Below are 55,329 nucleotides of genomic sequence, written 5' to 3'. Positions count from 1 at the left end.
AAAAGGCCCGGCTCGCGCCGGGCCTTTTTCGTATCCGGGGACGCGACGGATGGTGCGCACGGACCGTTGGGACGGATCCCCCCTCTCCGGCGAAACAGTTTGCCGGAAAGTGCGACAATCACATCAGCAGATAGGCCCAGACCGAAACGCTGACGACGCCGAGCGCGGTCGTCAGCGTGATCGTCGAGGACGCCAGCCCATGGCCGACATTGAAATGATTGGCGATCAGCCAGGCGTTCACACCCGTCGGAACGGCCGACGTCAGCACCAGCGCCGTCGTCCAGTTGTCGTTAAGGCCGAGCAGGTGGCAGCTCGCATAGACAACCGCCGGCATGACGACGAGCTTCAAGGCGCTCGTCACCGAGGCGAGCCCGAGATTGCCGGCAAGGCCGTATTTATCCAGCGCCATGCCGATCGAGATCAGCGCCGCCGGTGCTGCCATCGACGCCAGCTGATCGACGACGGTCTTGACCGGACCGCCAAGCGGCTGGCCGACAAGATGGAAGGCGGCACCGCAGGCAAGGCCGATCACCAGCGGGTTGCGCACCAGATTGCGGGCGACCCCGGCCAGGAGCTGCAGCGGGCTCTGCCCCGGCTTGCCACCGGCGCGCCGCTCGGCACGCTCCATCAGCAACGTGCCCGCGATCATCATGACCGGCAGATGCACCGAAAGCAGGATCGATATCGCAACGATGCCCTCCTCGCCGACGATGCGCGACACCAGCGGCAGACCGATGAAGACCGTGTTGGCGAAGGCAGAGGAGACGCCGGCGAGAACCCCCATGCGCGCATCCCGCTTGAAGACGAGCGTCGTCGCCACGTGTCCCAACGTCCAGGTGACCGCAACGCCCGAGAAATAGGCGACCCAGAGCGGCCAGGGCGAACCGTCCTTGAAATCCGCCTCGGCGATCGTGCGAAACAGCAGGATGGGCACCGCGACACGAAAGACGAAATCGCCCAAGGCTTCGCCGACGGCCGGTTTCAGGTACTTCAGGCGCACCAGCAACCAGCCGGCAAGGATCAGGATGAAGATGGGCAGGACGTTCTGGAAGATATCGGACATGCGCGGGCCCTGGATCACGATGACCTTGGAGCGAATCGATCCGAGATCTTCGAGGTCTGTTCTCATGAGGTAGAGCGGGAGACGGGCGGAAGACCGCAGATGCTTTCCTCTTTCCGCTCCTGGAATGGTCCTGCCAGCAATAACGTTGTTCGCACCCGCGCCGCAAGCGCGCGAGCAGCGTGCACAGGGAGGGGGAACATTCCCCGGCCGCAGGCGTTCCGAAACAGCATGAGGAACGAGCCATGCCGACAGAGAAGCCCATTTACGCGCGCAACGACGACGATCCGCATCTCATCGACGATGCGCTCGCCGACAAGGTGCTGCGCTACATCCAGTATGCGGCGATGATCGATACGCGCGACATCTCGGTGATGGCGCTCGGCGGGGTCGTTGTGCTTTCCGGCCATGTGGCACAGGCATCCGACATCGCCTGTGCCGGCGACGCCGCAGCATCGGTGATCGGCGTCACCAGCGTCGAGAACCGGCTGGCAGTGACGCCGGGCGCGGGCGAGGCTGATAGCTGAGCGGTTGCCGTGCGGAAATCCGAATGATAGGACATGCCGGCATGAGATTTCGGCAGGCTTGGCGTTACCGCCATAGAGCCGCCATAGGAGCCGCAGATGAGGACCGACCCGTCAGCAACCAGGTAAGCCGCAACAACGGTTGAATAAGTTGTTGCGGCGTCTGTCGGCTCACTCTCAGAACAGTTGATGAAGTGGCAGATCGCCGCCGAATGTTTTTCATTTGCGCGGATGTTTCATCATGCCCAATCGTAATTCCCCCACCTGGTCCTACTCGCTGCCGGCAGCCCTTCTGCTGATGGCGCCCTTCGACATCCTGGCGTCGCTCGCCATGGACATCTACCTGCCCGTCGTGCCCGACATGCCGGCCATTCTCGGCACGTCGCCGGCAGTCGTCCAGCTCACGCTCAGCCTCTACATGCTGCTTTTGGGCCTGGGCCAGCTGCTGTTCGGCCCGCTGTCCGACCGCTTCGGCCGCCGTCCCGTTCTTCTCGGCGGCGCGACGCTGTTTGCCCTGTCGTCGCTGGGACTGGCGGCAACCACCTCGGCGCCGGTCTTCGTCGCCTTGCGGCTCGTCCAGGCGGCCGGCGCCTCGGCCGCGCTGGTCGCGACCTTCGCGACCGTGCGCGACGTCTATGGCGCGCGTCCGGAAGGCGTGACCATCTATGGCCTCTTCAGCGCCATGCTCTCCTTCGTGCCGGCGCTCGGGCCGATCGCCGGCGCGCTGATATCAGGCGCTTTCGGATGGCAAGCGATCTTCGTGACGCTCGGCGTGCTTGGCCTTGCGGCACTCGGCCAGGCCTTGCCGCGCTGGCCCGAAACCCGGCCGGACGCCGCCGCACCCGCGAAGCCGAGCTTCATGCCCATGCTCACAAGTGGCGCGTTCTGGACCTACACGCTTGGCTTCAGCACTGCGATGGGCGCGTTTTTCGTGTTCTTCTCCACCGCCCCACGCCTGCTCATCGATCGCGCCGGCTATTCGCAGCTGGGTTTCAGCCTGGCCTTCGCCACCGCTGCCGTCGTTATGATCATCGCCACGCGCTTCGCCAGGGGCTTCGTCGCCCGCTACGGGACATCCGGTTGCCTGACCCGCGGCATGGCCCTGATCATCCTCGGCGGGCTGTTGCTTGGCGCGGGCGAAGTCTTGGCCGCTCCGTCGTTCGAGAGCTTCGTGTTGCCGATGTGGGTGATCGCCTTCGGCATCGTCATGACCGCCTCCGTCACCGCCAATGGGGCGCTCAAGGCCTTCGATGCCATCGCCGGGACGGCGGTGGCGCTCTACTTCTCGATCCAGAGCCTGATCGTCAGCCTTGTCGGCACTGGCGCCGTGCTGCTGCTAGGTGGCGATACGGCCTGGCCGCTCGTCGGCTATTGCCTCGGCATGGCGGCAATCACGCTGCTGGCGCTGGCGTTTCTCGACCGGCGCGAAGATCGATAGCCCTGCCCCTCCCGGAGCGGTCGTCCGCTCCGGGAGGTCTTCAACCGGAAAGACGGCAACATGCCCCTTGACCTCGCCCCTGGGGCTGGCCCCAGACTGCTCTCATGACCGATTCCTACTTCCTCGCAGGCCGCTTCGGCGCCGCCACACGATTGTCGCCGAAGGCGCTCCGGCTCTATGCCGAGCAGGGCCTGCTGGTGCCTGCCCATGTCGATCCCATAACCGGTTACCGCTACTACGCCGCCACGCAGGCAAGCCGCGCCAGGCTGATTGCCCGGCTGCGGCAGCTGGGCCTGCCGATCGCCCGGATCGCGCGGCTGATCGATCTTCAGCCCGACGTTCGCCTGACGGAGCTGCGCGCCTGGCTGGAGGTGCAGAGCAAGCGGCTCGAGGATCAGCGCGAGTTGGTGGAGGCCATCATCCGGCAATCGAGCGGCAGCGACGATCCGCTTGTCAGGGCCGTTGCCGTGCGCGACGTCGCGCCTTCGAAAATCGTTTATCGCCAGCACCATGTGACGGTGGATGCGCTCGAGGCCTTCACCGGAAGCGCCGAAGCGGAGATCCGCGGCTATCTTGCGCAATCGGGCAAGAGCGACGACGGGCCGATGACGCTGCATTTCCACGAGCCGGTCAATCACGACGGCAAGGGTCTCGTCGAAGTCGCGATCGGCTATGACGGCAGTCTCGAACCCACTGGCGATCTGCGCATACGCCTCCAGCCGGCGGGGCGCGAAGCGTTCCTCGCCGTCGCCGAAGCGTTCGAAACCTTTCCGGCCGTGCTTCGCGTCTATGACGCGATCGAAGCCTGGTTCGAACAAAGCGACGACCTCAGCTGTTTCGGCAGCCCCTACGAAATCTATCCCGGCAGCGGCAGCGCCCGCTTCGATGTCGCCTACCCCATCGTGCGCTAAGCCAATCCCCGCACGTCCCAATCACTTCCTCCCCCGATTTCTCCTCCCCTCGATTACTCAAGGACCAACCGATGCAGCACTTTTCCTATGTGGGTTCCGGCCCCTATTGCTACGCCAACTCGTTCGCGATGATGTTCGGCGAGGCCGCACCCTCGACCTCGACCATCGAGCTTGCCACCGGCAGTCCCTTCGGCATGCAGATCGTCGGCGGCACGCTGCCGTTCTTCGATCCCTATGGCTGGGATCCGGAGGCCGGGTTCGACGGCGCGCTGAAAGCGCTCGGCTGGACATCGCAGGTCAGCAGCGGCGGCGAGCCCGAGGACGCGCTCTCCCGCCTGCGCTCGGCACTAAAGGATGGTCCCGTCTGGGTCGGGCCGGTGGAGATGGGGCATCTGCGGCACCAGCCCGGCATGACGGGACCGATCGAGGCCGATCACTACGTCGTAGTCCTCGCATTGGACGAGACGCGCGTGCTGATGCATGACCCGCAGGGATATCCCTACGCCTCCCTGCCGCTTCACGATTTCATGACGGCCTGGGGCGCCGAAACGCTGAGCTACGGCGACCCCTACACCATGCGATGGGAGTTCTCCCGCGTCGCCGACGTGAGCGAGATCGAGGCAATTCGCGCCTCGGTGCCGGCCGCCATCCACTGGCTCTCGATGACCACGGACCGGCTGGTACCGGTGGGCAGCCTTGGCAATGCCGACGCTGCCGAAGCGCTCGCCGCTCGGATCGAAGCTAACTGCGACAAGAACCTGCGCGCTCACCTCATGCACTTCGCCGTTCGCGTCGGCGCCCGCCGCGCCGGCGACGCGGCATCCTGCCTGGCGCGGGCGGGCCTTGCCAAATCCGCCGCCATCGCCGGCGAGCAGGCACGGCTGATCGGCGCGCTGCAGTATCCGCTGGTCCTGCGCAGGGATACCGAGGCGGCCGAAAGCCTGCGCTTGCTGGCGCCGACCTACGACCGGCTGCTCGCCGCCCTGCAAGCCGGGGAGTGAACTTACAAGCCGCGCAATCCCGGACGGAAAACCGCTACGCACTTTTCCTGGAATTGCTCGTTTGGCTGGGCGCAATTCCGGACGGAAAACCGCTGCGCACTTTTCCTGGAATTGGCTTGTCTTGCTGGGCGCAGTTCCGGACGGAAAACCGCTGCCCACTTTTCCTGGAATTGGCTTGTCTTGCTGGGCGCAGTTCCGGACGGAAAACCGCTGCGCACTTTTCCTGGAATTGCTTTTAGGCAATGAGCTCCGAGAAGCTTTTCGGTCGCGCCGGCTTCGTGTCGCGCACCGTCTCGTAGTGGAGCCCGACGACGCCGTTGTCGTAGTGCTCGCTGCCGATCAGCCGAAGCTCGTTCTTGTCGCGCAGCCGGGCGAACCATGGTTCACCCGGCGATACGACCGGGTAGACGAAGAAGTGGTAGCGATCGACGAGGCCGAGGCCGATCACCGTCTGTGCCAGGCTCGCGCCGCCGGACAGATGGATATCCCGGCCGGGCTCAGCCTTCAGGTCGGTCAGGAAGCGCGAGAGCGCCGCATCATCAGGAACCACCGTCCGCTCGGCGTTGTGCCAGGGGCTGATTGCCTGCTCACCGGTGCGGGAGAACACGATCTTGCGATAGTCGTGCATGCGCCCTGCCATCACCCGGTTGGTCTCGCCGCCCGCCTCGTCGTTCAGTGCGCCCGGCCAGTAGCCGACCATCTCCTCATAGGTCGTGCGGCCGACCAGAACCGTATCGTAGCCGGCGTAAAGGCGGTCGATCGCCCGGTATTGTTCCTCGACCACCGTGCCCATCCAGGCAAGCGGATCGTCCAGGCGGCCATTCAGCGTCGTCATCATCTGCAGCACGATATTGCGCATGGGATCGTCTCCTCAGTGGGTTTGCTCGACGAACCGGGCCAGTTGCTCGGCGACCGTTCCCCAGCCGTCGTGAAAGCCCATCTCCTCGTGCATCTTCCGGTCCGCGCCACTGCGGTGCATCACATGGGCGGCGTACTCCGTACCGCCAGGATGATCGCTGAGGGTGATGATCGCCGTCATGAAAGCGTTTTCCGCCGGGCGCCAGCCGGCAAGCAGCGTGTCGGTGAAGACGATGCGCGAGAGTTCGTCGACCGCGAGAAAGCAGGCATCGATATGCGGCACGAATGCGCCGCCGCCTTCGCTGATCCGCGTCACGAAACTGCCGCCGGGCCTGAGATCCATGTCGATCACCTTGCATCTTGCCGGCTCGGGAACCCACCACTGTTCGAGCCGCGTGGGATCGCTCCAGGCGCGCCAGACGGTCGCGCGCGGCGCCTTGATGACGCGGGCCATCGTCAGGTCGAGTTCAGGATCGGGAGAGCGGGTCATGTCATTCCTCCTCGTGTTCAGTGACGAATTTTTCCAGCCGGTCGGCACGGCCTTCCCAGAGCGCGCGCTGCGCCGAGAGCCAGGTTTCGACTGCAGCGAATTGCGCCTTCTCGATCGCGCAGGTGCGCACCCGGCCCTGCTTGTGCGTGCGGATGAGCCCGCTGCCTTCGAGGAAGTGGATGTGCTTCATGAAAGAAGGCAGGGCCATGTCGAAGGGCCTGGCGAGATCGCTGATGCTCGCCGGACCGCCGCCGAGCCGCGAAAGCACGGCACGCCGGGTCGGATCGGCGAGCGCCTGAAAGATCACGTCCAATCGGTCTGAATACTGTTCCATAAGGCTAAGTATCATGCGCAAATACTTAGCGCAAGAGCTAACTATTGATCGACGCGAAGCCACCGGCGGCAGCCAATTTGTCACATCGCCGTTTTCTTGACCTCAAGCGTGGTTGAGCTTCTACAAACCCCGTCGGTTCAATAGGACAAGGGGGCCGACGTGGCATTCAAAAACCAGATGAGGACTGAAAATACCGGGACCGGCACCGCATCCGCGGGCATCGCCGAGCCCGGCGGCGCATCGAACGCCGCCGACTGGCTCGCAGGCCTCGCCACCGGGCCGGCATTGCCAAGTGCAAGCGCGCAACGCCTCCCTCCTCACGGCAAGGAAGGAATGATCCGATGTCCGGCCCTATCGCAAGCATTCTCGATTCGCGCGCCTTCGGCATCCTCGCCCGCGTGCTGCTGACGCTCGTGTTCTGGTCGAGTGGCCTTGCCAAGCTCTTCGACTTCAACGCCAACGCCGCGGTCATGGAAGGCTTCGGCCTGGCGCCGGGATGGCTGTTCAATGCGGCGACGCTGATCCTGCAGATCGGCGCCTCTCTCCTGATCATCCTCAACCGCTGGGTCTGGCTTGCCGCCGGTGCGCTCGCCGTCTTCACGGTGCTGACGGTCCCGATCGCCCATCCCTTCTGGCTGAAGCAAGGCGAAGAGGCCTTCCGCGACATGACCGTGGCGCTGGAGCACGTCTCGGTGATCGGCGGTCTGGCGCTGGTATCGATCCTGTCGCGCAAACGTTGAACGTCAACGAAGACGGCTCGTCGGGCGGCTCAACCTTCGCCTATCTCGGCCAGGAAGCTCGTCAGCACATTGTGGTTCTGCGCCAGCTTTTCCGTCCTTTCCTCGACGAGGCGGATCTGCTGGCGCAACGTCACGCGCAACTCGTCGCAGGGCTCGAAAATCGGCCCCTCGCCGCGCACGCAGGCCAGGAACTGCAGGATCGTCGGAAGGGTCATGCCGCCGGCCCCGAGCAGCTTGATGCGCTCGACGGTGCGCACCTCCGCCATGTCATAATCACGATAGCCGCTTTCGGTGCGCTCCGGCTTCAACAGACCTTCCGCCTCGTAGTAGCGCAGCATCCGGATGCTGACGCCGGTGCGTTTCGACAGCTCGCCGATCTTCATGCAATCACCCTTCAACACACCCTTGACTCTGACAGCGCTGTCAGACCTTAAAGCTATGGCTCCCTTATGCAAACCGCACCCAGGAGCAAAATCATGGCGACCGAAACCCACCATTATCCGGCAACAATCGACGGCCGCCCGGCCGACGCGGCGGAGCTGACAGCGCTCGCCTTCGCCGGCTTCGCGCACTTCACGGCGATCCAGGTCCGGGACCACAGGATCAAGGGCCTGGACCTGCATCTCAAGCGCCTGCACGGCGCCTCGATCGAATTTTTCGGCCGTGCCGTGCCCGAAGAAACCCTGCGCGCCCGCATCCGGGCCGCGGTCGACGCCGGCCCGGCCGACCAGTCCCTGACCGTCACGGTGTATTCGCCGGATGGCGAGTTCACCGCCGACAGCATGCAGGGAGACCTCTCGGTTCTTGTGCGCAGCGGCCCGCCCTCCAACGGGCCGAAGGGACCGCTCAGGCTCGCCGTCGTCGAGCACGAACGCCCGCTCGCGACCATCAAGCACGTCGGAGAATCCGGCAAGACCTATTACCTGCATCAGGCGATCAGGCAGGGCTTCGACGACGCCGCCTTCATCGACCGTCGAGGGCACCTCAGTGAGGCGACGATCTGGAACCTGGTCTTCTGGGATGGCGAAACCGTCATCTGGCCCAAAGCCGAGATGCTGACCGGTACGATGATGGGCACGGTCCAGCGCCAACTCGAGCGCCTCGGTGTTCCTCAGCGGCAGGAGGAAATCACCCTCGATCGGCTGCAGACGCTCTCCGGCGCCGCGGTGCTCAATTCCTGGACGCCTGGCATCGCCGTCAACGCCATCGGCTCGACGGCGATCCCGGACGCGGAGGCGTTTATCAGCCTGCTGCATCGGGCACATGCCGCCGAACCGGCTGCGCGCGTCTAGGACGCATCAAGACCGGGGCCGCACCGCCGCTCCGGTCTTCAGCGCTTGCGGGCGACGATGTAGGGACGGTTGTCGTTGCTCGCCGATGCGTGATTTTCCGCCGACAGAAGTTCGAAGCCGGCGGCGACAGTGTGCCGGCTGAGCTCGGCCGCACTGAAGGCTCCCGCATAGGGCGCCAAGCCGACCGCCCGCATCGCCGGCAGCAGCAAGAGCCGGACGAGCGGGTTCATGTCGCCGACGCAGGGCGTCTTGGAGATGAACACCCCCCTGGAGGCAAGCAGGGTGTGAATTTTGTCGAGCGTGGCGGGCAGGTCGCGCACGAGATGCAGGTAGTTGAAGCCCAGCACCGCATCGAACTGTCCGCGTTCGGCCGCAAGCGTTTCGGCCGTCGCGGTGCGAAAGGCGAGGTTCGGAACCAGATCGACGGCATATCTCTCCCGGGCAATGGCGATCATCTCGGTCGAAAAATCGGTCGCAAGATAATCGCGCACATCGCCCGCCAGCCGAAACGCCGTCGTTCCCGTGCCGCAACCGAGTTCAAGCACCCGGTCGTCAGGCAGAAGCAAGGCGCGGGTGCGGTCGAGCGTGTGTTCATAGGCGGCCGGGTCCGCGATCGTTCCCTTGGCGTATCGCCGCGACGTCCGGTCCCAGAAACGCGCGTCGCTCGCCAAACTCATGCTGCCTCTCCCCAGATCGCAACCAGTTCCCCTCGCGATGCTCGGAGCCGGTGCCACACCGGCCAGAGAAACTTGCCGAGTCCCAACGGCTAGCGACACCAGCGAAGGTTCAGCAGTAGCGCGGAACCGTCAACACTTGGCGAAGAACCGCCCCTCAATCGGCAGAGAGCCGCTCTCCCTCAGCTCAAGCCAGCCGAACCCAATCGACGGTTTCAAGCACATAGGGGGCGAAGAGAAAATCGCGGATCGCGCCGATCTCGTCGCCGCGCCAATCGAGAATGACAAAGTGCACCGGCTTTTCCATCGGGCCGACACTGTCGAAAACCAGCATGGCCGGCCGGCCTTCGATCGCCCCCAGCGCAAAACGCCACCGCGTCTCCTGCGCGTAGCGGGTGAAATAGCGGCCGATTCCCTCGCGGCCCTCCAGCTTCAGCCTGTTGACCAGCTCAAGCTTCACATCATCAGCCAGCATGGCGCGGATGGCATCGAAGTCTCCGCCCTGAAAGAAGCGCACGAAGCTTGCCATTTTTTGCCGGTTCGCATCGGACATCAGCGGCAGCCGCATATCTTCCGGGCGTTGGGCCAGCTGCCGGAGCGCCACCCTGGCGCGCTGCAGCGCCGACTTGGCCGCCGCCGGCGTGCAGTCGGCGATATCGACGATTTCCTCGATCGAATGGCCCAGCACATCTTTCAAAATCACGGCGCAGCGCTGAAGTTCCGGCAGCTGCAGGAAGGTTTGAAAGCCGACCGCGACGATGTCCGCCTCGGGCAGCGGCGCGTCTTCCATGTCATCGAAAAGCGGGACGATCTTGTGCCGGGACCGTCGGCGCAGAAAATCGAGGCTGGTGTTGTGGGCGATGCGCAGCAGCCAGCCTTCGAGATTGTCCACTTTCACGCCATCCGCCCGTGCCTGCACGGCCTTGATCAAGGTGTCCTGCAGCACGTCCTCGCCATCCACGGCCGAGCCGGTCATGCGCGCGCAATAGCGGTGCAGCCGCGGCCGGACTTCCCTCAGCCGATCCTCGAAGTCTTCCGCATTCATGGTATCGAGTTCCATCGGGATATCTCCAGGCGTCCGGTTCGGACGATAGCGTGGACGGAAGAGAAAGTCCGCTGCCTGACCGATCGCAACCGGTCCTGGCAGCGGACGACCGTGCAGCGTCACCTGTTATCGCTGAGGACCACCTCGCCGACGACCGATTCGAGGCTCGCCAGTTCGAGGATCTGCGGGAAATAGGCCTTCATCCTGGCATCGGCGCGCATCGCCTCGACGGCCGCGGGGGTCTCCCATTCCGAATAGATGATGACACTTGTGCCGTCCCTGGCGGCAATCAGCCGGCTCGTCCGCCAGCCATCGAGCGTGCGGATCACGGTGTCGATGTTGCGCTTCAGAAGCGCGATCAGCTGCGCCTGCTTGCCGGGTTCGACCTTCAGAACGTTGACGAGAGTGACGGGTGCAGTGGTCATGGTGCTTCTCCTTCGTTGCAGATGCAGCAAAGACGAAGCGAAGAGGCGAAACGGATCGCGCGCGCGAAGATTCTTTTAGCACAAGGCGATTCGGACGTCGGGGACACTCCCTTGGCAGGGGAGCGCCTTCAGCCGGTTCGTGACTTGGACCATCTGTCCTTGGCAGATGCCCGCCCGACAGAGACCGACCGTCAGAGAGCAAAGCCGCCTGCGGCCACCGGCTCGCCGTCGTCGCGAACCTTGAGGATGGTGTCGATCAGCCCCCACTCCAGAGCCTCCTCGGCGGTCATGAAACGGTCCCGGTCCATGGCGCGTTCGAACTCTTCGTAGGTCCGCCCGCAATGTTCCGCATAGAGGCGCGTCATGCGCTGCTTGGTGCGAAGGATCTCTTCGGCATGGATCTGCATGTCGGATGCCTGGCCCTGGAAACCGCCTGACGGCTGGTGCACGAGGATGCTGGCATTGGGCAAGGCTGCCCGCTGTCCCGGCGTGCCGGCCATCAGCAGAAACGAACCCATCGACCGTGCGGTCCCCATGCACAAGGTATGCACCGGAGCCCGGATGTAGCGCATGGTGTCGTACATGGCGAAACCGCTGGTCACGACGCCGCCCGGCGAATTGATGTAGAGATGGATGGGTTTCTTCGGGTTTTCCGCTTCGAGAAGAAGCATCTGGGCGCAGACCAGCGCGGAGACCGTGTCGTTCACCTCACCATTGAGAAAGATGATTCGCTCGCGCAGCAGGCGGGAATAGATGTCGAACGACCGCTCTCCACCATTCGACTGCTCAACGACCATAGGGACGAGTTGCATCGCTTCGCGCATCGGCGAACTCCATTTATCCAGAGTTTGTTGGGAGGCCCGTCGGCTTAAGCGGCGAGCAGGAGGGTATCGTTGTTGTTCGCGGCCGTCCTGGTTACGCGACCGCTGCGAACGTTCGGCAGTTCGTGGACGATCCGCAGTCTGGTTCTGTCGGCACCGATCGGCGCGACCCGGAAGGTGACGGTACTTTCGAGATACGGAGCCTCGGTTTCGCGCAGCCTGTAGCGGACCTCCTCTCCAGGCACGACAACAGCACCTTCGGGATCAGCCAAGGCCTCCTTCGGTAGCCAGTTTTCGCGAAACGCCGGGATACTGATTGCGCGCCAGACCTTCTGCGGCGCCTCGTCGAGTTCGTATTCCAGCTCGAGGCTGTCTCCGTTCGGGGCGCTGCTTTCACGGTTCATTGGTCCATATCCTTCAGCAAGATCTTCAAAGCTTCGATGCGAGCCGGCCAGTAGGCACGGTATTTCGCAAGCCACTGCGCAATTTGGGCCAGTCCGTCCGGGTCGACTTCGTAGTTTACGAACCGGCCTTGTCGCTGCTCCTTCACCAACCCGGCACTCCGCAACACCGAAATGTGCTGGGACATCGCCGGCTGGCTGATGTCCATACCTTCCCGCAAAGCGCTGGCATTCATGCTTCCGTCGGCAAGCTTCTCGAAGATGGCACGGCGCGTCGGGTCAGCCAGGGCTCGGAATATCTCGTTCTCGATCATGACCGACACATAAGCACGGACTTATCTCAATGACAAGCGCACTGTTCAGCAGGAGGAGAAAAGAAAGGATCGGGCTTTTGCGCGCCGCAAGATGCGGTCAAGGCGCCGCAGATCGATACCTGCCAGCAGACAGGAATGGGTAGCGCTATGTAGGCATCGACGATGGAAGCAGAACAAGGGGAAATGGCGGACAGAGAGGGATTCGAACCCTCGATACGCTTTCACGTATACACGCGTTCCAGGCGTGCGCCTTCAACCACTCGGCCACCTGTCCATCCGTCAGCAGCCGACGGTCAATCCGGCTGGATGGGAAGGGCGGGGCCCTTCGGCGTCAACCAGCTGAGAACCGGCGGACGCGCGTCTATATACCGATGATTTGCCCGGGATCAACTGCTTTTTGACAGATTATTGACATCTTGTGACGCGAGCGGGTTCCCGGTTCCCATTGTGCGCACCAGGCAAGGGGCTTATCTCTTGCGTCAGGGCGCGCCCGATGCGTCCGGCCGGTCTCGGCCACATCCTCCGGCCTGCCAGGTTGCCGCATATTTTCATTGCCGGGCCTTGTCCGAGGCACGGGCGATCGGAGAAGATGCGGCGGGGCGACGCGCCGAGCCGATGACTGGGCGCCAGCCAGCGAATTGAAGGGAATGCCGTGCGATGCGATTTCTATTGAGGCTGGCGAGCGCCATCGTGTTGTTTGCCGCCGTGCTTGCCGGTGCCGTCGACGCGATCCAGTCGGTCGCCGCATCGGAACTGGTGATGACGTCGCTCGGCGACGACCTGGAGGCGCTTGGCGCCGACACGGCAAGCTGGGTCCAGTTTGCCCAACGTTCCGATACTGCACCGACGATCTGGCACGGGATGCTGCATTGGCTGCTGCAGCAGCCGGCCTTCGCGGTGCTGGCGCTGATCGCGCTGATCCTGTGGATGGCCGGATACAAGAAGCGGCCGGCGGCTGGACGGTTCGCCGCCTGACGCGGCGCGGGCCACCTTCGCACCGAAAGGAGTATGCTGATGTTCCTGATCGACATGTTCAACAAGAAGACGATCATGCCGGACGCGCAGACGGCGCTGCCGGGCCGTGACGCCGCGATCCCGACGGCCGAGACGCATTTCGTTTCCGGGCGGCCGTTGAAAGGCCCCTACCCCGATGGCACCAAGCGCATCCTTCTGGGCATGGGCTGCTTCTGGGGCGCCGAACGATTGCTGTGGAACATCCCCGGCGTCCACGTGACGGCGGCCGGCTATGCCGGCGGGCTGACGCCGAACCCAACCTACCAGGAAACGACGACGGGGCTTACCGGCCATGCCGAAGTGGTCCTGGTCGTCTATGATCCGGAAAAGGTGACGCTCGCGAGCCTGCTTAGAACCTTCTTCGAGGAACACGACCCGACGCAAGGCATGCGCCAGGGCAACGACATCGGCACCACCTACCGCTCGGCGATCTATGCCTATGACGACGAGCAGCTGGCCGAAGCCAAGGCCGCGCGCGCCACGTTCCAGACCGCGCTGAAGCATGCCAACCACGGCGGCAGGGTGACGACCGAGATCGACATGGCGGGCCCGTTCTATTTCGCCGAGGACTACCACCAGCAATATCTGGCCAAGAACCCCAGCGGCTATTGCGGCCTGCGCGGCACCGGCGTCAGCTGCCCGATCGGCCACTAGACGCATACCCCCTGGGTGGTATCCCGCGTGCGGTCGCGATACCCACAACCCTGAGGCCGCGCCGGACCGGTCGGGACACCTCGCCCGGATCTCAAAAACGCAACAGAACCGGTGCCTTACGGGTGCCGGTATCCGTGGCTTCAATTTTTACCATCTGAAAAATTTTGAGTGTTTTTTTGCCGTGACCGTGCAAGGATGCGCCACCCTAGCCCCAAGGAGAAGGGGGTGGGTTCCGCAGACAGGCTTCCGTCAGGGAGCCGGCGGGAGGACCCAATAAGATCAATAGCGACAACAGGGCTGCACGATGAAAAAAACAATTCTCGGTCTCTTTGCCTTTTCGATGATGTCCGCGACGGCACTGGCCGCCGACATCAAGCCGGCGATCATCTACGATCTCGGCGGCAAGTTCGACAAATCCTTCAACGAGGCTGCCTTTAACGGCGCCGAGAAGTTCAAGACGGAATCGGGTGTCGAATACCGCGAGTTCGAAATCGCCAACGACGCCCAGCGCGAACAGGCGCTGCGCCGCTTCGCCAGCGACGGCAACAGCCCGATCGTCATGGCCGGCTTCAACTGGGCGGCTTCGCTCGAAAAGATCGCCCCGGAATATCCGGACATCAAGTTCGCGATCATCGACATGGTCGTCGAGAAGCCGAACGTCAAGTCGGTCGTCTTCAAGGAACAGGAAGGCTCGTACCTCGTCGGCGTTCTCGCCGGTCTCGCTTCCAAGTCGAAGACCGTCAGCTTCGTCGGCGGCATGGACGTTCCGCTGATCCACAAGTTCGCCTGTGGCTACGTTGGCGGCGCCAAGTCGACCGGCGCTGACGTCAAGGTTCTGGAAGCCTACACCGGCACGACGCCGGACGCCTGGAACGACCCGGTCAAGGGCGGCGAAATTGCCAAGTCCCAGATCGACCAGGGCTCGGATGTCGTCTACCACGCAGCCGGCGGCACCGGTGTCGGCGTTCTGCAGGCAGCTGCGGATGCGGGCAAGCTCGGCATCGGCGTCGATTCGAACCAGAATGCCCTGCAGCCGGGCAAGGTCCTGACCTCGATGCTGAAGCGCGTCGACGTCGCCGTCTACGAAGCCTTCACGGCGGCCAAGAACGACAAGTTCGAGTTCGGCATTTCCAACCTCGGCCTCAAGGAAGACGGCGTCGGCTACGCGCTCGACGACAACAACAAGGCGCTGATCACGCCTGAGATGCTCGACGCGGTGGAAAAGGTGAAAGCCGAAATCATTGCCGGCAAGGTCCAGGTCCACGACTATATGAGCGACGAGTCCTGCCCCTACTAAGAGCAGCGCTTACGTCATGAAAAAGGCCGCCGGTTCGTTGGACTGGCGGCCTTTTTGTTTGTCCTGACTTGATCGCGGCGATCAGTAATGCGGCGGCTTCGTAATGGCCGGCGCGTCGAGCGACTGCTCTTCGAGCGTTAGGAACCTTTCGGTCAGCCGGTCGAGCTTGGCGCGGGTCTGCTCGACCACCTTCCACTGCTCGGCAAGCTGATCGGAAAGCTCCTCGATGGTCTTGGCCTGGTGGGCCACGGTCTCCTCGAGGCGGGTGATCCGTTCGTCCGTGTTGCTCATTCTTAGAAACTCCATGGGCGCGCGGCGCCGTTTGCCGGCAGATTGGCCACCGCCGGCCTTATGTCAAGCAAGAGCCTTACGCCTTCGCCGCGACGCGCAGCGAGAACCCGGGATCTTTCGCCGAGAGCCGCTTGTGCAGGTGCACCATCAGGCCGGCGGCAAAGAGCGGCGTCAAAAGGTTGACGAAGGGTACCGCCAGGAAGCCGGCGAGCAGCAGCCCGGCGAGAAAGACGGTCGAGCGATGCTTTTCCCGGAAGAGCCGCGCCTCCGCCGGCGCGCGATAGCGCATCGCCGCAAACTCGAAGAATTCGCGGCCGAGCAGATAGCCGTTGACCAGGAAGAAGGCGACGAGATTGACGCCCGGAACGAGCAGCAGCACGAGCGCCAGGAGGTTGCCGAGCATGACGACGCCCAGGAACTTGAGCGAGCCGGCAATCGCCTCGCCGAGCGGCAGCGGCCGGCCCGGGGGCTCGTTCGGATAGTCACGCTTCTCGATGACATCGGCGACGTCGTCGAGGAAGAAGCCGGCGATGAGCGCGGTGACGGGGGCAAGAAGCAAGGCGAGCACAAGGGCCAGGCCAAGGCTTGCGAAGATGCCGAGCACGAAGGTCAGCCAGCCGGCCCAGACGGGCGTGCCCGGCATCAGCGTGTCGACCCACGGCAAGGCGAGCCAAATGAACACTTCGCGCACCGCAAACCACAGGGCGACAAGCGCAAGGATCGTCAAGCCCAGCACCTTCCAGAAGACCGATCGGGTCTCAGGTGCAAACAGGTTGGCAAGCGACAGCCGCGCCGCGTCCAGGATCATCATCGCTCTCCAGCATGGGCCAAGGTTCGATGGTGCATGTAGGCAGAGGCGCTACCGGCGACAAGATCGTTCCGGCAGGCACCCGTCTTTATGCAAGATTCATGCACCTCATCTAAGGGAAGCATGGAAAACGCCGGGAGCGGCGATATTGTAGACATATGGGATGCCGGCAGCAGCGCTCCGCGGAGGATGACATGACAGAACAAAAGACACTCGCCAGCCTTTCCGTGCTGGTGCAGAGCGGCAAGCTGGATCCGGTGGAACTCGCCAAGGAAACCTATGCGGCGATCGACGCCCACGGCGATTACGCCATCTTTGTCGAGCTGACACCGGAGCGCGCGACGCGGGATGCGGAGGCTGCCTCCAAGCGCCTGAGGGCCGGGCGGTCGCTCGGCCTGCTCGACGGCCTGCCGGTCGCCTGGAAGGACCTGTTCGACACCGCCGGCGACGTCACGACCGCCGGCTCGGCGGTGCTGCGCACGAACGCGCCGGCAACAAGCGACGCGCCCGTGGTCGCCGCCGTTTCCGCCGCTGGCATGGTCAGTGTCGGCCGCACCAATCTCAGCGAATTCGCCTTCTCCGGCCTTGGCATCAACCCGCACTACGGCACGCCGCGCAACCCCGCCGCCACCGACGTCGAGCGCATTCCCGGCGGCTCGTCGTCGGGCTCGGCGGTCGCGGTTGCGGCCGGGCTGGTGCCGGCGGCCATCGGCACCGACACCGGCGGCTCCGTCCGCATTCCCGCAGCCTTCACCGGCATCGTCGGCTACAAGGCGACACGCGGCCGCTATGCGATGAAGGGCATCTTTCCGTTGGCGGAAAGCCTGGATTCGCTCGGGCCCCTTTGCCACACGGTGCAGGACGCGGTCTGGGTGGACGCCGCCATGCACGGGCTGACGGCGCCGACCGTGCGCCGCGCAGATCTTACGGGCGTCGCGCTGGTGATCCCGGAAACGGTGGTCTTCGACGATGCGGAACCGGAGATCGTCGAAGCCTTCGAGGACGCGATCAAGCGGCTCGAAAAGGCGGGCGTTGCCGTCAGCCGCCGCGCCTTCCCGTCCTTCTCGGCGGTGTTCGGGTTGATGGCCCGCCACGGCGCCCTGGTAACGGCCGAGGCCTATGCGCTGCACCGCGAGCGTCTCGCCGGCCCTGAAGCAAACGCGATTGATCCGCGCGTCGTAGCCCGCACCCGGCTCGGCGAGAAGATCACCATGCCCGACTACATCGCTCTCCTCGACGCGCGCGACCAGCTGATCCACGAGACGGTCGAAAGCCTGAGGCCGAACGAACTCATCGCCCACCCAACGCTGCCGCATGTCGCCCCGCCGATCGCGCCGCTTCTCGAAGACGACGAATTGTTCTTCAAGATCAACGGCAAGACGCTGCGCAACACGTCGATCGGCAACTTCCTGGATTTCTGCGGCATCTCCATTCCCTGCGGGCTCGGAGCGGCGGAAATGCCGGTCGGCTTCCAGCTTGCGGCCCCACATCACCAGGACGACCGGCTGCTTTCGGTGGCGCTTTCGGCCGAGGCGATCATCCGGGGTGAGGCATGATCGTCTGTTTCGATATCGGCGGCTCGGCAATCAAGGGCGCGATCGTGCATTCGCGCGACCGGATCTTTCCGTTGCCGCGCCGAACCACGCCGCTTACCAACTTCCGCCAGTTCGTTCAGGCGCTCGAAGAGGTCCTCGACGAAGCGGGCGGACATCCGGCTTGCGTCGCGATCTCGATCACGGGCGTCATCGATCCCGAGACGCAGCGCATCAAATGCGCCAACATCCCCTGCATCGACGGTCGCGAACTGGTCGCCGAGCTGGAAGCGGCGCTGCATCTTCCGGTGAAGATCGCCAATGATGCCGACTGTTTTGCGCTGGCCGAGGCCGGCGCGGGTGCCGGGCGCGGCCACCGCATCGTTTTCGGCGCCATCCTCGGCACCGGCGTCGGCGGCGGCCTGGTCATCGACGGCCGGCTGATCAATGCCGACGGCGGCTTTGCCGGCGAATGGGGCCATGGTCCGGCGATCGCGTCGGAAGCCGGAGATCCGCCCATCGCCATTCCCGCCTATGCCTGCGGCTGCGGCCAGAAGCGCTGCGTCGATACCGTGGGCGGCGCCCGCGGGCTGGAACGGTTGCACCAGACCGCCCATGGCAAGACGCTTTCGAGCCACGAGATCATCGAAGCCTGGAAGACTGGCGACGCCGAAGCCAAGCGCACGGTGGACCTTCTCGTCGACCTCGTCAGCTCGCCGCTGGCGTTGGTCATCAACATCACCGGTGCGACGATCGTGCCCGTCGGCGGCGGCCTTTCCAATGCAGAGGAGCTGCTTGCCGAGATCGACAGGGCGGTGCGTAGCCGGATTCTGAGACAGTTCGACCGGCCGCTGGTCGTGCGCGGCGAATGCCGGATCGAGCCCGGCCTGATCGGCGCGGCGCTGCTCGGGCTTTCAGGAGACAAGGTATGAGCGACATCAAACTCGAAGTCTGCGTCGACGACGCGGACGGACTTTACGCGGCCATCGAAGGCGGTGCCGATCGAATCGAGCTTTGCGCCGCCCTTTCCGTCGGCGGCCTCACGCCCAATCCCGGTCTGATGGCACTGGCTGGCCCGCCGCCCGTGCCCGTCTACGCGATGATCCGGCCCCGGCCGGGCGATTTCATCTTCTCGACCGCCGACCTCGACGTGATGCGCCGCGATATCGATGCGGCGCGAGACGCCGGTCTGGCCGGTGTCGTGCTCGGCGCGTCGTTGGCCGATGGCCGGCTCGACGCATCGATGCTCATCAAGCTCACCGGCCACGCGGCCGGGCTCGGTATGACGCTGCACCGGGCGTTCGATCTCGTGCCGGATTTTGCCGAGGCGATGGAGACGGCGGTGGAACTCGGCTTCGAACGCATCCTGACCTCGGGTGGCGCGAAGAGCGCGCCACAGGCGATCGACCGCCTGACGGAAATCACCGAGCGCGCAGCCGGGCGATTGTCGATCATGCCCGGGTCGGGCGTGACGCTGGACACGGTCGACGCCCTCCTCGGCAATCTTGCTGTCGGCGAGGTTCACTCCTCCTGCTCCGTTCGTGAGCCGGCTCAGGATCCGCGACTAGTGGAGATGGGCTTCGTCTCCGCCGACCGGCGTCGCACCGATGCGGATACGGTGCGGGCGATGAAGGCGAAGCTTGCGGCCCATAGCCCGCGCTAACAAAGAAGCCCCAAAGAAAAAGACCCGGAGAGCGAAACGCATTCCGGGTCTTTTTGTCAGGTCTTTGTTGTCCGTGACGTCGCAATCAGGCTGCGTAAACCTGCATGCCGCCGATCCAGGTGGAACCCATGCCGAGTTCCGGCGTGAGCAGCACGAAATCGGCATCCGCTCCGGGCTTCAGCCGCCCCTTGTGGGTGGCGAGGCCCATGGCGTCGGCCGGATAGGCGGAGGCCATGCGCAGCGCTTCCTCGACCGGCAGGCCGAGCTTTTCGTGCACGAAACGAACCGAGGACAGCATGTCGATGTCGGCGCCGGCGAGCGTGCCGTCGGCAAGCGTCAGGCGGCCGCCCTCGCGCAGGATTTCGCGGCCGTTGAGCTGGAAGCTCTTCATGTCGGTGCCGATCGGCGACATCGCGTCGGTGACCAGGAAGATCTGGCCCGGCCCCACCTTGGCGCGCAGCGCCACGCCCATCGACGCCGGCTCGACGTGATAGCCGTCGGCGATCATGCCCGCATGCAGCGTGCCGGTGGCAAGCGCTGCACCGACCACGCCCGGCTCACGATGGCCGAGGCCGCTCATGGCGTTGAAGAGATGGGTTACCGTGCGCGCGCCCGCCTTGGCATAGGCGACCGCGGTTTCATAGCCGACATCCGTATGGCCGAGGCTGACGACGGCGCCGGCGTCAGTAAGCGCCCGCACCTGCTCCTTGGTGGCGTTTTCCGGCGCCACGGTCACCATCAGGACGCCGAGCGCCCTGGCGCAATCGAGCATTTCGGCGAGATCGGCGTCGTCCATCGGGCGGATCAGTTTCGGATCGTGCGCCCCCTTGCGCGCGACCGAAAGATGCGGGCCCTCGAGATGCAGCCCGAGGAAACCGGGCACGCCGGCAGCCTTGGCCTCAAGGCCGGCCTTGATGGTGGCGCTTCTAATTTCACGCGTGTCGGTGATCAGCGTCGGCAGAAGTGCCGTCGTGCCGAACTTGGCATGGGCCGAGCAGATCTGCCGGATGCCTTCAACCGTCGGCTCCTCGTTCAGAAGCGCACCACCGCCGCCGTTAACCTGCAGGTCGATGAACCCCGGCGCCAAAAGCATGCCGTGGGCATCGATCCGCTCGGCGTCGGCGGGAACGTCGGCTGACGCCACGATCGCCTTGACCCTGCCGGCCTCGATCACGAGGGCGCAGCCGTCGTGCCATTCGACGCCGTCGAACAGGCGGGCGCCGGTGATTGCCTTCCTCTCGCTCATCTCGTCTCCGTTACCTTCTTGAGGCTTGCCGGCGCATCGGGATTGAGACCGCGCGAACGCGACCAGGCCTCGACGAAGCCGTAGAACGGCAGGATCAGCGTCAGCGCGTCGGTGATCGGGTGACCGGTCTCGACGAAGGGCAGACGCTTGGCCTTGGCGGCGAGGTTCGAGGTAGCATGAACCACTGCACCCTTTTCCGCCATACCGTCGGCAATGCCGGCAACCGACGTCTCGGCCGCATCACGGGCGGCAAGTGTCAGCACCGGGAACTTGGCGCCGACGAGCGCCACCGGCCCGTGCAGCACTTCCGCCGCGGAATAGGCTTCCGCATGCATGCCGGAGGTTTCCTTGAACTTCAGCGCCGCTTCGCTGGCGATGGCGAGCGCCGGGCCGCGGCCGAGCACATAGAGCGATTCGGCTTCGCCAAGATCGTCGGCAAAGGCCTGCCAGTCGAGCTTGACGGCCTTGGCAAACTGGTTCGGCAGGTCGGCGACCGCGCGCTGAAGCGCCGCATCACCGGTCCACTCGCCAAGCACGGCGAGGCCGGCGACGATCGAATTGACGTAGGACTTCGTGGCGGCAACCGCGATTTCCGGACCGGCCAGGATGTCGAGCGGGTTGGTGCAAGCCTCGGAAATCGGCGAGGGCAAAGTGTTGGTAAGCGCGATCGAGACCGCGCCGGCATCGGTTGCAGCCTTCGCCATGGCAACGATGTCCGGGCTCTTGCCCGACTGCGAAATCGCGATCGCTGCCGCGCCGCCGAGCTTCAGCTTGGCACCGTAGATCGAGGCCAGCGACGGGCCGAGCGAGGCGACGGGCACGCCAGCCTGCAGCTCGATCGCATATTTGAGGAACAGCGCCGCATGGTCGGAGGAGCCGCGGGCGATGGTGACGAGGAAGGCCGGATCCTTGGCGCGGAGTGCCGCACCGGCAGCCTTGAGCTGGTCGGCGGAGCGTTCCAGCAGACGCTGGGCGGCTTCGGGGATCTCGTCGATTTCTCGGCGCATATTGGTCTGCATGGTCAATTCCCTTTCTTGGCGGAGCCGTCGCTTTAGGATTCCGACAGCGTCAGTTCCGCGACAAAGTCATAGGCATCGCCCCGGTAGAGCGAGCGGGTGAATTCGACGACGCGTCCCGATGCGAGGTAGGAAACACGTTCGATGGAAAGGCCGGCCGAACCGACGGCGACGCCGAGCATCGAGGCATCCGGATCCTTGATGTTGCAGGCGGAGATGCGCTGCACGGCGCGCACCGGTCGCGAGCGCGTCTTGTCGAGCGCAGTATAGAGCGACGAGGTGACGGTCTGCGGGTCGGGCAGGAACTCCGCCGAAATGCTGGCACGCTCGATCGCAAGCGGCATGTCATCGGCGATGCGCAGGCGCCCGAGGCGGGCGACCAGCGCGTCGGCCGGAAGGCCGAGCGCCATCATTTCATCCGGAGAGGGATGAAACAGGCCGCGCTCCAGCCAGCGGGCATGGGTGTTCAGGCCACGGCGCGCCATGTCTTCGGTAAACGAGGTCAGCCGCGAGAGCGACTGCTGCACCTTGGAGACCGGCTTGACGACGAAGGTGCCGGAGCCGTGGCGGCGAACCAGCAGCCCGTCACGCACGAGATCGTCCACGGCCTTGCGCACGGTGACGCGGCTGATGTTGGCGTAGTCGGCAAGGTCGCGTTCCGGCGGCAGAGCGTCGCCGTGGTTGAGCTTGCCCGACTGGATCGCGTCTTCGAGCGATTGCCTGAGCTTGAGATAGAGCGGCCCCGACCCTCCGGACTGCAGGCCCTCGAGCGGCAGAATGGAAGCGAGCTGGTGCGTCATGCGCCTGCCCTCGCCTGGGTGCCGAAGCGCTGGGCGGCAACGGCGACCGATCCGGTCAGCGCGTCGGCCTCCGCCTCGACGAGCAAGGCCTGATGCCGATCGGCAAGCCAGTGGCGATAGAGCGGCGCCAATCCACCGAGAAGGCACAATCTGTCGCAGCCCCTTGCGACGACGACATCGAGTGCCTCGTCCACTGTAAGCGCAGCGGCTTTCAGGATGCGCACGGCAACCGGATCACCGGATGTGGCCCCCTCGAACACGCGCGGCGCATAGCGACCGAATTCTCCGGGCTTGGCGAGGCGGGCGAAATCGACGACGTCCCGCGCGTCGTTGTTGAATTCGGCAAGGACCGATGCCGTCACCGCCGAGGCTTCATGAATATTGTCGAAGGCAAGCAGGCTTTCCTGCAGAAGCGCATGGCCGATGCGGGCGCCGCTGCCATGGTCACCGATGGTGAAGCCCCAACCGCCGACATAGCTGACGGTTTCGCCCTGGCGCAGGATATAGATGCTGCCGGTACCAAGAATGGCGACCGCGCCGTCACGATTGCCGAGCGCGCCCTGGAGGGCGATCAAGCCATCGGACTCGATGTCGGCGGCGGCAAACGGGAGGCGGCGCTTCACATAATGCACGGCGTCACCGACATTGTGCCCGGCGACACCGACGATCGCCTTGGCGGCGCTAATACCCTGGGGATCAAGGCCCGCCTCTACGAAGGCGGCGCGTGCGGCCTCACCGATATTGGCAAGCGCGGTTTCCGGATCCGTCAGGATATTGGCGGCGCCGGACTTGCCGCGCCCGAGAATGCGCCCGTCCGCCGTTGCCACGGCAGCCCGGCAGCTCGTTCCGCCGCCATCGATTCCGATCAGGTAATTTGTCATGAGCACCTCCGCCCATTGAGGATACCAAAAAAATACCAATATCCAAGCCTGAATCCGCCCACCGTTTCGATTTCGTTGCAATACGTTGAAATCTAAGGGCTAATTTAGCTGTTTAGTTTTTTCAGACGCCAAAACTTAAATTCTGCTGGACAATTGGTATTTTTTTGGCATTAATTTGACCAAGAGGAGACACAACCCATGCCGTCAGCCAAGACCGAAGAGCGCCACGACAACGCCAAAGGCCTGGATCTTATGCATCCGGCGCTGGCGCTCCGGCTGCTCGCGTCCGGCCAGCAGGCGGCCGCCAAGGCCGTCGACGCGGCGATCGAGTCGATCTCGGCTGCCGCATCGATCGCGGCCGAATCCCTCGCATCCGGCCGGCGTCTCGCCTATGCCGGCGCCGGCAGTTCCGGCCTGATGGCCATGGCCGATGCGCTCGAACTGCCCGGCACCTACGGCATTGCCCAGGACCAGATCGTCGTTCTGCTTGCCGGCGGCACCGCCAGCCTCAGCGACCTTGCAGGTGGCTATGAAGACGACATGGACCTTGCCCGTGAAGACGTGCGCAAGGCCGGCATCGGCGCGGGCGACTGCCTCGTTTCTGTTTCCGCCAGCGGCTCCACCCCTTACGCGCTTGCTGCGGCCGACGAGGCCCGCAAGCTCGGCGCCAAGGTGATCGGGGTCGCGAACAATCCGGGTGCGGCGCTGTTCAAGGACGCCGACGTTTCGATCCTTCTGCAGACGCCGCCGGAAGTGGTTTCCGGCTCGACCCGCATGGGCGCCGGCACCGCGCAGAAGATCGCCTTCAACATGTTCTCGACGCTGGTCGGCATTCAGCTCGGCCACGTGCTCGACGGCCACATGGTCAACCTGCGCGCCGACAATATCAAGCTGCACGGCCGCGCAATCCGCATCGTTACCGACATTACCGGCATCAGCGCTGCCGAGGCCGGCCGGCTGATCAACATGGCCTCCGGCTCGGTCAAGGTCGCGATCCTGCTCGCCTCTGGCGCGAAGGACGTTGCGGTCGCGGAGGCGGCACTGAAAGAGACCAGGCAGAATCTGCGCCAGGCGATCGACATCGTCTCGGCCTGAGTAATTCCGGGATCCAAACCGCGCCGGAGGGCGCTTATAAAGAGGGAGAAACTGCATGATCCGTACGACAATCAAAGGCCTGCTGCTCGCTTCGAGCATTCTCGGCACGGCCGGGCTGGCGCACGCCGAGGACGTGACGCTGACCATCGAAAGCTGGCGCAACGACGACCTGGCGATCTGGCAGGAAAAGCTGATCCCGGCATTCGAAGCCAAGCACCCGGGCATCAAGGTCAAGTTCGCGCCGACCGCGCCGACCGAGTACAACGCCGCACTCAACGCCAAGCTCGACGCCGGCTCCGCAGGCGATCTCATCACCTGCCGTCCGTTCGACGCCTCGCTCGAACTTTACAACAAGAAGCACCTCGCCGACCTGACGGGTCTGGCCGGCATGGAGAACTTCTCGCCGGTCGCCAAGTCCGCCTGGACCACCGACGACGGCAAGGCCACCTTCTGCGTGCCGATGGCTTCGGTCATCCACGGCTTCATCTACAACAAGGACGCGTTCGACCAGCTCGGCATCCAGATCCCGACGACGGAAGCGGAATTCTTCGCCGCCCTCGACAAGATCAAGGCCGACGGCAACTACATCCCGATGGCGATGGGCACCAAGGACCTCTGGGAAGCCGCGACCATGGGCTACCAGAACATCGGCCCGACCTACTGGAAGGGTGAAGAAGGCCGCGCCAAGCTGATCAAGGGCGAAGAGAAGCTGACCGACGAAGCATGGGTCGAGCCCTATCGCGTTCTTGCCAAGTGGAAGGATTATCTCGGCGACGGCTTCGAAGCCCAGACCTATCCGGACAGCCAGAACCTCTTCACGCTCGGCCGCGCTGCAATCTACCCGGCCGGCTCGTGGGAAATCGGCCTGTTCAACACACAGGCCCAATTCAAGATGGGCGCCTTCCCGCCGCCGGTGAAGAACGCCGGTGACGCCTGCTACATCTCCGACCATAACGACATCGGCGTCGGCCTGAACGCCAAGAGCGCGCATGCCGAAGAAGCCAAGAAGCTGCTGACCTGGATTTCCTCGCCGGAATTCGCCGAAATCTACGCCAACGCGCTGCCGGGCTTCTTCAGCCTGAACTCGCAGCCCGTGAAGATGGCCGATCCGCTGGCGCAGGAATTCGTTTCCTGGCGCGAAAAGTGCAAGCCGACGATCCGCTCGACCTACCAGATCCTGTCGCGCGGCACGCCGAACCTGGAAAACGAGACCTGGGTCGAATCGGCCAACGTGATCAACGGCACGGATACGCCTGAGGTTGCCGCCGAGAAGCTGCAGAAGGGCCTCGACGGCTGGTACAAGCCGGCGAAGTAAGACGTAAGCGCAATAGGTTCCCTCCCCTTGACGGGGGAGGGTCGGCCCTACAGCGCCGCACGTCCTGGACGTGCATAGAGCACCTTAAGCCGGATGGATTTAAGGATGCCGTGGGGACCGGGCGGGGCGACATGCCGAATGACGGCACTCCCCCAGCCGAAGCGTCACCGGCCTCCCCCAGTGGGAGGCCGCCGACGCAGTCGTTTGCAAAAGAACGCGATAGACTTAACCTTCGTCATGAGCCCTCGATAAAGGGGCAGACGGCATGCGGCGCGACCGGCCGCGTGGCGCCGGTGCGCATCATGATTGCCTGGGGACCGGTCTTCTAGAAACGGATGGATCCATGAGTGACGCTCTTTCAGTGCAAGACGGACAGCCGACCGCAAGGCGGCCGAAACGCTGGCACATCCTCGTCTTCCTGCTGCCGGCCTTCCTGGTCTATTCGGCGGTGATGATCCTGCCGTTGATCGAAACGCTCAGGCTTTCGCTGTTCAACACGGTCGACGGCCAGCCGGCCTTTGTCGGCCTTGCGAATTTCCAGACGCTGTTCGGCGACGAACGCTGGGCGCACGATTTCTGGAACGCGCTGAAGAACAACGTCATCTTCTTCATCATCCATATGTGCGTGCAGAACCCGATCGGCGTCGCGCTCGCCGCCATGCTGTCGATCCCGAAGCTGCGCTTCGTCACCTTCTACCGCACGGCGATCTTCCTGCCGACGCTGCTCTCCTTCGTGATCGTCGGCTTCATCTGGAAGCTGATCCTGTCGCCGATCTGGGGCGTTGCACCCGGCATGCTCGATCTCGTCGGCCTGAAGTCGCTGTTTGCCCCCTGGCTCGGCAAGCCCGGTTCGGCGCTCGTCACCGTGTCGCTAATCTCGGTCTGGCAATATGTCGGCATCCCGATGATGCTGATCTACGCCGCCCTGCTCAACATTCCGGATGAGGTGATCGAGGCTGCCGAATGCGACGGCGTCACCGGCTGGAGCCAGTTCTGGAAGATCAAGCTGCCGCTGATCCTGCCGGCCATCGGCATCATCTCGATCCTGACCTTCGTCGGCAACTTCAACGCCTTCGACCTGGTCTACACGGTGCAGGGCGCGCTTGCCGGCCCGGACGGCTCGACCGACATTCTCGGCACGCTGCTCTACCGCACCTTCTTCGGTTTCCAGCTGCAGCTCGGCGACCGCTCGATGGGCGCGACGATCGCCACGGTGATGTTCCTCATCATCCTCGCCGGCGTCTCGCTCTACCTCTTCGTCATTCAGCGCCGCATGCGCCGCTACCAGTTCTGAGGAGACCGGAGATGTCGAAAGCACGCGATTCATTTCTCCGCACCGGCTTCGTGCATGCAGCGCTCATCGCCTACACGCTCATCTCGCTGTTCCCGGTGTTCCTGACGATCATCAACTCGTTCAAGGATCGCAACGCGATCTTCCGGGCGCCGCTGACGATCCCGACGCCGCAGACCTTCAGCCTGATCGGCTATGAAACGGTCCTCGGCCAGGGCGATTTCGCCACCTATTTCCAGAACAGCTTCATCGTCACGATCGTCTCGATCGCGCTGGTGCTGCTCTTCGGGGCGATGGCCGCCTTCGCGCTGTCGGAATACCGCTTCCGCGGCAACACGCTGATGGGGCTTTATCTCGCGATCGGCATCATGATCCCGATCCGCCTCGGCACCGTCGCCATTCTGCAGGGCATGGTCGCTGCCAACCTCGTCAACACGCTGACGGCGCTGATCCTCGTCTATACCGCCCAAGGCCTGCCGCTCGCGATCTTCATTCTCTCGGAGTTCATGCGCACGGTCTCCGATGACCTGAAGAATGCCGGACGCATCGACGGGCTGTCGGAATATTCGATTTTCTTCCGCCTGGTTCTGCCGCTCGTCCGGCCGGCCATGGCAACGGTCGCGGTCTTCACCATGATCCCGATCTGGAACGACCTCTGGTTCCCGCTGATCCTCGCGCCGGCGGAAGCGACCAAGACGGTGACGCTCGGCTCGCAGATCTTCATCGGCCAGTTCGTCACCAACTGGAACGCGGTTCTGGCGGCGCTGTCGCTCGCCATCCTTCCGGTTCTCGTCCTCTACGTCATCTTCTCGCGGCAACTGATCCGCGGCATCACGGCAGGAGCAGTCAAGTGAGTGCAAGCAGCAAACCGGTCCGGGTCCTCGTCGCGGGGCTCGGCAACATGGGGCGCAGCCACGCGCTCGCCTATCACAACAATCCCGGCTTCGAGATCGTCGGCCTCGTCAACCGTTCGAAGGTACCGTTGCCGGAGGAACTGAGCGGCTACACGATCCATCCGGACTTCAAGACGGCTTTGGCCGAACTGAAGCCCGAGCTCTGCTCGATCTGCACCTATTCGGACAGCCATGCCGACTTCGCGGTCATGGCGTTCGAGGCCGGCGCCGACGTCTTCGTTGAAAAGCCGCTCGCGACCACCGTCGCCGACGCCGAGCGCGTCGTCGCGGCGGCGAAGAAACACGGCCGCAAGCTGGTGATCGGCTACATCCTGCGCCATCACCCCTCGTGGATCCGGCTGATCGCCGAAGCGCGCAAGCTCGGCGGCCCCTATGTCTTCCGCATGAACCTCAACCAGCAGTCGAGCGGACCCACCTGGGAGACGCACAAGTCGCTGATGAAGACGACGTCGCCGATCGTCGACTGCGGCGTGCACTATGTCGACGTCATGTGCCAGATCACCGACGCCAAGCCGGTGGAAGTGCGCGGCATGGGGCTTCGCCTCTCCGACGAGATCGCGCCCGATATGTACAATTACGGCCACCTGCAGGTGATCTTCGAGGATGGCTCGGCCGGCTGGTACGAAGCCGGCTGGGGGCCGATGATCTCGGAAACCGCCTTCTTCGTGAAGGACGTGATGTCGCCGAAGGGATCGGTGTCGATCGTCATGGACCAGAACGCCAAGTCCGACGACATCGACATGCACACCAAGACCGCGGTGATCCGGCTGCACAATGCCGAAACCGGTCCCGACGGCCGATTCCTGAAAGCCGACGAGGACCTGAAGATGGACGGCGAGCCCGGCCACCAGGAACTCTGCGACCGCGAACAGGCCTATGTGCTGAAGGCCATTCGCGAAAACATCGACCTCGACCGTCACATGAACGACGCCGTGCAGTCGCTCCGCATCTGCCTTGCCGCAGACGAAAGCGTGCGCACCGGCAGACCAGTCAAACTTTAAAGGGGGCAACCAGGTGGGATCGCTTCAACTCAAATCCATCCGCAAGGCCTACGGTAGCCATGAGGTGCTGAAGGGCATCGACCTCGAGGTGAAGGACGGCGAATTCGTCATCTTCGTCGGCCCGTCCGGCTGCGGCAAGTCGACCTTGCTGCGCACCATCGCCGGTCTCGAGGACGCGACCTCAGGCAGCGTGCAGATCGACGGCACGGAAGTCGGCCATGTGGCGCCCGCCAAGCGCGGCATCGCCATGGTGTTCCAGTCCTACGCGCTCTATCCGCACCTGTCGGTGAAGGACAATATGGGCCTTGGCCTGAAGCAGGCAGGCGCACCGAAGGCGGAGATCGAGGACAAGGTCGGCAAGGCAGCGAGCATGCTGTCGCTCGATCCCTACCTCGCTCGTCGCCCGGCCGAGCTTTCCGGCGGCCAGCGCCAGCGCGTGGCGATCGGCCGCGCGATCGTGCGCGAACCGAAGCTCTTCCTGTTCGACGAGCCGCTTTCGAACCTCGATGCGGCGCTGCGCGTCAACACCCGGCTCGAGATTGCCCGGCTGCATCGCAGCCTGAAGGCAACGATGATCTACGTGACCCACGACCAGGTGGAGGCGATGACGCTCGCCGACAAGATCGTCGTCTTGAACGCCGGCCAGATCGAGCAGATCGGCTCGCCGATGGATCTCTACAATCGTCCGGCCAATGTCTTCGTCGCCGGCTTCATCGGCTCGCCGCAGATGAACTTCATCGAGGGCGCCCGGCTCGGCGATGTCAAAGCCAAGACGATCGGCATCCGCCCGGAGCACATGGCGCTTTCGCGCGAGAGCGGCGACTGGAAGGGCAAGGTGGTGCATGTCGAGCACCTCGGCGCCGACACCATCGTCTACATCGACAGCGAGCAGGTCGGCACCATCACTGTCCGCCTCTTCGGCGAACATCGCTACGCGCCTGACGACATCGTCTATGCGACGCCGACGGTCGGCGCCATGCACCGTTTCGGCGACGACGACCGCGTTCTCGCCTGATCCGCTTTGAGGCCGAGGCCTCATCACAGCTACGTGAAAAGCAACCGCCATGGGCTTAAACCCCTGTGGCGGTTGATTTATTTTTTGATTGTCCGTGCTGAACGACTCTGTTGCGCCGCAAAGCAATTTAACATACATTTGTGTTTGTATATTAGCTTTCCGGTATTTTCCCCAAGCGATACCGGTTCTGCTCCCCTTCACTTCCGGACCGTACGGGCACCTTGCGAGATGCACCTGTCGCCTGCGGTCACCGAATATGGACATCGCTATGCGCATGAACCGACCGACACTGGCCGCCGCCTTGGCAACTGTGATTCTTCTTTCCGGCTGCCAGAAAGAGGAAGCACAACAGGGCGCCGCCGCATTCCCACCGTCCGCCGTCGCGGTCTTCACGACCAAGGCCGAAACCCTGCCGATCACCAACGAGCTGCCGGGCCGCATCGCCGCGACCCGCGTCGCCGAGGTCCGTCCGCGCGTTTCCGGCATTGTCGTCGAACGCGTCTTCCAGCAGGGCTCCAAGGTCAATGAGGGCGATGTGCTTTACCGCATCGATCCTGCGCCCTTCCGCGTTCAGGTCGAAAAGGCGGAGGCAACGCTTCGGCGCGCCCAATCCATTCGCCAGCAGGCCCAGCAGAAGGCCGATCGCCAGGAACAGCTCAGGAAGGCGAACGTCGTCGCCGCGCAGCAATTGGAGGACGCGGCTGCGCTGCTTGCGACCGCCGACGCCGATGTCGCGATCGCCGAAGCCGGCCTCGCGGCGGCCAAGCTCGACCTGCAATATGCCGACGTGACCGCACCGATCAGCGGCCGCATCGGCCGTGCGCTGATCACCGAAGGCGCGCTTGTCAGCACCAACAGCTCGGAAAACCTCGCGACGATCCAGCAGCTCGACCCGCTCTACGCCGACTTCACCCAGTCGGCGACCGACCTCATCCGCCTGCGCAAGGCGCTCGAGGACGGCAAGATGATGAACGGCGACGGCGAGGAAGCCGAAGTCCAGCTCGTGCTCGACGACGGCACGGCCTACGAGCACAAGGGCAAGCTCCTGTTCTCGGAAGCCGCCGTCGATGCGACGACCGGCCAGGTAACCCTGCGCGGTGAGTTCCCGAACCCCGACAACGACCTGCTTCCCGGCATGTATGTTCGCGTGCTCGTGCAGCAGGGCGTCGAGAAAGACGCGATCACCGTTCCGCAGCAGGCCGTCCAGCGCAACAACGCCGGCCAGTCGCAGGTCTATATCGTCGGCGCCGACAACAAGGTCGAGTTCCGCAACGTGACCCTCGGTCGCACGATCGGCACCCGCTGGCAGGTGACCTCCGGTCTCAAGGCCGGCGAGAAGGTCATCGTCGAGGGCTTCCAGAAGATCGGCCCCGGTGCCCCCGTCGAACCGACGGACTGGAACCCGGACGCCAAGCCGACTGCCGAAGCAGCGCAGACGACGGCCTCTGCCGACGAAAAGCCCGCTGAAGCCACAAAGTGAGTGCTGATTAATGCCCAGTTTTTTCATCGACAGGCCTATTTTTGCCTGGGTGGTGGCGATCTTCATCATGCTCGCCGGCATCATCGCGATACCGCTTCTGCCGGTATCGCAATATCCTGATGTCGCACCGCCGCAGATCTCCATCAACACGAGCTATCCCGGGGCGTCGTCCCAGGACACCTACCAGAGCGTCACTCGGCTGATCGAAAATGAGCTGAACGGCGTCGAAGGCCTGCTCTATTTCGAGTCGACCTCCAGCGCCTCCGGCTCGGTCGAAATCAGCGCCACCTTTGCACCGGGCACCGACCCGGGACAGGCGGCCGTCGACATTCAGAACCGCGTTCGCCGCGTCGAACCGCGCCTGCCCGATTCGGTCAAGCGCCAGGGCGTGCAGGTCGATGAAGCCGGCTCCGGCTTCCTGATGATCGTCGCGCTCACCTCGACCGACGGCCAGATGGATGCCATCGCTCTCGGCGACTATCTCAGCCGCAACGTTCTGAACGAAGTCCAGCGCGTGCCCGGCGTCGGCCGTGCGCAGCTGTTTGCCACCGAACGCTCGATGCGCATCTGGCTCGATCCGGACAAGATGCTCGGCCTCAACCTGACGGCTGCCGACGTCACCAATGCGATCCAGGCCCAGAACGCCCAGATCGCATCCGGCTCGATCGGCGCCCAGCCGAACCCGATCACACAGCAGATCAGTGCCCCCGTCGTCGTCAAGGGCCAGCTGTCGAGCGCCGAGGAATTCGGAGCGATCGTGCTTCGCGCCAATCCGGACGGTTCCTCCGTTCGGCTGCGCGATGTCGCCCGCGTCGAAATCGGCGGCGAAAGCTATGCGTTCTCGACCCGCCTGAACGGCAAGCCGTCCGCGGCTATCGCCGTGCAGCTGTCGCCGAGCGGCAACGCCATGTCGACATCGGCCGCGATCAAGGAGCGCATGGACGAACTGTCGAAGTTCTTCCCGCAGGGTCTCGAGTATTCGGTTCCCTACGACACTTCGCCGTTCGTTGCCGTTTCGATCGAGAAGGTGCTTAAGACGCTGCTCGAAGCCGTCGCGCTCGTCTTCGTCGTGATGTTCCTGTTCCTGCAGAACATCCGCTACACCATCATCCCGACGCTCGTCGTACCGGTCGCCCTGCTCGGCACCTGCGCGGTGATGCTGGCGATGGGCTTCTCGATCAACGTGCTCACCATGTTCGGCATGGTGCTGGCGATCGGTATTCTCGTCGACGATGCGATCATCGTCGTCGAAAACGTCGAACGCATCATGTCCGAAGAGGGACTGACGCCGAAGGATGCAACCCGCAAGGCGATGAAGCAGATCACCGGCGCCGTCATCGGCATCACGCTGGTTCTGGCTTCGGTGTTCATTCCGATGGCCTTCTTCCCGGGCGCCGTCGGCGTGATCTATCGCCAGTTCTCGCTGACGATGGTCGTGTCGATCCTGTTCTCGGCGCTGCTTGCCCTGTCGCTGACGCCAGCCTTGTGCGCCAGCTTCCTCAAGCAGGTTCCCAAAGGCCACCACCACGCCAAGCGCGGCTTCTTCGGCTGGTTCAACCGCTCGTTCGACAAGACCTCACATGGCTATAGCGGCATCGTGAAGCGTCTGGTCCACCGGACCGGCCGTTACATGATCGTCTATGTCGCCGTGCTTGCCGGCCTCGGCTGGCTGTTCATGAAGCTGCCGTCGTCGTTCCTTCCGGACGAAGACCAGGGCTTCGTGATCGTCATGATGCAGCTCCCCTCCGAGGCGACGGGCAACCGTACGACCGAGGTGGTTGAGCAGGCCGAGAACATCTTCGGCACGGAGCCGGCTGTCGAACGCATCATCGCGATCAACGGCTTCTCCTTCTTCGGCACCGGACAGAACGCAGCGCTCGCCTTCGTGACGCTGAAGGACTGGAGCGAACGCGACGCCGACAATGCTGCCCAGTCGATTGCCATGCGGGCAACGATGGCGATGAGCCAGATCAAGGATGCGATCAGCTTCGCGCTGTCGCCGCCGGCGATCCAGGGACTCGGCACCACAGGCGGCTTCTCCTTCCGTCTGCAGGATCGCGGCGGTCTCGGCGAGGCGGCTCTGTCGCAGGCCCGCGACCAGCTTCTCGGCCTTGCGGCTGAGAGCAAGATCGTCACCGGCGTTCGTTTCGAAGGCATGCCCGATGCGGCTCAGGTCAGCGTGACCATCGACCGCGAGAAGGCCAACACCTTCGGCGTGACCTTCGCCGATATCAACTCGACGATCTCGACCAACCTTGGCTCGTCCTATGTCAACGACTTCCCGAATGCCGGCCGCATGCAGCGCGTGACGGTGCAGGCGGACGAGGGTCAGCGCATGCAGACGACTGATCTGCTGAATCTCAACGTTCGCAACGCCAATGGCGGCATGGTGCCGCTCTCGGCCTTTGCGACCGTCGAGTGGGTCAAGGCATCGACCCAGACGATCGGCTACAACGGCTACCCGTCGGTGCGTATCAGCGGCGAAGCAGCCCACGGCTACTCGTCGGGTGACGCGATCGCCGAGATGCAGAGGCTTGCGGGCGAGCTCCCGGCAGGCTTCGGCTACGAGTGGACCGGCCAGTCCCTGCAGGAAATCCAGTCCGGTACCCAGGCGCCTCTCCTGATCGCGCTGTCGTGCCTTCTGGTCTTCCTGTGCCTTGCCGCCCTCTATGAGAGCTGGTCGATTCCGGTCGCGGTGATCATGGTCGTTCCGCTCGGCGTCATCGGCTCGGTTCTCGCCGTGATGATGCGCGACATGCCGAACGACGTGTACTTCAAGGTCGGCCTGATCGCGATCATCGGCCTCTCGGCCAAGAACGCGATCCTGATCATCGAGTTTGCCAAGGAACTGCGCGAGCAGGGCAAGTCGCTGATCGACGCGACGCTGGAGGCGGCACACTTGCGCTTCCGGCCGATCCTGATGACGTCGCTGGCCTTCACGCTCGGCGTTCTGCCGCTGGCAATCGCCACGGGCGCCAGCTCCGGCAGCCAGCGCGCCATCGGCACGGGCGTCATGGGCGGGATGATCTCGGCAACGGTGCTCGCCATCTTCTTCGTTCCTGTCTTCTTCGTGTTCGTCACGAAGCTGTTCAGCCGAAAGAAGGTGGAAAACACACCGACAGCCGCAGAAAACCCCACACCCGCCGAGTAAAACAAGATTGGACGGCCCGCCTCTGGCGGGCCGTCGCATGAGGAGGAATGAATGCGCCGAACAAAGGCCGATGCAGAAGCAACGAGGCAGAAGATCCTGAGCGCCGCCGAGCGCGTCTTCTACGAAAAGGGCGTCTCGAACACGACGCTGGAAGAAATCGCCAAGGCCGCCGGCGTGACCCGTGGCGCCATCTACTGGCACTTCGCCAACAAGACCGACCTGTTCCTCGCGTTGCACGATGCCGTGCCCCTGCCGCAGGAAGACATGGTCGCCCGCGAGATCGAAGCGGAAGCCGCCGACACCCTCTCCATCCTCGAAGGCGCCATGGGCGACTGGCTGGATGTTCTCGCCGCCGACGAGCAGCGCCAGCGCATCCTTACGATCATGCTGCGCACCAATTACGACGGTGACCTCGGCGAAGTGCTCGCCCGCCAGAAGGAACTCGACGAGCACCACAATGTCGTGCTCGAACTCGCTTTTTCCCGCGCGCTCGCCAAGGGGCAGATGCACGAGACCTGGACCCCGGCCTCGGCGACGCGGACGCTGCACTGGATGATGCTGGGGCTCTGTACGGAATGGCTGCTGTTCGGCCGCCGCTTCGACCTTACGGCCGAGGGGCGCGAAGGGTTGAGCCGGCTCTTTGCCAGCTTCCGCGCGCCGGCCGTTACGGCAACGGCCGTCGCCGCACGCCTGTAACCACCGTAGCCGGCACCCCAGAGAGTACCGGCTACACGAGGGCCTTCCGGACCCCTTAGCTGAACACCACGGTCTTGTGGCCGTTGAGCATGACGCGCCGCTCCAAGTGCAGCTTGACGGCGCGCGCCAGCACCCGGCTTTCGATATCGCGACCGGTGGCGACGAAATCTTCCGCTGTCAGCGCATGGCTGACGCGCTCCGTCTCCTGCTCGATGATAGGCCCCTCGTCGAGGTCCGGCGTCACGTAATGCGCGGTCGCCCCGATCAGCTTCACCCCGCGCTCATGCGCCTGATGATAGGGCTTTGCCCCCTTGAAGCTCGGCAGGAACGAGTGGTGGATGTTGATCGCCTTGCCGTAGAGGCGCCTCGACAGATTGTCCGAGAACACCTGCATGTAGCGGGCGAGGATGACGAGATCGGCGCCGGTCTCCTGAACCAGGCGCAGAAGCCTTTCCTCCTGCTCGGCCTTGTTGTCCTTCGATACCGGCCAACAGTGATAGGCGAGCCCTTCGGCCTCGGCCGTGCGCCGGCTGTCTTCGTGGTTGGAGACGATGGCGACGACCTCCGCGTTCAGCCAGCCCACACGGATCTGGTAGAGCAGGTGCAGCAGCGCGTGGTCGAACCTGGAGACGAGAACGAGGATCTTCGGCTTGACCGCAGCATCTGTGAGCGTGGTCCGCATCTGGAAACGCTCGACGGCCGGGCGAAGCGCCCGCTCGACATCACCGGCCTGAACGCTCGCTGCAACCTGAAAGGCGATGCGCATGAAGAAGCTGTTGGTCCTGGTATCCCAGAACTGGTTGCTCTCGGCGATGTTTGCGCCAAGGGCGGCAAGCTCCGTGGTGACGGCGGCGACGATGCCGGGTTTGTCGTCGCAGGACAGGACAAGAATGAAAGTCTTCGGCGCCATGATCTCCTCCGATTGCAGCCGTTTCGGACGAGGCTTCCAGCCCCTTCCTTAGGGCTGCCTATGAGGAGTTGAACGCGCCGGCAATCGTTCCGGCTGCGGCGGCTTACGCTTTCTATCATCCTGATGGAAAGGCGCCCGGGAGCATGAAATGCCCCCGGGCGCTGCAAGATTCGTCGCATCCGGCTTTTGGGGTTTTCTGAGAGGATTCCATCAGAAAACCCGGTGTGCACGGCTGGATCAGTGTGCCTCGTCCCAGTTGGTCGCCGCGCGCGCGTCGACCTTCAGCGGCACCTTCATGTCGAGCGCCGGCATGGCGGCGTTCTCCATCACCGAGACGACGACCGGAATGGTCTTTTCGACCTCGGCGTCCTCGACTTCGAAGATCAGTTCGTCGTGCACCTGCAGCAGCATGCGGGCCGACAGCTTCGCCTCCGCAAGCGCCGGTTCCATCTTGACCATGGCACGGCGGATGATGTCGGCGGCCGAACCCTGGATCGGCGCGTTGATCGCTGCGCGCTCGTTGAAGGCGCGATGCGAGGGGATCGACGAGCGGATGTCGGGATAATGCGCGCGACGGCCGAAGATCGTCTCGACGTAGCCGTGCTCGCGGGCAAACACCTTGGTGCCTTCCATGTAGTCGCGAATGCCCGGGAAGCGCTCGAAATAGCGCTTGATGTAGTCACTGGCTTCCGAGCGTTCGATCGACAGCTGGTTGGCAAGACCGAAGGCAGAGATGCCGTAGATGATGCCGAAGTTGATCGCCTTGGCGCGCCGGCGGATTTCGCTCGGCATGCCCTCGACCGGCACGCCGAACATTTCCGATGCGGTCATCGCATGAATGTCGACGCCGTCGGCGAAGGCCTGACGCAGCTGCGGAATGTCGGCAACATGGGCAAGCACGCGCAGTTCGATCTGGCTGTAGTCGGCCGAGAGCAGCTTGTGGCCCGGCGTCGCGATGAAGGCGGTGCGGATCTTGCGGCCTTCGGCGGTGCGCACCGGAATGTTCTGCAGGTTCGGGTCGGACGACGACAGGCGGCCGGTGGTCGTGGCAGCGAGCGCGTAGGACGTGTGCACGCGCTTCGTCTGCGGATGGACGAAGCCCGGAAGCGCATCGGTGTAGGTGGACTTGAGCTTGGTCAGCTGTCGCCAGTCGACGATCTTGCGCGGCAGTTCGTGCCCTTCGGCTGCGAGGTCTTCCAGAACCTGCGCCGAGGTCGACCATTGCCCGGTCTTGGTCTTAGAGCCGCCGGCAAAGCCCATCTTGCCGAAGAGGATATCGCCGAGCTGCTTCGGCGAGCCGATGGTGAAGGTTTCGCCGGCAAGCTTGTAGATCTCGTCCTCGAGACCGGCCGCACCCTGGGCGAGCTCGCCTGAAAGCCGCGACAGGATCTGTCGGTCGACGGTGATGCCGCGGTCTTCCATGCGTGCCAGAACGTCAACCAGGGGCCGCTCCAGACGCTCATAGACGCGCGTCAGCCCCTTGGCGGCCAATCGGGCCTTCAGGATATGCCAGAGCCGCAGCGTGACGTCCGCATCCTCAGCCGCGTAGGCGGTCGCCCGGTCGATGTCGACGAAGTCGAAGGTCACCGTCGACTTGCCGGTTCCGGTGATGTCCTTGTAGGCGATCGGCTTGTGGTTCAGCCAGCGCTCGGACAGCGAGTCCATGCCATGGGTGCCGTTGCCGGCATCGACGACGTAGGACATCAGCATCGTGTCGTCGAAGCTTTCGACGGTGACGCCGTGCCGCTTCATCACGAGATAGTCGTATTTCAGGTTCTGCGCGACCTTGAGGACGGAGGGGTCCTCCAGCAGGCGCTTCAGCCGGCTCAAGGCTTCGGCGACCGGGATCTGGTTTTCGGCGAGCCCGCCGCCGAGCAGGTCGCCGACGCCCGTCTTGTGGATCAGCGGCACATAGGCCGCCCGGATCGAAGCGCCGGTCGGATCGGCCTTGTGGTCGGCGATCGCCAGCGAGAAGCCGACGAGGTCGGCCTGCATGGCATCGAGCGAGGTCGTTTCCGTGTCGAAGCCGACGACACCGGCTTCGCGCGCATCCGATATCCACCGGTCGAGGGTGGCGATGTCGCGGATCGTCACATAGGCGCTCCGATCCATCGGCGCCTTGGCGAATATCTCAGCGCGCGCGGCAGCGAGCGCCTCTGGCGTCGCGTCTGCGCCATTCGCTTCGGCGCCACGCGACAGGACGGCGGCCGCTTCCGCGGCCTCGCCACGGGCGACAGCCGCGGTGGAAGAGCCTTCGCTCACCTTCGCCGCTCCATCGCCCTTGTCGAGATCAGGGCCGCGCGCATCGGCGCCCCATTCCACCGGCACTGCGGCTGCTTCGACGGCATCGGCGTCCGTGCCGGTCGCAGCGGCGACACGACGCGTCAGCGTGGTGAATTCCATCGCCTTCAGGAAGGCGATCAGCTTCGGACCGTTCTGCGGCTCCAGGCTCAGCTCTTCCAGCGGAACGTCGAGCGGCGTGTCGGTCTTGAGTTCGACGAGCTGTCGCGACAGGCGGGCAAGATCGGCATTGGCGATGATGTTTTCGCGACGCTTGACCTGCTTGATCTCGCCGGCGCGGGCCAGCAGCGTTTCGAGATCGCCATACTCCTCGAGCAGCTGTGCGGCCGTCTTCGGGCCGATGCCGGGAATGCCGGGGACGTTGTCGGTGGAATCACCGGTCATCGCCTGCAGGTCGATCATCTTTTCCGGCGGCACGCCCCATTTCTCGATCACTTCCGGGATCGAGATCTGCTTGTCCTTCATGCTGTCGTACATCGACACGTTCGAGGTCACGAGCTGCATCAGATCCTTGTCGGACGAGACGATGGTGACGTCGGCGCCGGCGGCTTCTGCAAGCCGGGCGTAGGTGGCGATCAGGTCGTCGGCCTCATAACCTTCCTTCTCGATGCAAGGCAGGTTGAAGGCGCGGGTCGCGTGACGGATCAGGCCGAACTGCGGGATCAGATCTTCCGGCGGCGCCGTGCGGTTTGCCTTGTACTGATCGTAGAGCGCGTTGCGGAAGGTCTTCGACGAATAGTCGAAGATAACCGCGAAATGGGTCGGTGTAACGCCGACCGACGTGTCGCGCGCATCGGTGAGCAGCTTCCACAACATGTTGCAGAAACCCGATACCGCGTTGACCGGAAGGCCATCGGATTTGCGGTTGAGCGGCGGGATGGCGTGGAACGCCCGGAAGATGAATCCGGAGCCGTCGACGAGGAAGAGATGATCACCGTTTTTCATGGGCAAATGGATAGCGCGGGGCAAGCCAAAGGTCCATTGCGGTTTTCCCGCCAGACACTACATTCTCCACCGGTCGCGGTAGCCGGGATCGCCACCGCGGATTGCGGAAACGGGGGCCGATTTCGCCCTGGGATCGAGCGCCCGAAGGCTTCGCAAGCGGCCATTTAGCTTCACGCAAACGTTACGTATTTGTAATGTCCGATTCAGCCCTGGTATCCTTGAAAAGCCACATTTGAATCCTCAAATCTTACTCAACGGCACCGAGTGATGCCGTCTTCTGGTGATTGGCCTGTCCCCCGCCCGCACCAGATGAGGACAAAGGCCTTATCCCCCTCTCCGGGCCTTTGTCCCGTTTTCAAAAGACCGTCACGGCGCCGCCTCCGCACCGTGACGGTTTTTTGTTTCTGCCGTCCGATCACCTCCGCTCAAATCCCGGTGAACCCCGACAGTCTCAAGGTCCATCGCCTGCATTGTAACTTGTCTTCATGGCGGTTCGGGCGTACCGATAGGCATGGCCTTCAATCGTATGGAATCTGCGACCTACCTGGCCAGCCTGCTGGCGAAGAGCTTTTCGCGCGCGCTTCACGAGCGCGGCCAGAAGCTTGGTTTCGCGCCAGGTCAGTTTCCCATCCTGCTCGAGCTTTGGGCCGAAGAGGGCCTGACGCAGAAACAGTTGCTCGATCGGCTCGACATCGAACAGGCGACGATGGCCAACACGCTCGCTCGCATGGAGCGTGACGGGCTCATCCTGCGCCGCAAGCATCCTCAGGACAAGCGCTCGCAGCAGATCTACCTGACCGAAAAAGCAAAGGAGATGGAGGCGGCCGCCAAGGAGGCAGCGCTTGCCGCCGACCAGTCGCTGCTTGCCGGCCTCAGGAATTTCGAGCGCGAACTGATGCTCGAATATATGCGCATGGCGCTCGCCAGCGTGGCACGCGGCGACAGTCGCGCCTGACGCGCCATCGCCCGGCCTGATCGTTCCATCAATAAATTTGGCTTAAAGCGGGCGTGCGCCCGTTCTAAAGCAGGGGCAGACGCGCCGATCCGGGCGCCCCGGCACTCCCCTTGCCAAGGCGCCAGGCTCTCCGTTCACCGTCAACTGAGACCTCTGCCCAAAATCGCTCAAATCGATTTCGCTTTGGCGGCACATGCAGTAGGTTCCGGCGAAACTTGAAGCAAGGATATGCATGATGGCTGACATCACCCCCGTTCTCGAACGCGCAGACGCCAACCTGCCAAAGAGCCTCGACCGGCTGTTCGACCTGGTTCGTATCAAGTCGATCTCGACCGACCCGGCCTTCAAGGCGGAATGCCGCAAGGCGGCGGAATGGCTGGTGGCCGAGCTCAACGCTCTCGGCTTCACCGCATCGGTCCGCGACACCCCCGGCCATCCGATGGTCGTCGCCCATCACGACGGCGCCAAGCCCGATGCGCCGCATGTATTGTTCTATGGCCATTACGACGTGCAGCCGGTCGATCCGCTGAACCTTTGGGACACCGACCCGTTCGAGCCCGGCATCAAGGAAATCGAGCCCGGCCGCAAGGTGATCACCGGCCGCGGCACGGCCGACGACAAGGGCCAGCTCCTGACTTTCGTCGAAGCGGTGCGCGCCTACAAGGACGTGCATGGCGCCCTGCCCTGCCGCGTCACCATCCTGTTCGAAGGTGAAGAGGAGTCCGGCTCGCCGTCGCTGAAGCCCTTCCTCGAAGCCAATGCCGCCGAACTCAAGGCCGATTATGCGCTGGTGTGCGACACCAGCATGTGGGACCGCGATACGCCGGCGATCTCCGCTGGCCTGCGCGGCCTCGTTGGCGAAGAGGTCATCGTCCGGGCTGCCGACCGCGACCTGCATTCCGGCTACTTCGGTGGTGCTGCCGCCAACCCGATCCGCATCCTCACCACCATTCTCGCCGGCCTTCATGACGAAAACAGCCGCGTGACGCTGCCGGGCTTCTACGACGGTGTCGAAGAGACCCCGGCCCAGATCAAGGCTGCATGGGAAACGCTGGGACAGACGGCAGAAAAGTTCCTCGGCGAAATCGGCCTGTCGATCCCGTCGGGTGAAAAGAACCGCTCGGTTCTGGAACTGACCTGGGCGCGGCCGACCGCAGAAGTCAACGGCATCACCGGTGGCTATACCGGCGAAGGCTTCAAGACGGTGATCGCGGCCGAGGCTTCGGCAAAGGTTTCCTTCCGCCTCGTCGGCAACCAGAACCCGGAGAAGATCCGCGAAGCGTTCCGCGCCTATGTGCGCTCGAAAGTTCCGGCCGATTGCTCGGTCGAGTTCCACGCCCATGGCGGCTCGCCGGCGATCCACCTTCCGTACGAATCGCCGCTGCTCAACACCGCGAAGGTGGCCCTTTCCGACGAGTGGCCGAAGCCGGCCGTCATCATCGGCATGGGTGGCTCGATCCCGATCGTTGGCGACTTCCAGAAGATGCTCGGCATGGAATCGCTGCTGGTCGGCTTCGGGCTCTCCGACGACCGCATCCATTCGCCGAACGAGAAGTACGAGCTGCAGTCCTATCACAAGGGCATCCGCTCCTGGATCCGCATCCTCGACGCGCTCGCCGCCTGATGATCCGTGCGGGACGGGTCGCGATTTTCCGCGCATCCCGCCCCGCATATTTGACCCCGAAAGCCGTGGCGAAGCCCTCCGCCACGGCTTTTTCGATTTGATTGCGCGGGCGCCGATAATGCAGCCCTTGCGCGCAAACCCTGCTTCGATGCGCATGCATCGCTGCCCGATCGGCGCCATGCCCGCGCTTTACCGTTTCCCCTTCACCGTTTCCCGGCGGTTTCTCCGCTGTCGGCGGGCCGTCAATCCTTGACCTCCGGGGTCTCAGGTGCTTCCTTTTTTGTGAAACAAATCACAAAGGGAAATCGGATCGTTGGCAAGGGTAAGGACCGAAGCGTCGCGCTGCGGGCGTGATGCTATGACAAAGCGGCTCAGAAAACAGATCGTCTCCGCTCGGAGAATCCCTCCGGCCGCTGCAATGGAAGTGTCCTTGAAACACCCCTGCCACGCCCTCGCACCGATCGCGGCACCGGCATGAAGCGGCTGCAGACCTATTTCTGGCCCGTCGTCGGCCTTCTCGCGATCCTGTTTTCGGTCAACGCGCTCTACCATGAGCTGCGCGGCCTGTCGTTCGACGAGTTTCTCGCAAGCTTCAATGCGATTTCGCTGAAGAGCTGGCTTCTGGCGATCGGCTCGACGCTGCTCGCCTATGCGGCGCTGGCGGCCTACGACCGGCTAGCACTCGACCACCTCGGCCACCGCATCTCACTCTGGTTCATCACGCTCTGCTCGTTCACGACCTACGCGCTGTCGCACAATCTCGGCGCCTCGGTGTTCTCCGGCGCGGTCGTGCGTTACCGCGCCTATCGCTCCAAGGGGCTTTCCCCGGGCGAGGTCGGCGTGCTGGTCGCCTTCTGCTCCTTCACCTTCACGCTCGGCACCTTGGTTCTATCGGCCGTCGTGCTGCTGATGCGTCCCGACATCATCGAACGTTTTGCCGAATTCCTGCCGGTGGAAATGTCGCTGACCACGGGCGTGCTGATCCTCATCGTCATCGGGCTCTATGTCATCGGCAGCCTCGTCGGGCTGCCGTCGTTCCGCACCCGCTGGTTCCAGCTGCACTACCCCAAGCCGAAGATCGTATTCCGGCAGCTGGTGGTCGCGCCGGTGGAGCTGATCGGCGCCGCCGGGATCATCTATTTCGCCCTGCCGGAAGCCGGCAATCCGGGTTACATCGTCATTCTCGGCATCTTTCTCGCGTCGTTCTCCGCGGCCCTGCTTTCGCATGCGCCGGGCGGGCTCGGCGTGCTGGAACTGATCTTCATCGCCGCCTTGCCGGAAATGGATCCGGCGGCCGTGCTTGCGGCGCTTGCGATCTTCCGGCTGCTCTACCTGATCATCCCCTTCATCCTGGCACTGGTTGTGATCCTGGTGTTCGAGCGGGCGCGGTTCGTGGCGGAGCGCCACCAGCCGAAAGGAAGCGACCTCCCCTAGGCGAGGCGCGCGTCCATTATCAGGGCGCGTTGCAGACCGTCGGCAGCGCCTGTTCGAGCGGCCCCTTCACCTCGTGCAGGCGCGCCGCTTCGATTTGGTAGGGCGTGAACGGCGGCACCTGCAGCGACGGATTGATGATGCGGGTGACGTAGCAGCCGGCGAAAAACCGCACCCGCCCCCGCTTCTCGATCGATTTCACCGCGACGGGAACGGCGGAATAGATGCTGCCCGCCCCGGCCTCCGTCTTCACCTTGCCGACCTTGATCTCGACAGACACCGTGCGCTCATAGCCGCGGGTGAAGGCCTTGAAGCCGCCGACAGGCTTCGATTCGCCGAAATAGCCATAGGCGCGGGCATATTCCTTGCGGTTGACGGCATTGTAGAGCGAGCGCACGAGCGCTGCCCCATCGGACCGGTCATCGACATAGGCGACGCTGTCTTGCGCCAGAGCCTCGCCGTTCAAGGCCGCAAAGGCGCCGAGGGCGAAGACGGTGGATCGAAGCTTCATGGCAGTCCTCCTTTGTCGTGGCGGCAGCCGAACACAACAATGAGGCGAAGCCATAGCAGGATTCGCGAGGAGATCGATAACGGCATAGGCCATCGTCCGGCGCGGCGCCGGCGATCCGTATGACCTCAGGAGATATGGGAGGCGACGGGTGCCGATGAGCAAAAAGCCACGGCCGTACGCGCAAATGAAAAGAGCCCCGTGTGGGAGGAGGTACACGGGGCTCTCGAACTTGATCGATGGCTGGGAGGAGGAGTGCCACCGATCCGCATCGGGCGCCGCGGGAGGAGGTGCAGCGCTTCGATAAGTCATATGATAGTTATGCGTTGCAGCAATTTCAAGACATCATTTTTGCACTGCACAAAATCGTGAAGGGAAGGCAGGTCGAGAGGCGTCTTTCCTGATGCCCAGCCTCAAGGCGGCGCTCCGATGGCCAGCCGAGCCTCGGTAACTTCATGGAAACCACAACCACTGATGGATGTTTCCTTTTATTCAGCTTTTTCGATATACGACTATACGTAAGCTGATAATAAATTTTCACTCAGTAATTGCAGGCGCTCAGATGAAATTGCTGCTCCAGATTCCGACCGCGCTCATCGTTGTGCTGATACTCGCGACCTGGCTTGCCAGCCTGCGTCTCGTCGTGCTGCCGCCCGGCTCCCTGAAGCTGAGGTCAATGACGGCGCTCGTCTATCAGGGGCATGGCTTCCGCCTGGTCGACAGCCCGCTCGGCATGTGCGGACGTCAGGCCTACCCGGCTGCGGACTGCGAGGAGGTGGCCGTGAACCATCTGGGCAAGCGGGTTCTGCTGCGCCTGCCCTTCAGCCAATGGCTCTACGATTTCACCGATCCCTATCCGGTGAGCCCCACGGCATCGGTCGAAACGACACCGTTGCGGACCTCCATCCAGTAGGAACCGGCGCGTGCAGGCGGGACTTGAGGGCGTATGCGAGCCCACCGTCAAGGTTTTGAACCGTCAGGCTTTTTCACAACGACTTTCTTAACCACCCCTTAAATTGCCGCATTTAAAGTTCACCCGGTCGCCGTGGCGGATGGGCGTGGGACGCCGTTACCGCCGTCGAAATCGATTGGCCGCAACGATAGCGCCAAGGGCCACCGCTGGGCGGTGAGGGATAGATCAAACGGCATGGCAGCAAGCGGCAGGTCAGGACAGCGGATCGAGCCATCGTTCGGCGGAAACGAGGACGATGACGACGACGATTTTCGCGTCGAGGCCAGCGACCGCGTGACCACCAGCCGCAAGACGCCCCGCAGCAAACCTTCCGGCAGCAGCAGCAGAGGCAGCGGCAAGAAGAAGCCAGCAAGCAAGCGCGGCGGCGGCCGTCGCGGCTCCGGGGGCGGTGGTCTTATCGGCCTTGTCCGCACCCTGTTCTACTGGTGCATCGTGCTTGGGATCTGGGGCGCCATGGGCGTCGGCGGCCTGGTGCTCTACTACGGCGCGCGCATGCCGAGCGCCGAAAGCTGGTCGATCCCAGAGCGCCCGCCGAACGTCAAGATCCTTGCCGTCAGCGGCGACATCATCGCCAATCGCGGCACCACCGGCGGCGAAGCGCTGTCGCTGGAAAACATGTCGCCCTATATTCCGCAGGCCGTCATCGCCATCGAGGACCGCCGCTTCTATTCGCATTTCGGCATCGATCCGCTCGGTCTTGCCCGAGCCATGCTGACGAACCTCACCACCGGCCGCATGGTCCAGGGCGGTTCGACTCTGACGCAGCAGCTGGCCAAGAACCTGTTCCTGTCGCCGGAGCGCACGCTGGAGCGCAAGGTGCAGGAAGTGCTGCTCGCCTTCTGGCTCGAGCAGAAATATTCCAAGGACCAGATCCTGGCGATGTATCTCAACCGGGTGTTCTTCGGCTCCAACGCCTATGGCGTCGAGGCTGCCTCGCGGCGCTACTTCAACAAGTCGGCGCGCGACGTGAACCTCGGCGAGGCGGCCCTGCTCGCCGGCCTTTTGAAAGCACCGTCCCGCCTGTCACCGGCGCGCGACCCGAAGGCGGCGGAAGAGCGCGCCCAGGTCGTTCTCGGCGCCATGCGCGAGGAAGGCTACGTCACCGACAGCGAAATCAAGACGGCGATGTCGCAGACCCCGACCAAGGCCAAGAGCTATTGGTCGGGCGCCGAGCACTATGTCGCCGACATGGTGATGGACCAGCTTCCGGGCATGATCGGCGAGATCAAGGAAGACCTGGTCATCGACACGACCATCGACCTCAATCTCGAAAAGAAGGCCGAGGAAGTGATCGCCGCGACGCTCGACGCCGACGGCAAGAAGCTCGACGCCTCGCAGGCCGCCCTCGTCTCGGTCGACGGCACCGGCGCCATCCGGGCGCTCGTCGGCGGCAAGGACTACGCCGAGAGCCAGTTCGACCGCGCTTCCAAGGCCAAACGCCAGCCGGGCTCGGCCTTCAAGCCCTTCGTCTATGCCGCGGCGATGGAGATCGGCCGTACCCCGATGTCGATCCGCAACGACGGGCCGGTCCGGATCGGCAACTGGACGCCCGAGAATTACGACCAGAAATACCGCGGCGAGGTGACGCTGGCCGATGCGCTCGCCAATTCGCTGAACACGATCGCAGCCCAGCTCGTCATGGAGGTCGGTCCGTCGAACGTCGTCAAGGTCGCGCACCGCCTCGGCATCGATTCCGAGATGCAGGCAAACGCCTCGATCGCGCTCGGTACGTCGGAGGTGAGCCTCGTCGAGCTGACCTCGGCCTATGCCCCCTTCATGAACGGCGGCTTCAAGGCGACGCCGCACGTGATCCGTCGCATCTCCAAGGCCGATGGAACCGTGCTCTACGAAAACACCTACGACAACCCGCCCCGCGTGCTCGATCCGGCGATCGTCAGCGAGATGAACCAGATGCTGCTGCGGGTGCTGACCAAGGGCACAGGCAAAAAGGCGCAGCTGAAAGGCTGGGAAGCGGCCGGCAAGACCGGCACGACGCAATCCTTCCGCGACGCGCTGTTCGTCGGCTACACCTCGAATCTCACGACCGGCGTCTGGTTCGGCAACGACGACGGCAAGTCGATGAAGAAGGTCACCGGCGGCGGCCTGCCGGCCAAGGCCTGGCACGATTTCATGATGGCGGCCCACGAGGGCCTCTCGCCGTCGCCGCTGTTCGGCACGACCGGCGTGCAGCCGGTCTTCGACGACGGCACCGCGCCGCCTTCGGGTGACCTGATGTCCGGCGATCCGGAAGCCTTTCCGGACGCGCCCGTCGGCGTTGATGGCGGTGTCGCAGTCGGGCAGCGTCCGGTCGACCAGGGCGGCGCCCCGTGGGGCGGCCAGACGGCGGACCAGGGCAATGGCGGCATGGTGCCGCCGGCCGATGTCGGCCAGACGACCGGGGCCACGCGCCGCACCACGCTTTTCGATATTCTGACCGGAGGCTGAGCCCGCCTGAACCGCGATTTTACAGGGGATCCGGCCCGCGGGCAGGCTCCGGCGCGTGAGCCATTTCGGGCCTGATAAATACCGGGCTTGCTTTTGCCCCCAAACGCCCCGCAGAATGCCTTGCAGTCCGAAACGCCGGTCCTTATATACGCCGCATCGGCGCAGTCTAAGCTGCGAAGAAATCCAAAGACCATCCCGTTAGGGGCTGTCTCACGAATGCCTGACCGGGTTCCGACAGTCCGCTGCAAGGAGAGAACGACATGGCTAAAGTTATTGGTATTGACCTGGGAACGACCAACTCCTGCGTCGCCGTCATGGACGGTAAAGACGCGAAGGTGATCGAAAATGCCGAGGGTGCGCGCACGACCCCCTCGATGGTGGCCTTCAGCGAAGACGGCGAACGTCTCGTTGGCCAGCCGGCCAAGCGCCAGGCTGTCACCAATCCGGAAAACACGCTTTTTGCGATCAAGCGCCTGATCGGCCGGACCTTCCAGGATCCGACCACGCAAAAAGACAAGGACATGGTTCCTTACAAGATTACCAAGGCCGACAATGGCGACGCCTGGGTCGAAGCGCACGGCACGGATTATTCCCCGTCGCAGATCTCCGCCATGATCCTTCAGAAGATGAAGGAAACGGCCGAATCCTACCTCGGTGAAAAGGTCGAGAAGGCCGTCATCACCGTTCCGGCCTACTTCAACGACGCTCAGCGCCAGGCAACCAAGGATGCCGGCAAGATCGCTGGTCTCGAAGTTCTGCGCATCATCAACGAGCCGACCGCGGCAGCGCTCGCCTACGGCCTCGACAAGAAGGACGGCAAGACGATCGCCGTTTACGACTTGGGTGGTGGTACCTTCGATATCTCGGTTCTCGAAATCGGCGACGGCGTCTTCGAAGTGAAGTCGACCAACGGCGACACCTTCCTCGGTGGCGAAGACTTCGACATGCGTCTGGTCCAGTACCTCGCCGGCGAGTTCAAGAAGGAACAGGGCATCGACCTGAAGAACGACAAGCTCGCTCTTCAGCGCCTGAAGGAAGCCGCGGAAAAGGCCAAGATCGAGCTGTCATCGTCGCAGCAGACCGAAATCAACCTGCCGTTCATCACGGCTGACGCTTCCGGTCCGAAGCACCTGACGATGAAGCTGACCCGCGCCAAGTTCGAAGCGCTTGTCGACGACCTGATCCAGCGCACCGTCGCGCCGTGCAAGGCAGCCCTCAAGGATGCCGGCGTCTCGGCTGCCGAGATCGACGAAGTCGTTCTCGTCGGCGGCATGAGCCGCATGCCGAAGGTTCAGGAAACCGTGAAGCAGCTGTTCGGCAAGGAGCCGCACAAGGGCGTGAACCCGGATGAAGTGGTCGCCATGGGCGCCGCGATCCAGGCCGGCGTTCTGCAGGGCGACGTCAAGGACGTTCTCCTGCTCGACGTCACCCCGCTGTCGCTCGGCATCGAAACGCTCGGTGGCGTCTTCACCCGCCTGATCGAACGCAACACCACGATCCCGACCAAGAAGTCGCAGACCTTCTCGACCGCCGACGACAACCAGTCGGCCGTGACGATCCGCGTCTCCCAGGGCGAGCGTGAAATGGCTGCAGACAACAAGCTGCTCGGCCAGTTCGACCTCGTCGGCATTCCGCCGGCACCGCGCGGCATGCCGCAGATCGAAGTGACCTTCGACATCGACGCCAACGGCATCGTGCAGGTTTCGGCCAAGGACAAGGGCACCGGCAAGGAACACCAGATCCGCATCCAGGCATCTGGCGGCCTCTCCGACGCCGACATCGAAAAGATGGTCAAGGACGCCGAAGCCAACGCTGAAGTCGACAAGAAGCGTCGCGAAGGCGTCGAAGCCAAGAACCAGGCCGAAAGCCTGATCCACTCCAGCGAGAAGTCGCTAAAGGATTACGGCGACAAGGTTTCGGAAACCGACCGCAACGCGATCTCCGACGCGATTGCCGCGCTGAAGACCGCCGTCGAAGCCTCCGAGCCGGACGCCGAAGACATCAAGGCCAAGACCAATACGCTCATGGAAGTGTCCATGAAGCTCGGCCAGGCGATCTACGAAGCGCAGCAGACGGAAGCCGCCCATGCGGATGCCGCCGCCGACGCTGCCCGTGACGGCGATGTCGTCGATGCCGACTACGAAGAAGTCAACGACGAAGACGATCGCAAGCGCTCGGCCTAAGTCGCCCTTCAAACAGACGAAGAAGCCCGGGTTCGCCCGGGCTTTTTTGTTGTCGGTGTCGTCCGTCACGGCGCGCAATATCGGCGATCGGCACCATGACTTGCCGCAAACGTACCTTTTCCGACAAAAAACCGTATCTACCGCCGTTCGGGCTATGGTATCGCGCTTCAAGGTTTACTAAATCGGTGGCAAGGTAAACGGGCAGCCGCCGAGCCATCGCGCTGGCTTGCCAACAGGATAATCTTCTACGAATGAAACGTGATCTCTACGAAACGCTTGGTGTTGCCAAGAACGCCGACGAAAAGGAGCTGAAGAGCGCCTTCCGCAAGCTCGCGATGAAGTATCATCCGGACAAGAACCCCGGCGACGCGGCAGCGGAGAAGACCTTCAAGGAAATCAACGAAGCCTACGAGATGCTCAAGGACCCGCAGAAGCGCGCGGCCTATGACCGTTACGGTCACGCAGCCTTCGAGCAGGGCGGCATGGGTGGCGGCTTCGGCGGCGGTGGTGCTGCCGGCGGCTTCTCCGACATTTTCGAAGACATCTTCGGCGAGATGATGGGCGGCGGGCGCCAGCGGCGCTCATCGGGCGGTCGCGAGCGCGGCGCCGATCTTCGCTACAACATGGAGATTTCGCTCGAGGAAGCTTTCGGCGGCAAGACGGCGCAGATCCGGGTTCCGACCTCGATCACCTGCGACGTCTGCACCGGCTCCGGCGCCAAGCCCGGCACCAGCCCCAAGACCTGCGGCACCTGCCACGGCTCCGGCCGCGTGCGCGCCGCTCAAGGCTTCTTCTCGATCGAACGCACCTGCCCCACCTGCGGCGGCCGCGGCCAGACGATTACGGATCCCTGCGGCAAGTGCCACGGCCAGGGCCGCGTCACCGAGGAGCGTACGCTCTCGGTCAACATTCCGGCCGGCATCGAGGACGGCACCCGCATTCGCCTCTCGGGCGAAGGCGAAGCCGGGCTTCGCGGCGGACCGGCGGGCGACCTCTACATCTTCCTCTCGGTCAGGCCGCATGAGTTCTACCAGCGCGACGGCGCCGATCTCTATTGCAGCGTGCCGATTTCGATGACGACGGCCGCTCTTGGCGGCAAGTTCGACGTGACCACGCTCGATGGCACCAAGTCGCGCGTCACCGTTCCCGAGGGCACCCAGGCCGGCAAGCAGTTCCGCTTGAAGGGCAAGGGCATGCCGGTGCTGCGTTCGGCGCAATCGGGCGACCTCTACATCCAGATCCAGATCGAAACGCCGCAGAAGCTGACCAAGCGCCAGCGCGAACTGCTGCAGGAATTCGAGCAGATCTCGTCCAAGGACAACAATCCGGAATCGACCGGCTTCTTTGCCCGGATGAAGGATTTCTTCGATACGCTGAGCGACTAAGGATTCAAGCCCGACGCTTTATAGAGCGCCGCGCGCCGGAAACGGTTGCGCGGCGCTTCTGTTTCAGAGCAGGGTCACGAGCTGCCAAAGCCCGATCAAAACGAGCGCTACCCCGGCGATGCGGGACAGGATCCTGCCGCCGGGCACCACCTTCTCCGCCAGAACGAAGATGGCGATGGCAGCGATCCACAACACGTTCATCACCCCGCCGACGAACAGCAGCGCCATCAGCGCCCAGCAGCAGCCGACGCAATAGAGCCCGTGCCGCACACCGAGGCCAAAGGCGCCGCCCGCTTCGCGACGAAAGCCGCCGTGGTTCTGAATGAAAAGCAGCGGCGCCTGGCACTGGCTGAGACAGCGATCCTTGAGCGGCGTGAACTGAAACAGGCCGACAGCGACCAGCACGATGCCGCTGAGAAGCCCACTGGCGCTTGCAAGCGCCGGCGTGAGCAACAGGGCGCGATCGAGCAGCCACTGCCCGAGAACGGCGACGAGCGCGAACAGGAGCCACGCCGACAGGTAGCCGACGGCAAAGAAACCGGTGGCGGCGAAGGGCTTGCCCTGTTGTGCCGCCTGACGGCCGACGCCGGCGTAGAGCAGGATCATCGGCGTCGCCGACGGCACCATCATGCCGACCATCATCACGGCCCACATGACGAAGGCATAGGCGAAGGTCGTGACGGTCCAGGGAGCGGCAACCGTGCCCGCCATCGATGCCATCGAGCCCTCCTGCGCGCCCATGGTCATTGGCATCTCCGTGGGCATGTCCATGGGCATATCCATGTCCATGCCGGAGCCCATATCCATGCTGCCGGAGGGAACCGGGGGAGCAGCCATGTCCATGACCGACGCCAGCCACAGGACATAGAGCCAACTGACCGCCGTCAGGGTAACCAACGCCGCCACGACGACGACGCGGTCACGTCTGAGTAGGGTTTCGAGCGCCGTGTCTCCCATCGGCGTCAGTGGATCACGCCGCTTTCGGTCAAATGCATCCGGGCGAAATGGGCATGCGAATCCGCAAGCGCCAAAGTCAGCGGCCCTTTCGTATCGGCCCATCCGCGTCCGACCTCGCAAAGATCGTATTCGAAACCGTGAGGCAGATTGATGCGTGCCTGGTGAGCCATGCCGGTCACCGGATTGAGGATCGGCTCACCGCGCGCGACAAGCCAGCCCGGCACCTCCAGCCGCGCCGTTCGAGCACCGATATCGACCTCGAGATCGATCTCGGCAAAGACCGGATCATGCATGGTCTCGAAGGTGGTCGCGAAGACCTGGAAGAAGGTCGCTCCGGGCTCCGTATCCTCGCCGCTCATGATGCGCAGCAGCGCGCCGCGCTGCTCGTCCGATGCGCGGATATCGACGATCGGCACCACCTGCCCCCTGCCCTCATGGATCGCGCCTGGCCAGGCGGCGATCAGGCCGCCGCGAAGCCCATCGAGCCGCGTGTCGCCGTGATAACCTTCCTCGATCTCGAAGGCGCCAACGGCGCTGCAATGGCCTTGGGTCGGCAGGGCATTGAACTGGCAGGGGCAGCCATAGGCGCAATTGCAATGAATGAACTCACGCCCCTTCATCATCCATCTGACACTCGTCATCGTCTCCTCCTGGGATCTGATCGGTGTTCGTCTCGCGTATTCGCGCAAACGGATGCCTTTTATTAGAGTTGAAAAATATACTCTTCTCCGTCGCCGATGCCAACGGCGGGCAATGGTCAGAGACGGGAACACGACGGCACCGCGGGTCGGTCAGACCCGCGGTGCTGGGATGATCAGGCATTTGCGCCTTTTATCGGCGCCCGTCCTAGAGCGTCGCCATGCCGCCATCGACGATCAGTTCGGCGCCGACGGTGAAGGTGGCTTCGTCGGAGGCGAGGAAGACCACGGCCTTGGCAATCTCGCTCGCGTCGCCAAAGCGGCCGAGCGGGATCTGCGCCGCGATCGCGTCGACCACCTGCTTGTTCTCCTCGGGCGTCGGGGCGTGGCCGTCATGGAGCGGCGTGCGGATCGGGCCGGGGCTCACGGCATTGACCCGGATGCCGCGACCGATGAGTTCACCCGAAAGCGTGCGGGCGAGCGACAGCAGGCCCGCCTTGGTCAGCGCATAGACGCTGGAGGTCGGCATGCCGATATGGGCGTTGATCGACGTGTTGAGCACGACCGAGGCGCGCTTCGAGAATACGGGCAGCAGCGCCTGAATCAGGAAATACGGGCCCTTGACGTTGATGGCGATCGAGCGGTCGAAGCTTGCCTCGTCCCACTGCTCGACCGGCTGCAGCTTGGCGATGCCGGCATTGACAAACAGGATGTCGAGCGTGCCGAAGGCGGCACGGATCTTTTCGGCAACGGCCGCCTGGCCGGCGACATTGCCGGCATCGGCCTCGATGATGAGCGCGGCCTCGCCAAGGACGGTTCGGGCTTCCGCGATGTTCTTCGGGTTGGTGCCGGTGACGGCAACACGTGCGCCTTCAGCAATGAACTGGCGGGCGGTTTCGAGACCGATGCCGCTGGTGCCGCCGGTGATGAGCGCCGTCTTGTTCTCCAAACGTGACATGATGAAATCCTCTTGCTGGGTTGAGGAGGAGGCCGGTTCGATTGGCCGTCCTTCGATGCCCACAGATATGGCGGAAAACGGTCGTTCGGATTAGTCTCCCAATCATGGAACTCGAATTCGGAAAAACCGAACGATGATGAAGATCGAAGGAATAGCTGCCTTTGTCGCAGTGGCCGAAGCCGGCTCGATCAGCGAGGCGGCACGTCGCCTGCGGCTATCCAAATCCGTCGTCAGCGAGAGAGTGGCAGAACTGGAACGCGGGCTCAACGCCACGCTTCTCCACCGCACCACACGCAAGCTGACGCTCACGGAGGATGGCATCGCCTTTCGCGAGCGCGCCATCCGGATCGTCGGCGAAGTGCAGGCCGCCGCCGACGATCTTGCCGAACGCCGCGGGTTGCTGACGGGACCGCTTCGGATCGCAGCCCCCGTCAGCTTCGGCAGACGGCATCTCGGCCCGGCGCTCTATCCCTTCCTGGCCCAACACCCGGAGATCGAGCTGACGCTCGACCTGGACGACCGGCGGGTCGATGCCGCCTCCGAAGGCTATGATGCGATCGTGCGCCATGGGGTGATCGCCGATTCGCGCCTGGTCGTGTGGAAGCTCGCCAGAAGCCGGCGCCTGCTGGTCGCCGCGCCCGACTATCTCGATCGGCACGGCACGCCGGCGTCGCTTGCCGAACTCGAACGCCATCGCGGCATCTTCTACACCAATCGCGGTGCTGCCGACTGGCGCTTCGAAGGGCCCGGCGGGGCGACGGTCGTGCGTGCCCGCCTGGCGCTTGGCATGAACAATGGCGACATGCTGCACGACGCCGCCGTCGCCGGGCTCGGTATCGCGCTGTTGCCCGCCTTCATAGCCGGTCCGGCGGTGCGCGAGGGGCAACTGCGCGAGATCGACGTCGGGCTCAGTCCGCAGGCGGAGTTCATCTACATGGCGCATCCGGAGGGCCGACGCGCCTCCACCAAACTCAGAGCCATCGCCCAGCACCTGAAGGCAGCCTTCGGCGATCCGCCCTATTGGGATCCGTGACGGTTTCCGCAATCCCGGCACAATCGTTGCGGGCGACGGTATCGTGCCGATCGCCGATCAAGTCTTGACCAAGGCTTGACCGAAACCGGCTGGCATCGTCAGCGCATCCCCTGACAACCGAAAACTGGATTCCTATCTCTCATGCGGAACCGCTTTCTGAACTGGATCGTCCTTATGGCGCTTGGCACCAACGCTCACGCAAGTCCGCTTCCTCCGCCCACCGACGCAGAAATTCAGGAGATCCTGGCCGACCGAATCGACAAGCAGCAGCAGTCGGTCGGTATCATCGTCGGTATCATCGATGCCAATGGCCGGCGCGTCATCGCGCATGGCCATCCGGCCAAAGGCGATCCGCGCGCCGTCGACGGGCAGACGGTGTTCGAGATCGGCTCGATCACCAAGGTCTTTACCGCGCTGCTGCTGGCCGATGCGATGGAGCAAGGCACGCTCAGCCTCGGCACACCTGTGGTCACGCTTCTGCCCGAGCGCGTGATCATGCCGGAGGACAAGCAGACCTCGATCACGCTCGGCGACCTCGCAACGCACATGTCCGGCCTGCCGCGGCTGCCCAGCAATCTGGTGCCGGCCGACATGA

53 protein-coding genes and 1 tRNA gene (1 of these 54 cut by a window edge) are annotated in these 55,329 nt (G+C 63.8%); 30 read left to right on the top strand and 24 right to left on the bottom strand.

The genetic code is table 11. The annotated features are described in order from the left end of the window. Positions 1-118: 118 nt before the first annotated feature. A complete protein-coding gene (locus M2267_RS00560; RefSeq protein ID WP_429111883.1) occupies positions 119-1,063 on the bottom strand; it encodes an AEC family transporter in 945 nt (314 codons plus the stop codon). Between the two features lie 242 nt (positions 1,064-1,305). On the opposite strand from M2267_RS00560, the gene M2267_RS00555 reads away from it, so the two are divergent. From M2267_RS00555 to M2267_RS00540, 4 genes are all read left to right on the top strand, one after another. Beyond that, positions 1,306-1,587 carry a BON domain-containing protein gene (locus M2267_RS00555; RefSeq protein ID WP_429111881.1) on the top strand — a complete coding sequence of 94 codons (282 nt, stop codon included), beginning with the start codon at positions 1,306-1,308 and terminating at the stop codon, positions 1,585-1,587. 238 nt (positions 1,588-1,825) lie between these two features. Continuing rightward, positions 1,826-3,022: a CmlA/FloR family chloramphenicol efflux MFS transporter gene (gene cml, locus M2267_RS00550; protein WP_429111879.1), complete on the top strand. Its 1,197-nt coding sequence runs from the start codon at positions 1,826-1,828 to the stop codon at positions 3,020-3,022. 104 nt (positions 3,023-3,126) lie between these two features. Continuing rightward, positions 3,127-3,933: a MerR family transcriptional regulator gene (locus M2267_RS00545; protein ID WP_429111878.1), complete on the top strand. Its 807-nt coding sequence runs from the start codon at positions 3,127-3,129 to the stop codon at positions 3,931-3,933. Between the two features lie 71 nt (positions 3,934-4,004). Next, positions 4,005-4,934: a hypothetical protein gene (locus tag M2267_RS00540; RefSeq protein WP_429111876.1), complete on the top strand. Its 930-nt coding sequence runs from the start codon at positions 4,005-4,007 to the stop codon at positions 4,932-4,934. A gap of 235 nt (positions 4,935-5,169) precedes the next feature. Here M2267_RS00540 and M2267_RS00535 read toward each other — a convergent pair whose 3' ends face one another. Genes M2267_RS00535 through M2267_RS00525 form a run of 3 tightly spaced genes read right to left on the bottom strand, consistent with a single transcriptional unit; the run spans position 5,170 to position 6,616 of the window. Next, positions 5,170-5,793 (bottom strand): dihydrofolate reductase family protein, encoded by a 624-nt coding sequence (locus M2267_RS00535; protein ID WP_429111875.1) that lies wholly within the window; start codon positions 5,791-5,793, stop codon positions 5,170-5,172. Positions 5,794-5,805: 12 nt separating this feature from the next. After that, positions 5,806-6,282, bottom strand: coding sequence for an SRPBCC family protein (locus tag M2267_RS00530; protein WP_043611790.1), 477 nt, complete (start codon positions 6,280-6,282; stop codon positions 5,806-5,808). Between the two features lies 1 nt (position 6,283). Continuing rightward, positions 6,284-6,616 carry an ArsR/SmtB family transcription factor gene (locus M2267_RS00525; protein ID WP_192448197.1) on the bottom strand — a complete coding sequence of 111 codons (333 nt, stop codon included), beginning with the start codon at positions 6,614-6,616 and terminating at the stop codon, positions 6,284-6,286. A 341-nt stretch (positions 6,617-6,957) separates the two neighbouring features. On the opposite strand from M2267_RS00525, the gene M2267_RS00520 reads away from it, so the two are divergent. Further along, positions 6,958-7,356 (top strand): DoxX family protein, encoded by a 399-nt coding sequence (locus tag M2267_RS00520; protein ID WP_429111872.1) that lies wholly within the window; start codon positions 6,958-6,960, stop codon positions 7,354-7,356. A gap of 29 nt (positions 7,357-7,385) precedes the next feature. On the opposite strand, the gene M2267_RS00515 is transcribed toward M2267_RS00520, so the two are convergent. Beyond that, positions 7,386-7,739 (bottom strand): MerR family transcriptional regulator, encoded by a 354-nt coding sequence (locus M2267_RS00515; RefSeq protein ID WP_429111870.1) that lies wholly within the window; start codon positions 7,737-7,739, stop codon positions 7,386-7,388. A gap of 93 nt (positions 7,740-7,832) precedes the next feature. Here M2267_RS00515 and M2267_RS00510 point away from each other — a divergent pair, with 93 nt between their 5' ends. Next, on the top strand, positions 7,833-8,648 hold the full coding sequence (locus M2267_RS00510) for an aminotransferase class IV family protein (RefSeq protein WP_429111869.1): 816 nt from the start codon (positions 7,833-7,835) through the stop codon (positions 8,646-8,648). A gap of 38 nt (positions 8,649-8,686) precedes the next feature. Here the strand turns inward: M2267_RS00510 and M2267_RS00505 are convergent, their stop codons facing one another. The 7 genes from M2267_RS00505 to M2267_RS00475 form a co-directional block, all read right to left on the bottom strand. Further along, the gene (locus M2267_RS00505) at positions 8,687-9,325 is read right to left on the bottom strand and encodes a class I SAM-dependent methyltransferase (protein WP_429111867.1); all 639 of its coding nucleotides are present in this window, start codon (positions 9,323-9,325) and stop codon (positions 8,687-8,689) included. Positions 9,326-9,509: 184 nt separating this feature from the next. Then, on the bottom strand, positions 9,510-10,367 hold the full coding sequence (locus M2267_RS00500; RefSeq protein ID WP_429113008.1) for a sigma-70 family RNA polymerase sigma factor: 858 nt from the start codon (positions 10,365-10,367) through the stop codon (positions 9,510-9,512). A 119-nt stretch (positions 10,368-10,486) separates the two neighbouring features. After that, on the bottom strand, positions 10,487-10,792 hold the full coding sequence (locus M2267_RS00495; protein ID WP_052201559.1) for a putative quinol monooxygenase: 306 nt from the start codon (positions 10,790-10,792) through the stop codon (positions 10,487-10,489). 191 nt (positions 10,793-10,983) lie between these two features. Continuing rightward, positions 10,984-11,616 carry an ATP-dependent Clp protease proteolytic subunit gene (locus M2267_RS00490; RefSeq protein ID WP_192448204.1) on the bottom strand — a complete coding sequence of 211 codons (633 nt, stop codon included), beginning with the start codon at positions 11,614-11,616 and terminating at the stop codon, positions 10,984-10,986. Positions 11,617-11,660: 44 nt separating this feature from the next. Next, positions 11,661-12,017 (bottom strand): SRPBCC family protein, encoded by a 357-nt coding sequence (locus tag M2267_RS00485; RefSeq protein WP_429111865.1) that lies wholly within the window; start codon positions 12,015-12,017, stop codon positions 11,661-11,663. Then, complete coding sequence (locus M2267_RS00480) at positions 12,014-12,328, bottom strand: ArsR/SmtB family transcription factor (protein WP_034804822.1); 315 nt, start codon at positions 12,326-12,328, stop codon at positions 12,014-12,016. The genes M2267_RS00485 and M2267_RS00480 overlap by 4 nt, the downstream gene beginning before the upstream one ends. Before the next feature lie 184 nt (positions 12,329-12,512). After that, positions 12,513-12,602: transfer RNA gene (locus M2267_RS00475), tRNA-Ser, on the bottom strand. Positions 12,603-12,985: 383 nt separating this feature from the next. On the opposite strand from M2267_RS00475, the gene M2267_RS00470 reads away from it, so the two are divergent. The 3 genes from M2267_RS00470 to M2267_RS00460 all read left to right on the top strand — a co-directional run bounded on the left by M2267_RS00470 (position 12,986) and on the right by M2267_RS00460 (position 15,293). Next, positions 12,986-13,303, top strand: coding sequence for a membrane protein (locus M2267_RS00470; protein ID WP_043626572.1), 318 nt, complete (start codon positions 12,986-12,988; stop codon positions 13,301-13,303). A gap of 39 nt (positions 13,304-13,342) precedes the next feature. Next, positions 13,343-13,996, top strand: a complete 654-nt coding sequence (gene msrA / locus M2267_RS00465; RefSeq protein ID WP_429111863.1) for a peptide-methionine (S)-S-oxide reductase MsrA — start codon at positions 13,343-13,345, stop codon at positions 13,994-13,996. 304 nt (positions 13,997-14,300) lie between these two features. Further along, the gene (locus M2267_RS00460) at positions 14,301-15,293 is read left to right on the top strand and encodes a BMP family lipoprotein (protein ID WP_034804831.1); all 993 of its coding nucleotides are present in this window, start codon (positions 14,301-14,303) and stop codon (positions 15,291-15,293) included. 81 nt (positions 15,294-15,374) lie between these two features. Here M2267_RS00460 and M2267_RS00455 read toward each other — a convergent pair whose 3' ends face one another. Continuing rightward, a complete protein-coding gene (locus tag M2267_RS00455; protein WP_043626575.1) occupies positions 15,375-15,584 on the bottom strand; it encodes a SlyX family protein in 210 nt (69 codons plus the stop codon). Positions 15,585-15,660: 76 nt separating this feature from the next. Then, complete coding sequence (locus M2267_RS00450; protein WP_429113006.1) at positions 15,661-16,392, bottom strand: sulfate transporter family protein; 732 nt, start codon at positions 16,390-16,392, stop codon at positions 15,661-15,663. Positions 16,393-16,586: 194 nt separating this feature from the next. On the opposite strand from M2267_RS00450, the gene M2267_RS00445 reads away from it, so the two are divergent. From M2267_RS00445 to M2267_RS00435, 3 genes are read left to right on the top strand one after another with little or no spacing between them, the layout of a single operon-like run. Beyond that, complete coding sequence (locus tag M2267_RS00445) at positions 16,587-17,948, top strand: amidase (protein ID WP_429111861.1); 1,362 nt, start codon at positions 16,587-16,589, stop codon at positions 17,946-17,948. Beyond that, a complete protein-coding gene (locus M2267_RS00440; RefSeq protein ID WP_429111860.1) occupies positions 17,945-18,856 on the top strand; it encodes an ROK family protein in 912 nt (303 codons plus the stop codon). Before M2267_RS00445 ends, M2267_RS00440 begins: the two co-directional genes overlap by 4 nt. Beyond that, entirely contained in the window at positions 18,853-19,587 is a 735-nt protein-coding gene (locus tag M2267_RS00435) for a copper homeostasis protein CutC (protein ID WP_429111859.1), read from the top strand. The genes M2267_RS00440 and M2267_RS00435 overlap by 4 nt, the downstream gene beginning before the upstream one ends. Positions 19,588-19,672: 85 nt before the next feature. Here M2267_RS00435 and nagA read toward each other — a convergent pair whose 3' ends face one another. The 4 genes from nagA to M2267_RS00415 are packed head-to-tail and all read right to left on the bottom strand — an operon-like array spanning position 19,673 to position 23,530. Continuing rightward, positions 19,673-20,833 carry an N-acetylglucosamine-6-phosphate deacetylase gene (gene nagA / locus M2267_RS00430; RefSeq protein WP_429111857.1) on the bottom strand — a complete coding sequence of 387 codons (1,161 nt, stop codon included), beginning with the start codon at positions 20,831-20,833 and terminating at the stop codon, positions 19,673-19,675. Next, entirely contained in the window at positions 20,830-21,852 is a 1,023-nt protein-coding gene (locus tag M2267_RS00425) for an SIS domain-containing protein (protein WP_043626593.1), read from the bottom strand. The genes nagA and M2267_RS00425 overlap by 4 nt, the downstream gene beginning before the upstream one ends. A 32-nt stretch (positions 21,853-21,884) precedes the next feature. Then, positions 21,885-22,649 carry a GntR family transcriptional regulator gene (locus M2267_RS00420; RefSeq protein WP_043626596.1) on the bottom strand — a complete coding sequence of 255 codons (765 nt, stop codon included), beginning with the start codon at positions 22,647-22,649 and terminating at the stop codon, positions 21,885-21,887. Then, positions 22,646-23,530 carry a BadF/BadG/BcrA/BcrD ATPase family protein gene (locus tag M2267_RS00415; RefSeq protein WP_429111855.1) on the bottom strand — a complete coding sequence of 295 codons (885 nt, stop codon included), beginning with the start codon at positions 23,528-23,530 and terminating at the stop codon, positions 22,646-22,648. The genes M2267_RS00420 and M2267_RS00415 overlap by 4 nt, the downstream gene beginning before the upstream one ends. 198 nt (positions 23,531-23,728) lie before the next feature. On the opposite strand from M2267_RS00415, the gene M2267_RS00410 reads away from it, so the two are divergent. From M2267_RS00410 to M2267_RS00370, 9 genes are all read left to right on the top strand, one after another. Then, positions 23,729-24,625, top strand: coding sequence for an N-acetylmuramic acid 6-phosphate etherase (locus M2267_RS00410; RefSeq protein ID WP_043626602.1), 897 nt, complete (start codon positions 23,729-23,731; stop codon positions 24,623-24,625). A 55-nt stretch (positions 24,626-24,680) separates the two neighbouring features. Continuing rightward, a complete protein-coding gene (locus M2267_RS00405) occupies positions 24,681-25,940 on the top strand; it encodes an ABC transporter substrate-binding protein (protein ID WP_043626606.1) in 1,260 nt (419 codons plus the stop codon). 343 nt (positions 25,941-26,283) lie between these two features. Continuing rightward, positions 26,284-27,234 (top strand): carbohydrate ABC transporter permease, encoded by a 951-nt coding sequence (locus tag M2267_RS00400; RefSeq protein WP_043626608.1) that lies wholly within the window; start codon positions 26,284-26,286, stop codon positions 27,232-27,234. An 11-nt stretch (positions 27,235-27,245) separates the two neighbouring features. Beyond that, on the top strand, positions 27,246-28,085 hold the full coding sequence (locus M2267_RS00395; RefSeq protein ID WP_043626614.1) for a carbohydrate ABC transporter permease: 840 nt from the start codon (positions 27,246-27,248) through the stop codon (positions 28,083-28,085). After that, positions 28,082-29,146 carry a Gfo/Idh/MocA family protein gene (locus M2267_RS00390; RefSeq protein ID WP_060519458.1) on the top strand — a complete coding sequence of 355 codons (1,065 nt, stop codon included), beginning with the start codon at positions 28,082-28,084 and terminating at the stop codon, positions 29,144-29,146. Before M2267_RS00395 ends, M2267_RS00390 begins: the two co-directional genes overlap by 4 nt. Positions 29,147-29,159: 13 nt before the next feature. Further along, positions 29,160-30,161: an ABC transporter ATP-binding protein gene (locus tag M2267_RS00385; protein ID WP_402323679.1), complete on the top strand. Its 1,002-nt coding sequence runs from the start codon at positions 29,160-29,162 to the stop codon at positions 30,159-30,161. Positions 30,162-30,417: 256 nt separating this feature from the next. Next, positions 30,418-31,641: an efflux RND transporter periplasmic adaptor subunit gene (locus M2267_RS00380; protein WP_402323680.1), complete on the top strand. Its 1,224-nt coding sequence runs from the start codon at positions 30,418-30,420 to the stop codon at positions 31,639-31,641. A 10-nt stretch (positions 31,642-31,651) separates the two neighbouring features. After that, a complete protein-coding gene (locus M2267_RS00375; protein ID WP_429111852.1) occupies positions 31,652-34,792 on the top strand; it encodes a multidrug efflux RND transporter permease subunit in 3,141 nt (1,046 codons plus the stop codon). 51 nt (positions 34,793-34,843) lie between these two features. Next, positions 34,844-35,488 (top strand): TetR family transcriptional regulator, encoded by a 645-nt coding sequence (locus M2267_RS00370; protein ID WP_043622665.1) that lies wholly within the window; start codon positions 34,844-34,846, stop codon positions 35,486-35,488. Between the two features lie 55 nt (positions 35,489-35,543). Here the strand turns inward: M2267_RS00370 and purU are convergent, their stop codons facing one another. Both purU and polA read right to left on the bottom strand, forming a co-directional pair. Beyond that, positions 35,544-36,398 carry a formyltetrahydrofolate deformylase gene (gene purU / locus M2267_RS00365; RefSeq protein ID WP_429111849.1) on the bottom strand — a complete coding sequence of 285 codons (855 nt, stop codon included), beginning with the start codon at positions 36,396-36,398 and terminating at the stop codon, positions 35,544-35,546. A gap of 237 nt (positions 36,399-36,635) precedes the next feature. Continuing rightward, the gene (polA, locus tag M2267_RS00360) at positions 36,636-39,644 is read right to left on the bottom strand and encodes a DNA polymerase I (RefSeq protein WP_429111847.1); all 3,009 of its coding nucleotides are present in this window, start codon (positions 39,642-39,644) and stop codon (positions 36,636-36,638) included. Positions 39,645-40,155: 511 nt separating this feature from the next. Here polA and M2267_RS00355 point away from each other — a divergent pair. The 3 genes from M2267_RS00355 to M2267_RS00345 all read left to right on the top strand — a co-directional run bounded on the left by M2267_RS00355 (position 40,156) and on the right by M2267_RS00345 (position 43,657). Beyond that, positions 40,156-40,599, top strand: a complete 444-nt coding sequence (locus M2267_RS00355) for a MarR family winged helix-turn-helix transcriptional regulator (protein ID WP_043622674.1) — start codon at positions 40,156-40,158, stop codon at positions 40,597-40,599. A gap of 232 nt (positions 40,600-40,831) precedes the next feature. Then, positions 40,832-42,223 carry a M20/M25/M40 family metallo-hydrolase gene (locus tag M2267_RS00350; RefSeq protein ID WP_429111845.1) on the top strand — a complete coding sequence of 464 codons (1,392 nt, stop codon included), beginning with the start codon at positions 40,832-40,834 and terminating at the stop codon, positions 42,221-42,223. 474 nt (positions 42,224-42,697) lie between these two features. Continuing rightward, complete coding sequence (locus M2267_RS00345) at positions 42,698-43,657, top strand: lysylphosphatidylglycerol synthase transmembrane domain-containing protein (protein WP_043622677.1); 960 nt, start codon at positions 42,698-42,700, stop codon at positions 43,655-43,657. Between the two features lie 19 nt (positions 43,658-43,676). Here the strand turns inward: M2267_RS00345 and M2267_RS00340 are convergent, their stop codons facing one another. Continuing rightward, positions 43,677-44,165: a hypothetical protein gene (locus M2267_RS00340; protein ID WP_043622680.1), complete on the bottom strand. Its 489-nt coding sequence runs from the start codon at positions 44,163-44,165 to the stop codon at positions 43,677-43,679. Between the two features lie 559 nt (positions 44,166-44,724). Here M2267_RS00340 and M2267_RS00335 point away from each other — a divergent pair. The 4 genes from M2267_RS00335 (at position 44,725) to dnaJ (ending at position 51,148) form a co-directional block, all read left to right on the top strand. Next, positions 44,725-45,075: a hypothetical protein gene (locus M2267_RS00335; RefSeq protein WP_429111843.1), complete on the top strand. Its 351-nt coding sequence runs from the start codon at positions 44,725-44,727 to the stop codon at positions 45,073-45,075. 234 nt (positions 45,076-45,309) lie between these two features. Then, positions 45,310-47,580, top strand: a complete 2,271-nt coding sequence (locus M2267_RS00330) for a transglycosylase domain-containing protein (protein WP_429111841.1) — start codon at positions 45,310-45,312, stop codon at positions 47,578-47,580. A 260-nt stretch (positions 47,581-47,840) separates the two neighbouring features. After that, positions 47,841-49,763, top strand: coding sequence for a molecular chaperone DnaK (gene dnaK / locus M2267_RS00325; protein ID WP_043622688.1), 1,923 nt, complete (start codon positions 47,841-47,843; stop codon positions 49,761-49,763). 251 nt (positions 49,764-50,014) lie between these two features. Continuing rightward, positions 50,015-51,148 (top strand): molecular chaperone DnaJ, encoded by a 1,134-nt coding sequence (gene dnaJ, locus M2267_RS00320; RefSeq protein ID WP_043622691.1) that lies wholly within the window; start codon positions 50,015-50,017, stop codon positions 51,146-51,148. Between the two features lie 63 nt (positions 51,149-51,211). Here the strand turns inward: dnaJ and M2267_RS00315 are convergent, their stop codons facing one another. From M2267_RS00315 to M2267_RS00305, 3 genes are all read right to left on the bottom strand, one after another. Then, positions 51,212-52,105, bottom strand: coding sequence for a DUF2182 domain-containing protein (locus M2267_RS00315; protein ID WP_429111838.1), 894 nt, complete (start codon positions 52,103-52,105; stop codon positions 51,212-51,214). Positions 52,106-52,110: 5 nt separating this feature from the next. Next, the gene (locus tag M2267_RS00310) at positions 52,111-52,746 is read right to left on the bottom strand and encodes a DUF1326 domain-containing protein (protein ID WP_043622694.1); all 636 of its coding nucleotides are present in this window, start codon (positions 52,744-52,746) and stop codon (positions 52,111-52,113) included. A 205-nt stretch (positions 52,747-52,951) separates the two neighbouring features. Then, entirely contained in the window at positions 52,952-53,701 is a 750-nt protein-coding gene (locus tag M2267_RS00305) for an SDR family oxidoreductase (RefSeq protein WP_043622832.1), read from the bottom strand. Positions 53,702-53,834: 133 nt separating this feature from the next. Between M2267_RS00305 and M2267_RS00300 the strand changes: the two genes are divergently transcribed. Together M2267_RS00300 and M2267_RS00295 are read left to right on the top strand one after the other, a co-directional pair. Beyond that, a complete protein-coding gene (locus M2267_RS00300) occupies positions 53,835-54,734 on the top strand; it encodes a LysR substrate-binding domain-containing protein (RefSeq protein WP_429111836.1) in 900 nt (299 codons plus the stop codon). A gap of 141 nt (positions 54,735-54,875) precedes the next feature. Next, positions 54,876-55,329 carry the 5' portion of a serine hydrolase gene (locus M2267_RS00295; protein ID WP_429111834.1) on the top strand. Its footprint extends 935 nt past the window's final position, so the window shows 454 of its 1,389 coding nt (coding positions 1-454); it begins with the start codon at positions 54,876-54,878; the stop codon falls past the right edge of the window.

This window comes from Ensifer sp. KUDG1, from assembly GCF_050434285.1.
Lineage (GTDB): Bacteria > Pseudomonadota > Alphaproteobacteria > Rhizobiales > Rhizobiaceae > Ensifer.
The sequence above is the reverse complement of the archived record's forward strand: the minus strand, read 5'-3'. Positions and strand labels throughout refer to the sequence as shown.

What these genes read in the sequence shown, in the direction of transcription:
- M2267_RS00440 (WP_429111860.1), top strand. Translation starts at nt 17,945, where the DNA reads ATGATCGTCTGTTTCGATATCGGCGGCTCGGCAATCAAGGGCGCGATC.
- M2267_RS00560 (WP_429111883.1), bottom strand. Translation starts at nt 1,063, where the DNA reads ATGTCCGATATCTTCCAGAACGTCCTGCCCATCTTCATCCTGATCCTT.
- nagA (WP_429111857.1), bottom strand. Translation starts at nt 20,833, where the DNA reads ATGAGCGAGAGGAAGGCAATCACCGGCGCCCGCCTGTTCGACGGCGTC.
- M2267_RS00420 (WP_043626596.1), bottom strand. Translation starts at nt 22,649, where the DNA reads ATGACGCACCAGCTCGCTTCCATTCTGCCGCTCGAGGGCCTGCAGTCC.
- M2267_RS00425 (WP_043626593.1), bottom strand. Translation starts at nt 21,852, where the DNA reads ATGCAGACCAATATGCGCCGAGAAATCGACGAGATCCCCGAAGCCGCC.
- M2267_RS00555 (WP_429111881.1), top strand. Translation starts at nt 1,306, where the DNA reads ATGCCGACAGAGAAGCCCATTTACGCGCGCAACGACGACGATCCGCAT.
- cml (WP_429111879.1), top strand. Translation starts at nt 1,826, where the DNA reads ATGCCCAATCGTAATTCCCCCACCTGGTCCTACTCGCTGCCGGCAGCC.
- M2267_RS00500 (WP_429113008.1), bottom strand. Translation starts at nt 10,367, where the DNA reads ATGAATGCGGAAGACTTCGAGGATCGGCTGAGGGAAGTCCGGCCGCGG.
- purU (WP_429111849.1), bottom strand. Translation starts at nt 36,398, where the DNA reads ATGGCGCCGAAGACTTTCATTCTTGTCCTGTCCTGCGACGACAAACCC.
- M2267_RS00510 (WP_429111869.1), top strand. Translation starts at nt 7,833, where the DNA reads ATGGCGACCGAAACCCACCATTATCCGGCAACAATCGACGGCCGCCCG.
- M2267_RS00535 (WP_429111875.1), bottom strand. Translation starts at nt 5,793, where the DNA reads ATGCGCAATATCGTGCTGCAGATGATGACGACGCTGAATGGCCGCCTG.
- M2267_RS00310 (WP_043622694.1), bottom strand. Translation starts at nt 52,746, where the DNA reads ATGACGAGTGTCAGATGGATGATGAAGGGGCGTGAGTTCATTCATTGC.
- M2267_RS00340 (WP_043622680.1), bottom strand. Translation starts at nt 44,165, where the DNA reads ATGAAGCTTCGATCCACCGTCTTCGCCCTCGGCGCCTTTGCGGCCTTG.
- M2267_RS00490 (WP_192448204.1), bottom strand. Translation starts at nt 11,616, where the DNA reads ATGCGCGAAGCGATGCAACTCGTCCCTATGGTCGTTGAGCAGTCGAAT.
- M2267_RS00300 (WP_429111836.1), top strand. Translation starts at nt 53,835, where the DNA reads ATGATGAAGATCGAAGGAATAGCTGCCTTTGTCGCAGTGGCCGAAGCC.
- M2267_RS00330 (WP_429111841.1), top strand. Translation starts at nt 45,310, where the DNA reads ATGGCAGCAAGCGGCAGGTCAGGACAGCGGATCGAGCCATCGTTCGGC.
- M2267_RS00335 (WP_429111843.1), top strand. Translation starts at nt 44,725, where the DNA reads ATGAAATTGCTGCTCCAGATTCCGACCGCGCTCATCGTTGTGCTGATA.
- M2267_RS00395 (WP_043626614.1), top strand. Translation starts at nt 27,246, where the DNA reads ATGTCGAAAGCACGCGATTCATTTCTCCGCACCGGCTTCGTGCATGCA.
- M2267_RS00405 (WP_043626606.1), top strand. Translation starts at nt 24,681, where the DNA reads ATGATCCGTACGACAATCAAAGGCCTGCTGCTCGCTTCGAGCATTCTC.
- M2267_RS00495 (WP_052201559.1), bottom strand. Translation starts at nt 10,792, where the DNA reads ATGACCACTGCACCCGTCACTCTCGTCAACGTTCTGAAGGTCGAACCC.
- M2267_RS00520 (WP_429111872.1), top strand. Translation starts at nt 6,958, where the DNA reads ATGTCCGGCCCTATCGCAAGCATTCTCGATTCGCGCGCCTTCGGCATC.
- M2267_RS00350 (WP_429111845.1), top strand. Translation starts at nt 40,832, where the DNA reads ATGATGGCTGACATCACCCCCGTTCTCGAACGCGCAGACGCCAACCTG.
- M2267_RS00445 (WP_429111861.1), top strand. Translation starts at nt 16,587, where the DNA reads ATGACAGAACAAAAGACACTCGCCAGCCTTTCCGTGCTGGTGCAGAGC.
- M2267_RS00515 (WP_429111870.1), bottom strand. Translation starts at nt 7,739, where the DNA reads ATGAAGATCGGCGAGCTGTCGAAACGCACCGGCGTCAGCATCCGGATG.
- M2267_RS00525 (WP_192448197.1), bottom strand. Translation starts at nt 6,616, where the DNA reads ATGGAACAGTATTCAGACCGATTGGACGTGATCTTTCAGGCGCTCGCC.
- M2267_RS00450 (WP_429113006.1), bottom strand. Translation starts at nt 16,392, where the DNA reads ATGATCCTGGACGCGGCGCGGCTGTCGCTTGCCAACCTGTTTGCACCT.
- M2267_RS00505 (WP_429111867.1), bottom strand. Translation starts at nt 9,325, where the DNA reads ATGAGTTTGGCGAGCGACGCGCGTTTCTGGGACCGGACGTCGCGGCGA.
- M2267_RS00415 (WP_429111855.1), bottom strand. Translation starts at nt 23,530, where the DNA reads ATGACAAATTACCTGATCGGAATCGATGGCGGCGGAACGAGCTGCCGG.
- M2267_RS00315 (WP_429111838.1), bottom strand. Translation starts at nt 52,105, where the DNA reads ATGGGAGACACGGCGCTCGAAACCCTACTCAGACGTGACCGCGTCGTC.
- M2267_RS00470 (WP_043626572.1), top strand. Translation starts at nt 12,986, where the DNA reads ATGCGATTTCTATTGAGGCTGGCGAGCGCCATCGTGTTGTTTGCCGCC.
- M2267_RS00400 (WP_043626608.1), top strand. Translation starts at nt 26,284, where the DNA reads ATGAGTGACGCTCTTTCAGTGCAAGACGGACAGCCGACCGCAAGGCGG.
- M2267_RS00370 (WP_043622665.1), top strand. Translation starts at nt 34,844, where the DNA reads ATGCGCCGAACAAAGGCCGATGCAGAAGCAACGAGGCAGAAGATCCTG.
- M2267_RS00480 (WP_034804822.1), bottom strand. Translation starts at nt 12,328, where the DNA reads ATGATCGAGAACGAGATATTCCGAGCCCTGGCTGACCCGACGCGCCGT.
- M2267_RS00435 (WP_429111859.1), top strand. Translation starts at nt 18,853, where the DNA reads ATGAGCGACATCAAACTCGAAGTCTGCGTCGACGACGCGGACGGACTT.
- M2267_RS00545 (WP_429111878.1), top strand. Translation starts at nt 3,127, where the DNA reads ATGACCGATTCCTACTTCCTCGCAGGCCGCTTCGGCGCCGCCACACGA.
- M2267_RS00485 (WP_429111865.1), bottom strand. Translation starts at nt 12,017, where the DNA reads ATGAACCGTGAAAGCAGCGCCCCGAACGGAGACAGCCTCGAGCTGGAA.
- M2267_RS00540 (WP_429111876.1), top strand. Translation starts at nt 4,005, where the DNA reads ATGCAGCACTTTTCCTATGTGGGTTCCGGCCCCTATTGCTACGCCAAC.
- M2267_RS00455 (WP_043626575.1), bottom strand. Translation starts at nt 15,584, where the DNA reads ATGAGCAACACGGACGAACGGATCACCCGCCTCGAGGAGACCGTGGCC.
- M2267_RS00375 (WP_429111852.1), top strand. Translation starts at nt 31,652, where the DNA reads ATGCCCAGTTTTTTCATCGACAGGCCTATTTTTGCCTGGGTGGTGGCG.
- M2267_RS00305 (WP_043622832.1), bottom strand. Translation starts at nt 53,701, where the DNA reads ATGTCACGTTTGGAGAACAAGACGGCGCTCATCACCGGCGGCACCAGC.
- M2267_RS00345 (WP_043622677.1), top strand. Translation starts at nt 42,698, where the DNA reads ATGAAGCGGCTGCAGACCTATTTCTGGCCCGTCGTCGGCCTTCTCGCG.
- dnaJ (WP_043622691.1), top strand. Translation starts at nt 50,015, where the DNA reads ATGAAACGTGATCTCTACGAAACGCTTGGTGTTGCCAAGAACGCCGAC.
- M2267_RS00530 (WP_043611790.1), bottom strand. Translation starts at nt 6,282, where the DNA reads ATGACCCGCTCTCCCGATCCTGAACTCGACCTGACGATGGCCCGCGTC.
- dnaK (WP_043622688.1), top strand. Translation starts at nt 47,841, where the DNA reads ATGGCTAAAGTTATTGGTATTGACCTGGGAACGACCAACTCCTGCGTC.
- M2267_RS00380 (WP_402323680.1), top strand. Translation starts at nt 30,418, where the DNA reads ATGGACATCGCTATGCGCATGAACCGACCGACACTGGCCGCCGCCTTG.
- polA (WP_429111847.1), bottom strand. Translation starts at nt 39,644, where the DNA reads ATGAAAAACGGTGATCATCTCTTCCTCGTCGACGGCTCCGGATTCATC.
- msrA (WP_429111863.1), top strand. Translation starts at nt 13,343, where the DNA reads ATGTTCCTGATCGACATGTTCAACAAGAAGACGATCATGCCGGACGCG.
- M2267_RS00460 (WP_034804831.1), top strand. Translation starts at nt 14,301, where the DNA reads ATGAAAAAAACAATTCTCGGTCTCTTTGCCTTTTCGATGATGTCCGCG.
- M2267_RS00410 (WP_043626602.1), top strand. Translation starts at nt 23,729, where the DNA reads ATGCCGTCAGCCAAGACCGAAGAGCGCCACGACAACGCCAAAGGCCTG.
- M2267_RS00355 (WP_043622674.1), top strand. Translation starts at nt 40,156, where the DNA reads ATGGCCTTCAATCGTATGGAATCTGCGACCTACCTGGCCAGCCTGCTG.